Origin of the sequence: Methylobacillus draconifructus, assembly GCF_045984385.1 — a bacterium.
Lineage (GTDB): Bacteria > Pseudomonadota > Gammaproteobacteria > Burkholderiales > Methylophilaceae > Methylobacillus > Methylobacillus flagellatus_A.
This window is the reverse complement of the sequence record NZ_JBJQIJ010000001.1, coordinates 461,374-519,044: the sequence shown is the minus strand read 5'-3', so window position 1 is coordinate 519,044 and position 57,671 is coordinate 461,374. Positions and strand designations below refer to the sequence as shown.

General features: G+C 58.8%; 49 protein-coding genes (2 of these 49 only partly in view). 15 read left to right on the top strand and 34 right to left on the bottom strand.

Annotated elements, in window-relative coordinates:
* The 6 genes from carB to ACKF11_RS02535 form a co-directional block, all read right to left on the bottom strand.
* A protein-coding gene (gene carB, locus ACKF11_RS02560; protein ID WP_407995849.1) for a carbamoyl-phosphate synthase large subunit crosses the window boundary here: on the bottom strand, nt 1–112 show its beginning. Its footprint begins 3,095 nt before the window's first position; only the first 112 of its 3,207 coding nucleotides appear in the window; the start codon lies at nt 110–112; the stop codon falls past the left edge of the window.
* 5 nt (nt 113–117) lie between these two features.
* A complete protein-coding gene (carA, locus tag ACKF11_RS02555; RefSeq protein WP_309564723.1) occupies nt 118–1,248 on the bottom strand; it encodes a glutamine-hydrolyzing carbamoyl-phosphate synthase small subunit in 1,131 nt (376 codons plus the stop codon).
* 195 nt (nt 1,249–1,443) lie between these two features.
* Nucleotides 1,444–2,247, bottom strand: a complete 804-nt coding sequence (gene dapB / locus ACKF11_RS02550) for a 4-hydroxy-tetrahydrodipicolinate reductase (RefSeq protein WP_407996031.1) — start codon at nt 2,245–2,247, stop codon at nt 1,444–1,446.
* A gap of 63 nt (nt 2,248–2,310) precedes the next feature.
* Entirely contained in the window at nt 2,311–3,084 is a 774-nt protein-coding gene (locus ACKF11_RS02545) for an outer membrane protein assembly factor BamE (protein WP_407995848.1), read from the bottom strand.
* A 101-nt stretch (nt 3,085–3,185) separates the two neighbouring features.
* Nucleotides 3,186–4,844: a DNA repair protein RecN gene (gene recN / locus ACKF11_RS02540; RefSeq protein ID WP_407995847.1), complete on the bottom strand. Its 1,659-nt coding sequence runs from the start codon at nt 4,842–4,844 to the stop codon at nt 3,186–3,188.
* A 56-nt stretch (nt 4,845–4,900) separates the two neighbouring features.
* Complete coding sequence (locus ACKF11_RS02535) at nt 4,901–5,764, bottom strand: NAD kinase (protein ID WP_407994336.1); 864 nt, start codon at nt 5,762–5,764, stop codon at nt 4,901–4,903.
* Nucleotides 5,765–5,950: 186 nt separating this feature from the next.
* Here ACKF11_RS02535 and hrcA point away from each other — a divergent pair, with 186 nt between their 5' ends.
* From hrcA to ACKF11_RS02500, 7 genes are all read left to right on the top strand, one after another.
* Nucleotides 5,951–6,973: a heat-inducible transcriptional repressor HrcA gene (gene hrcA, locus ACKF11_RS02530; RefSeq protein WP_407995846.1), complete on the top strand. Its 1,023-nt coding sequence runs from the start codon at nt 5,951–5,953 to the stop codon at nt 6,971–6,973.
* 84 nt (nt 6,974–7,057) lie between these two features.
* Complete coding sequence (gene hemH, locus ACKF11_RS02525; protein ID WP_407995845.1) at nt 7,058–8,092, top strand: ferrochelatase; 1,035 nt, start codon at nt 7,058–7,060, stop codon at nt 8,090–8,092.
* 74 nt (nt 8,093–8,166) lie between these two features.
* Nucleotides 8,167–9,147 carry an ADP-glyceromanno-heptose 6-epimerase gene (gene rfaD / locus ACKF11_RS02520; protein ID WP_309564716.1) on the top strand — a complete coding sequence of 327 codons (981 nt, stop codon included), beginning with the start codon at nt 8,167–8,169 and terminating at the stop codon, nt 9,145–9,147.
* 19 nt (nt 9,148–9,166) lie between these two features.
* Nucleotides 9,167–9,730, top strand: coding sequence for a D-sedoheptulose 7-phosphate isomerase (locus ACKF11_RS02515; protein WP_407995844.1), 564 nt, complete (start codon nt 9,167–9,169; stop codon nt 9,728–9,730).
* 21 nt (nt 9,731–9,751) lie between these two features.
* Nucleotides 9,752–11,218, top strand: a complete 1,467-nt coding sequence (gene hldE / locus ACKF11_RS02510) for a bifunctional D-glycero-beta-D-manno-heptose-7-phosphate kinase/D-glycero-beta-D-manno-heptose 1-phosphate adenylyltransferase HldE (RefSeq protein ID WP_407995843.1) — start codon at nt 9,752–9,754, stop codon at nt 11,216–11,218.
* A 17-nt stretch (nt 11,219–11,235) separates the two neighbouring features.
* Nucleotides 11,236–12,258, top strand: a complete 1,023-nt coding sequence (gene waaF, locus ACKF11_RS02505; protein WP_407995842.1) for a lipopolysaccharide heptosyltransferase II — start codon at nt 11,236–11,238, stop codon at nt 12,256–12,258.
* A gap of 12 nt (nt 12,259–12,270) precedes the next feature.
* Nucleotides 12,271–13,794 carry a hypothetical protein gene (locus ACKF11_RS02500; RefSeq protein ID WP_407995841.1) on the top strand — a complete coding sequence of 508 codons (1,524 nt, stop codon included), beginning with the start codon at nt 12,271–12,273 and terminating at the stop codon, nt 13,792–13,794.
* On the opposite strand, the gene ACKF11_RS02495 is transcribed toward ACKF11_RS02500, so the two are convergent.
* The 12 genes from ACKF11_RS02495 to ACKF11_RS02440 form a co-directional block, all read right to left on the bottom strand.
* The gene (locus ACKF11_RS02495; protein ID WP_407995840.1) at nt 13,781–14,653 is read right to left on the bottom strand and encodes a DUF6625 family protein; all 873 of its coding nucleotides are present in this window, start codon (nt 14,651–14,653) and stop codon (nt 13,781–13,783) included. The two genes, ACKF11_RS02500 and ACKF11_RS02495, sit on opposite strands and share 14 nt — an antisense overlap.
* Nucleotides 14,654–14,660: 7 nt before the next feature.
* On the bottom strand, nt 14,661–15,512 hold the full coding sequence (locus tag ACKF11_RS02490) for an FkbM family methyltransferase (protein ID WP_407995839.1): 852 nt from the start codon (nt 15,510–15,512) through the stop codon (nt 14,661–14,663).
* The gene (locus tag ACKF11_RS02485; RefSeq protein ID WP_407995838.1) at nt 15,493–16,632 is read right to left on the bottom strand and encodes a glycosyltransferase; all 1,140 of its coding nucleotides are present in this window, start codon (nt 16,630–16,632) and stop codon (nt 15,493–15,495) included. The genes ACKF11_RS02490 and ACKF11_RS02485 overlap by 20 nt, the downstream gene beginning before the upstream one ends.
* Nucleotides 16,633–16,635: 3 nt before the next feature.
* A complete protein-coding gene (locus ACKF11_RS02480) occupies nt 16,636–17,325 on the bottom strand; it encodes a BUD32 family EKC/KEOPS complex subunit (protein ID WP_407995837.1) in 690 nt (229 codons plus the stop codon).
* Nucleotides 17,319–17,987 (bottom strand): HAD family hydrolase, encoded by a 669-nt coding sequence (locus ACKF11_RS02475; protein ID WP_407995836.1) that lies wholly within the window; start codon nt 17,985–17,987, stop codon nt 17,319–17,321. Before ACKF11_RS02475 ends, ACKF11_RS02480 begins: the two co-directional genes overlap by 7 nt.
* 95 nt (nt 17,988–18,082) lie before the next feature.
* The gene (eda, locus tag ACKF11_RS02470) at nt 18,083–18,712 is read right to left on the bottom strand and encodes a bifunctional 4-hydroxy-2-oxoglutarate aldolase/2-dehydro-3-deoxy-phosphogluconate aldolase (protein WP_309564706.1); all 630 of its coding nucleotides are present in this window, start codon (nt 18,710–18,712) and stop codon (nt 18,083–18,085) included.
* Between the two features lie 156 nt (nt 18,713–18,868).
* Nucleotides 18,869–20,683 (bottom strand): phosphogluconate dehydratase, encoded by a 1,815-nt coding sequence (gene edd, locus ACKF11_RS02465; protein ID WP_407995835.1) that lies wholly within the window; start codon nt 20,681–20,683, stop codon nt 18,869–18,871.
* A gap of 143 nt (nt 20,684–20,826) precedes the next feature.
* Complete coding sequence (locus ACKF11_RS02460) at nt 20,827–22,545, bottom strand: carbamoyltransferase family protein (protein ID WP_407995834.1); 1,719 nt, start codon at nt 22,543–22,545, stop codon at nt 20,827–20,829.
* A gap of 14 nt (nt 22,546–22,559) precedes the next feature.
* Nucleotides 22,560–24,044: a lipopolysaccharide kinase InaA family protein gene (locus ACKF11_RS02455; protein WP_407995833.1), complete on the bottom strand. Its 1,485-nt coding sequence runs from the start codon at nt 24,042–24,044 to the stop codon at nt 22,560–22,562.
* A complete protein-coding gene (gene cptA / locus ACKF11_RS02450; protein ID WP_407995832.1) occupies nt 24,037–25,740 on the bottom strand; it encodes a phosphoethanolamine transferase CptA in 1,704 nt (567 codons plus the stop codon). Before cptA ends, ACKF11_RS02455 begins: the two co-directional genes overlap by 8 nt.
* Nucleotides 25,741–25,774: 34 nt before the next feature.
* On the bottom strand, nt 25,775–26,611 hold the full coding sequence (gene rfaP, locus ACKF11_RS02445; protein WP_407995831.1) for a lipopolysaccharide core heptose(I) kinase RfaP: 837 nt from the start codon (nt 26,609–26,611) through the stop codon (nt 25,775–25,777).
* Complete coding sequence (locus tag ACKF11_RS02440; protein ID WP_407995830.1) at nt 26,608–27,783, bottom strand: glycosyltransferase family 4 protein; 1,176 nt, start codon at nt 27,781–27,783, stop codon at nt 26,608–26,610. Before ACKF11_RS02440 ends, rfaP begins: the two co-directional genes overlap by 4 nt.
* Nucleotides 27,784–27,853: 70 nt before the next feature.
* Between ACKF11_RS02440 and waaC the strand changes: the two genes are divergently transcribed.
* The 5 genes from waaC to ACKF11_RS02415 all read left to right on the top strand — a co-directional run bounded on the left by waaC (nt 27,854) and on the right by ACKF11_RS02415 (nt 34,161).
* Nucleotides 27,854–28,807: a lipopolysaccharide heptosyltransferase I gene (waaC, locus tag ACKF11_RS02435; RefSeq protein WP_407995829.1), complete on the top strand. Its 954-nt coding sequence runs from the start codon at nt 27,854–27,856 to the stop codon at nt 28,805–28,807.
* A 113-nt stretch (nt 28,808–28,920) separates the two neighbouring features.
* On the top strand, nt 28,921–29,448 hold the full coding sequence (grpE, locus tag ACKF11_RS02430) for a nucleotide exchange factor GrpE (protein WP_309564699.1): 528 nt from the start codon (nt 28,921–28,923) through the stop codon (nt 29,446–29,448).
* Between the two features lie 131 nt (nt 29,449–29,579).
* Nucleotides 29,580–31,499 (top strand): molecular chaperone DnaK, encoded by a 1,920-nt coding sequence (gene dnaK, locus ACKF11_RS02425; protein WP_407995828.1) that lies wholly within the window; start codon nt 29,580–29,582, stop codon nt 31,497–31,499.
* Between the two features lie 73 nt (nt 31,500–31,572).
* Nucleotides 31,573–32,697, top strand: a complete 1,125-nt coding sequence (dnaJ, locus tag ACKF11_RS02420) for a molecular chaperone DnaJ (protein WP_309564697.1) — start codon at nt 31,573–31,575, stop codon at nt 32,695–32,697.
* Nucleotides 32,698–32,931: 234 nt separating this feature from the next.
* Nucleotides 32,932–34,161, top strand: a complete 1,230-nt coding sequence (locus ACKF11_RS02415) for a Bcr/CflA family multidrug efflux MFS transporter (RefSeq protein ID WP_407995827.1) — start codon at nt 32,932–32,934, stop codon at nt 34,159–34,161.
* 54 nt (nt 34,162–34,215) lie between these two features.
* Here ACKF11_RS02415 and leuA read toward each other — a convergent pair whose 3' ends face one another.
* From leuA to gloA, 10 genes are all read right to left on the bottom strand, one after another.
* On the bottom strand, nt 34,216–35,901 hold the full coding sequence (leuA, locus tag ACKF11_RS02410) for a 2-isopropylmalate synthase (protein ID WP_407996030.1): 1,686 nt from the start codon (nt 35,899–35,901) through the stop codon (nt 34,216–34,218).
* Between the two features lie 422 nt (nt 35,902–36,323).
* Nucleotides 36,324–37,319 carry an alpha/beta hydrolase gene (locus ACKF11_RS02405; RefSeq protein WP_407995826.1) on the bottom strand — a complete coding sequence of 332 codons (996 nt, stop codon included), beginning with the start codon at nt 37,317–37,319 and terminating at the stop codon, nt 36,324–36,326.
* 96 nt (nt 37,320–37,415) lie between these two features.
* The gene (locus ACKF11_RS02400) at nt 37,416–38,042 is read right to left on the bottom strand and encodes a uracil-DNA glycosylase family protein (protein WP_407995825.1); all 627 of its coding nucleotides are present in this window, start codon (nt 38,040–38,042) and stop codon (nt 37,416–37,418) included.
* Nucleotides 38,043–38,140: 98 nt separating this feature from the next.
* Entirely contained in the window at nt 38,141–39,571 is a 1,431-nt protein-coding gene (locus ACKF11_RS02395; protein WP_407994359.1) for an efflux transporter outer membrane subunit, read from the bottom strand.
* Complete coding sequence (locus tag ACKF11_RS02390) at nt 39,568–42,723, bottom strand: multidrug efflux RND transporter permease subunit (protein WP_407995824.1); 3,156 nt, start codon at nt 42,721–42,723, stop codon at nt 39,568–39,570. Before ACKF11_RS02390 ends, ACKF11_RS02395 begins: the two co-directional genes overlap by 4 nt.
* Before the next feature lie 19 nt (nt 42,724–42,742).
* A complete protein-coding gene (locus tag ACKF11_RS02385) occupies nt 42,743–45,874 on the bottom strand; it encodes an MdtB/MuxB family multidrug efflux RND transporter permease subunit (RefSeq protein ID WP_407995823.1) in 3,132 nt (1,043 codons plus the stop codon).
* On the bottom strand, nt 45,871–47,226 hold the full coding sequence (locus tag ACKF11_RS02380) for an MdtA/MuxA family multidrug efflux RND transporter periplasmic adaptor subunit (protein ID WP_407995822.1): 1,356 nt from the start codon (nt 47,224–47,226) through the stop codon (nt 45,871–45,873). The genes ACKF11_RS02385 and ACKF11_RS02380 overlap by 4 nt, the downstream gene beginning before the upstream one ends.
* A gap of 169 nt (nt 47,227–47,395) precedes the next feature.
* Nucleotides 47,396–48,583, bottom strand: coding sequence for an acetate/propionate family kinase (locus ACKF11_RS02375; RefSeq protein WP_407995821.1), 1,188 nt, complete (start codon nt 48,581–48,583; stop codon nt 47,396–47,398).
* The gene (locus ACKF11_RS02370) at nt 48,580–49,536 is read right to left on the bottom strand and encodes a bifunctional enoyl-CoA hydratase/phosphate acetyltransferase (RefSeq protein WP_407995820.1); all 957 of its coding nucleotides are present in this window, start codon (nt 49,534–49,536) and stop codon (nt 48,580–48,582) included. Before ACKF11_RS02370 ends, ACKF11_RS02375 begins: the two co-directional genes overlap by 4 nt.
* A gap of 141 nt (nt 49,537–49,677) precedes the next feature.
* Complete coding sequence (gloA, locus tag ACKF11_RS02365; RefSeq protein WP_309564679.1) at nt 49,678–50,076, bottom strand: lactoylglutathione lyase; 399 nt, start codon at nt 50,074–50,076, stop codon at nt 49,678–49,680.
* Between the two features lie 393 nt (nt 50,077–50,469).
* Here gloA and ACKF11_RS02360 point away from each other — a divergent pair, with 393 nt between their 5' ends.
* A complete protein-coding gene (locus ACKF11_RS02360) occupies nt 50,470–50,991 on the top strand; it encodes a GNAT family N-acetyltransferase (protein ID WP_407995819.1) in 522 nt (173 codons plus the stop codon).
* A 101-nt stretch (nt 50,992–51,092) separates the two neighbouring features.
* The gene (locus ACKF11_RS02355; RefSeq protein WP_407995818.1) at nt 51,093–51,803 is read left to right on the top strand and encodes a class I SAM-dependent methyltransferase; all 711 of its coding nucleotides are present in this window, start codon (nt 51,093–51,095) and stop codon (nt 51,801–51,803) included.
* On the opposite strand, the gene ACKF11_RS02350 is transcribed toward ACKF11_RS02355, so the two are convergent.
* Nucleotides 51,761–53,575: a methyl-accepting chemotaxis protein gene (locus ACKF11_RS02350; RefSeq protein WP_407995817.1), complete on the bottom strand. Its 1,815-nt coding sequence runs from the start codon at nt 53,573–53,575 to the stop codon at nt 51,761–51,763. The two genes, ACKF11_RS02355 and ACKF11_RS02350, sit on opposite strands and share 43 nt — an antisense overlap.
* On the opposite strand from ACKF11_RS02350, the gene ACKF11_RS02345 reads away from it, so the two are divergent.
* Nucleotides 53,574–53,723 carry a hypothetical protein gene (locus tag ACKF11_RS02345; RefSeq protein ID WP_407995816.1) on the top strand — a complete coding sequence of 50 codons (150 nt, stop codon included), beginning with the start codon at nt 53,574–53,576 and terminating at the stop codon, nt 53,721–53,723. The genes ACKF11_RS02350 and ACKF11_RS02345 overlap by 2 nt on opposite strands.
* On the opposite strand, the gene ACKF11_RS02340 is transcribed toward ACKF11_RS02345, so the two are convergent.
* The 5 genes in view from ACKF11_RS02340 to ACKF11_RS02320 are tightly spaced (at most 39 nt apart) and all read right to left on the bottom strand, a layout consistent with a single transcriptional unit that may run on beyond the window.
* Nucleotides 53,701–53,958 carry a YfhL family 4Fe-4S dicluster ferredoxin gene (locus ACKF11_RS02340; protein ID WP_407995815.1) on the bottom strand — a complete coding sequence of 86 codons (258 nt, stop codon included), beginning with the start codon at nt 53,956–53,958 and terminating at the stop codon, nt 53,701–53,703. The genes ACKF11_RS02345 and ACKF11_RS02340 overlap by 23 nt on opposite strands.
* A gap of 19 nt (nt 53,959–53,977) precedes the next feature.
* Complete coding sequence (gene coaD, locus ACKF11_RS02335) at nt 53,978–54,460, bottom strand: pantetheine-phosphate adenylyltransferase (RefSeq protein ID WP_407995814.1); 483 nt, start codon at nt 54,458–54,460, stop codon at nt 53,978–53,980.
* Nucleotides 54,461–54,499: 39 nt separating this feature from the next.
* Nucleotides 54,500–55,057, bottom strand: coding sequence for a 16S rRNA (guanine(966)-N(2))-methyltransferase RsmD (gene rsmD / locus ACKF11_RS02330; protein WP_407995813.1), 558 nt, complete (start codon nt 55,055–55,057; stop codon nt 54,500–54,502).
* A complete protein-coding gene (locus ACKF11_RS02325) occupies nt 55,044–56,384 on the bottom strand; it encodes a M16 family metallopeptidase (RefSeq protein WP_407995812.1) in 1,341 nt (446 codons plus the stop codon). The genes rsmD and ACKF11_RS02325 overlap by 14 nt, the downstream gene beginning before the upstream one ends.
* Nucleotides 56,374–57,671 carry the 3' portion of a M16 family metallopeptidase gene (locus ACKF11_RS02320; RefSeq protein WP_407996029.1) on the bottom strand. The gene runs 46 nt beyond the window's last position, so 1,298 of the gene's 1,344 nt are visible here — the last part of the coding sequence; its start codon lies beyond the right edge, outside the window; the stop codon is at nt 56,374–56,376. Before ACKF11_RS02320 ends, ACKF11_RS02325 begins: the two co-directional genes overlap by 11 nt.

The following is a 57,671-nucleotide window of genomic DNA, read 5'->3' as shown; positions in this document are numbered from 1 at the left end:
GCAACGCCTTGCAGGCCTGGGCGCCGGAATAGTCGAATTCACAGGCCTGGCCGATCACGATCGGGCCGGCGCCTATGATGAGTATGGATTTGATATCGGTACGTTTTGCCATGGTATTTATTGCTTTTGCTGTCCCATCAGGTTGATGAAGCGGTCGAACAGGTAGCTCATCTCGTTAGGGCCCGGGCTGGCTTCGGGATGCCCCTGGAAGCTGAACGCAGGCTTGTCGGTACGGGCGATCCCTTGCAGGCTGCCATCGAACAAGGAGACATGGGTAGACTTGAGGTTGGCTGGCAGGCTTTCGGGATCGACCGCAAAGCCATGGTTCTGGCTGGTGATGAATACACGCTTGTCGTCCAGGTCCTGCACCGGATGGTTGGCGCCGTGATGGCCGAACTTCATCTTGACGGTCTTGGCCCCGCTCGCCAGGGCCAATAGCTGGTGCCCCAGACAAATCCCGAATACCGGCACCCCGGTATCCACCAATGTACTGATGGCCTTGATCGCATAATCGCAAGGCTCCGGGTCTCCCGGGCCGTTGGAAAGGAAGATGCCGTCGGGATTCAACGCCAAGGCTTCCTCGGCAGTCGCCTGGGCAGGCAGGACGGTCACCTTGCAGCCGCGCTCCACCAGCATGCGCAGGATGTTGTGCTTGACGCCGTAGTCGAAAGCGACCACGTTGAACTTGGCATGATCTTGGGCGGCATAGCCTTCTCCAAGCTTCCATTCGCCCAGCTCGAACGTGCCTGCGTCCTTGCGGCTCACCACCTTGGCCAGGTCCATGCCGGCCAGGCCAGGGAAGCTGCGCGCCAATTCCAGTGCGCGCGCCTCGTCCACCTCGCCGGCGATGATACAGCCGGCCTGCGCGCCTTTTTCACGCAGGATGCGGGTGAGCTTGCGGGTGTCGATATCGGCAATGGCCACCACGTTGTTTTCGGCCAGGTATTCTGACAGGGGTTTCTCGCTGCGCCAGCTGCTGCTCAGCAAGGGCAGGTCGCGAATGACGAGGCCGCTTGCATAGACATGCCCGGACTCGACGTCCTCGACATTGACCCCGACGTTGCCGATATGCGGGTAGGTCAATGTCACGATTTGCTTGGTATAGGATGGGTCGGTGAGAATTTCCTGATAACCGGTGATGGAGGTGTTGAAAACCACCTCCCCTACAGTCTCACCCAAGGCACCGATTGAAATGCCCCTGAACACTGTCCCGTCTGCGAGCACAAGTACGGCTGGGGTTTGCGGCAATTCTAACTCCTTGTAACTATTTGATATTCCGCACAAAGACAAGCACGGAAAGCGGATGTGCAAAGCGGGACGGGCTCCCGCCCATCCCGCTTTAATTTTTGCAGAATTATAGCCTAAAGCGGCATTGCCTTCAACGCGCGCATTAAACAATTTTCATACTACGGCCATTCGGCACGACCGCAAGCCGCCGATTCGCTATTTTTTCAGGCCAAGCACATCCTGCATGTCGTACAGCCCGGCCTTGCGGTCAGCGAGAAACTTCGCCGCCCTCAATGCCCCCAGCGCGAAAGTGGCGCGGCTGGACGCCTTGTGCGTCAATTCCACACGCTCGCCGATGCCGGCGAACAGCACGGTATGATCTCCCACCACATCGCCGCCGCGCACCGTGGCAAAGCCGATGGTATTCGGATCGCGTTCGCCCGTCACACCCTGGCGGCCATAGATGGCAGTTTCATCCAGGTTGCGGCCCAGTGCCTCGGCGGCCGCTTCGCCCAGGCGCAACGCCGTGCCGGAAGGCGCATCCACCTTGAAACGATGATGCGCCTCGATGATTTCCACATCGTAGCCCTGGTCCAGCACCTTGGCCGCGGCCTGCACCAGGTTGATCAACAGGGTCACGCCCACGCTCATGTTCGGCGCAAACACGATGGCCACGTCCTGCGCCGCACGCTCGATCTGCTGCTTTTCCCCGGCACTGAAGCCCGTGGTGCCGATCACCAGCTTTACGCCCGCCTGGCGGCAGGCTTCGAGGTATTCCAGGCTGGGCTCAGGGCGGGTGAAATCCACCAGCACGTCCGCGCCATTGATTGCCGCGGCAATGTCAGCAGTGATCTTGACGCCGGTTTCGCGGCCGAACTGCTCGCCGGCATCGCGCCCGATCTGCGGACTGTCCGCACGGTCGAGCGCGCCATGCAAATCCAGCCCCTCATCCTCAAACACCCCCTCGAGCAGGGCATGTCCCATACGGCCGGAACAACCGGCAATGACGATCTTTTGCATTTTCAAACCACATTCATTGATTGATTAAACTGCCACGCAAGCTTAGTGAGTTATCCCGCAAACCTAGAAGCCGATCTTTTCCAGCATGCGCTCGAAGTAGCCGGGTTCATCCTCAGAAGGCAAGTCGTCGTCATCCTCCTCTTCATCCGCATCAACGGTTGGCTGGGTTGCCGCAGCTGCACCGGCGGCAGGTTGTGCTGCGGGCTTGGCCGCAGGTTTCGCTGGCGCCGGCTGGGTAGTAGACTGAGGTGTCGACGGCTGAGTTGGGGCTGGAGCAGCTGCAGGCGCAACGCCGGGAGCTGCCAGCTCCGGCACAACCTTTCTCGGCGCAACAGGGTCTTCCTGCACGACCGGGACGGTCGGCTTCATGTCGTAATACTCAGCTCCGCTGGGCTGCTCGTCATCGCTCTTCCAGAACTTCAGGCGATCGAGCATGCCTTTCTTTTCCGGCGCCTTCGGCTCTACCACGATGGGTGCGGCAGGCGTTGCCACCGTTACCGCGGTATCTTCCGGCGAGGCGGGAACAACATCGCCGCGCACACGCTTCAAGGCGTCATTCTCGAACTCCATGATGACGCGGCGCTGCTCTATGATCTTGCCGCCCTTGCGCATCTGGTAGAAATAATCCCAGCGGTCGCGGTGGAAACTATCCTGGATCAATGGCGAGCCCATGATGAAGCGCACCTGCGACTTGGTCATGCCAGGCCGCAATTGCAACATCATCTTCGATGTCACGACATTGCCTTGCTGGATGTCCATCTTGTAAGGCTTGAAGGAAGGCAGTGCAGAGCTGCAGGCTGCGCACAGCAGCGCAGCTAAAAGAATTATATGACGCATCACACCACGACTTTGGCAAGAAATGGCGTAATATACCACGACATCAAAGCCGGTTTTCAGGCATATTGCCACCATTCCAGATTTTTACATGCTAGGCCGGCTCAAGCACTGGCAGCCAACATCTCGCTCGCGTGCTGCAATGTCGTCTCGGTGATCTCCACCCCGCCCAGCATGCGGGCCACCTCGTCGACGCGTTGCGCATGCGTCAGCACCTCGATCCGGCTCAGGGTCTGGCCATCCTGCAAATGCTTGCTCACACGCAGATGCTGGGCGCCCTGCGCCGCCACCTGCGGCAAATGGGTAATCACCAGCACTTGCCGCTGGCTGCCCAATGTCTTGAGCAGTTGCCCGACCACCTCGGCCACGCCGCCGCCGATGCCGACATCCACCTCGTCGAAAATCATGGTCGGCATATCGCCCTGCTGCGCCGTGACGACGCGAATCGCCAGGCTGATACGCGACAGCTCGCCGCCCGAAGCCACCTTGGATAAAGGACGGGGCGCCACGCCGGCATGGCCGGCCACCAGGAACTCGACTTGTTCATTTCCTGTCGCAGCAGGCTCCTGCGCATTGAGCGCCACGGCAAATTTGCCGCCGCTCAATGAAAGCCGCTGCATTTCGGCGCTGATCTTGTCGCCAAGGCTGAGCGCTGCCTGCTGGCGCGCGGCACTCAAGCGCTGCGCCAACGCATCATAGCCGGCGCGCGCATGCTCTTCCTCTTGCTGCAACTGGCCGTTGTCGTTCGCGGACTCCAGTTCCGCCACGCGCGCTTGCCATGACTCGAGCAACCCAGGCAGTTCTTCGGGCCGCGACCTGTATTTGCGCGCTGCGGCATGCAAGGCCTGGAGTCGGCTTTCAACCTCGTTCAGGCGCTCGGGGTCCAGGTCCGCACGCTGCAAGTAACGGTTGAGGAAACGGTCGGTTTCCTCCAGCTGGATCACGGCGCCTTCCAGGGTGTCCAGCGCCTCCTGCAATCCGCTGTCGTACGCCACCAGTTCCTGCAGTTTGTGCTGCACGCTGCTCAACTGCCTGATCGCGGCCAGTTCGCCCTCGCTCAACAATTCCCGGCAGGCCTCACCGCCGGCCAATATGCTGGCACCGTGGGCGAGGCGCACATGCTCCTGCTGCAATGGTTCCCACTCCTCGGCGGAAGGCGCCAGCGCAGCCAGCTCGCGCACCTGGTCACGCAACTCGGCCAACTCTGCGGCATAGGCTTCGGCATTCTTCTCGGCATCCATCCGCTTGCGGTACAGCACCTGCCAGGCCTGGTAGGCGCTGGCGACTTCCGCCGCCTGGCTTTGCAGGCCGCCATAGGCATCCAGCACCTGCCGCTGCGTGCCGGCCTTGAGCAAGGCATGATGGGCGTGCTGGCTATAGATATCGACCAGGAACTCGCCTATGTCACGCAATTGCTGAATGGTCGCAGGCGAGCCGTTGATAAAGGCGCGCGAGCGCCCGTCGGCATAGATGACGCGGCGCAATAACAATTGCGCATCATCCGCGTCGATCTCGTTTTCACGCAGCCATGCCTGCAAATCCGGCAGAGTTGCGATATCGAACACCGCATTGATCTCGGCCTTTTCCGAACCCGCGCGCGTAATGCCGCCCTCCCCGCGCGCGCCCAGTACCAGCGACAATGCATCGATCAGGATGGACTTCCCGGCGCCGGTTTCACCGGTCAATACGGTAAAGCCGGGGCTGAACTCAAGCTCGAGCTTGTCGACGATGACGAAATCACGGATCGAGAGTGTCTGCAGCATCTATGGCCTGCTCCCTCTGTCTTGGCAAGGCGGATATGAATTTTCTGTGAGCATGCCTATCCCCAATGCAACTTTTCACGCAGGACGTCGAAATGGTTATGCCCAGGCGGATGCAGCAATGTTATGGTGTTTTTCGCGCGCTTCACCTGCACATGGTCGCCGGGCTGCAACGCCATCTTCATTTGCCCGTCCAGGTGCACGCTGGCATCCTCGGCGTGGACTACCTGGATCACCACGTCGCTGGCGCTGCTGATCGCAATCGGGCGGTTGCTCAGCGTATGCGGACAAATGGGGACCAGGGCGATCGCATCGAGCGTGGGATACAGGATGGGCCCGCCGGCGGATAATGAATAAGCCGTTGTCCCGGTGGGGGTCGCGACGATCAGGCCGTCAGAGCGCTGCTTTTGCACGAAGTGCCCATCAATATGGATTTCCAGCTCGATCAGGCGCGCCAGGCCGTTCTTGTTCACGACCACATCGTTCAAGGCGTACCCCTGCCCGACAGTTATGCCTTCGCGCACGATGCACGCCTCGAGCAGGATGCGCTGCTCGGTATCGAACACGCCGTCCAGGATAGCGGCCACACTTTCCAGCATATGGTCCGAATTGATATCGGTCAGGAAGCCGAAACGGCCGCGATTGACGCCCACCAGCGGAATCTTGTAATCCACCAGCGCCCGCGCCACCGTCAGCATGGTGCCGTCGCCGCCCAGCACGATCGCCAGATCGGCATAAGCGCCTATGGCGTTCATCTGCAGCGTGGTATAGCCCTTGATGCTGGAATGCTGCGCCGTTTTTTCCTCGATGAACACGCCGATATGGCGTTCCCCGAGGAAACGCGCCAAGGCAAGAATCTGATCCCGGGTTTCCGGGTTCATGTACTTGCCGATCAATGCCACTGTCTGGAACGCACTTTTCATGGCTGGCATTAAATCATAGAAGATTGGCGCGTAAAACCCTGCCGCATGTCAAATCAATCATCGGGATCAATAATAGATTGCGCAAGACCGGCCTGTATCGGATAATTTTTTCATTCATTGAAGCCTGTCGATATGCATTGAATTTATGCATTGAATTAGCAATGTCACACCCTCATCTATAAGAATATGCTAGACAAACGCGCCCAGATATTGCTGAAGACCCTGATAGAGCACTACATCAGCGACGGCCAGCCTGTAGGCTCCCGCACGCTGTCGGTGGCCTCCGGGCTCGACCTCAGCCCGGCCTCGATCCGCAATATCATGTCGGAGCTCGAGGACCATGGCTTTATCGCCAGCCCGCACACGTCTGCCGGCCGCATTCCCACCCAGCGCGGCTACCGCTTGTTCGTGGATACCCTGCTCACCGTGCAGCCGCTGCAGAACCAGGAAATCCGCAAACTGGAGCATGTGCTGTCGTCCCCTGACCCGCAGGAACTCATCAACTCTGCCGCTGAACTCTTGTCCAGCCTGACGCACTTCGCCGGCCTGGTCCTGATCCCCAAGCGCCAGAGCATTGCATTCCGCCACCTGGAGTTCCTGCCCTTATCGGAAAAGCGCATCCTGGTCATCATCGTCACGACGGACGGCACGGTACAGAACCGCATCATCCTCGCCGACAAGCCATATAGCGCGGCAGACCTCACGCAGGCGAGCAACTTCTTCAACCAGAACTATGCCGGCAACACGCTGGACCAAGTCAAGCAGAAGCTGCACGAGGAACTGAAGCAGATGCAGTCCGACATGACCCGCCTGATGGCCGCCGCGCTGGAGGCCAGCAGCAAGACGGCAGACAACGACAAGGACGGCGTCGTCATTGCGGGGGAACGCAACCTGCTGAATGTGCAGGATCTTTCCGCCAATGTCAGCTCCCTGCGCAAACTGTTCGAGATGTTCGAGCGCCGCACCTCGCTCATGCAACTCCTGGACCATAGCCAGAAAGCCAGCGGCGTACAGATTTTCATCGGCGGGGAATCGGGCTACCTGCCGCTGGATGAATGCAGCATGGTGACCGCCCCTTATGAAACCAATGGGCAAACCATCGGCACGTTGGGCGTGATCGGCCCGACGCGCATGGCTTACGAGCGTGTGATCCCCATCGTGGACATCACGGCGAAACTACTTTCGAATGCATTGTCCAACAACCACTGAGCCATGCCAGACTGGCCTTCGGCATTGCGACGGCCAGCTAGGCGGCGACCCTGGCAAGCTGTGACCTAACAAAGAGGAACGTGCATGTCTTTTTACCTGAAAGAGCCGAACATCCCCGCCCAGGAGCCTGAACGCACCGGCATCCTGGTCATGAACCTGGGCACCCCGGAAGCCCCTACCGCCAAGGCCCTGCGCCCCTATCTGCGGCAATTCCTCAGCGACCGCCGCGTCATCGAGATTCCCCGCTTCATCTGGTGGTTCATCCTCAACGGCGTCATTCTGGTACTGCGCCCGCGGCAATCCGCGCATAAATACGCCACGATATGGGACAAGGATGGCTCGCCCTTGATGGTGAACAGCCAGAAGCAGGCCAGGCTGCTGGAGGGCTACCTGCACGAGCAGGTGGCTTCGCCTTATGCCGTGGAGCTCGGCATGCGCTACGGCCGACCCTCGGTCCAGTCCGCCATCGAGAAGCTCAAGGCAAAGAACTGCAACCGCATCCTACTGTTCCCGCTCTATCCGCAATATGCCGCGAGCAGCAGCGCTTCTGCGCTTGACGAGGCGATGCGCACGCTGATCCGTACCCGCAACATGCCGGAAATCCGCACCATACGCGACTATCACACGCACCCGGCCTATATTAACGCAGTGGCGGAAAGCATCCGGCTCCATTGGCACCAGCACGGCAAGCCCGACAAGCTGGTCATGAGTTTCCATGGCGTGCCGCGGCGCACTTACGACCTGGGCGACCCCTATTACGACCAATGCCAGGCCAGCGGTAAATTGATCGCCCAGGCGCTGGACCTGACGGAAGACCAGTACCTGATCGCATTCCAGTCGAGATTCGGCGCTGCGGAATGGTTGCAGCCCTACTTCGCACCTTCCATTGAAGCGCTAGGCAAACAGAAGCTGCGCCGCGTGGATGTGGTATGCCCGGGCTTTTCCAGCGACTGCCTGGAAACCCTGGAGGAGATCGCCATGGAAGGCAAGAGCCTGTTTCTCGAAGCCGGCGGCGGCGAATACCACTACATTCCAGCCCTCAACGACAGCGACGCCTGGATAAAAGCCATGCGTAAAATCGCCCTCGACAACCTGCAAGGCTGGGTGACGCTGCGCTAATCTTCGTCAAACCCCGCCCAAGAAGGAATGGGCTTTTGTTATACTCTCGAATTAGCTAGAAACGGATTCAAACCATGATAGTCATCACTGGCGGCGCAGGCATGATAGGCAGCATGATGGCCTGGCATCTCAATACCGTGCTGCAACGCGACGATATTGTGATCGTAGACCGCATTGCGCACCCCGAACAATGGCAAAACCTTTGCCACCGCCGTTATGCCAATTACCTGGACAAGGACGAACTACTCGGCTGGCTGCCCAAGATCGGAAAAATAGATGCCATCATCCATATGGGCGCCATCAGCGCCACGACGGAACGCGATTTCAACAAACTGGTGCAGGACAATATCCGCTACAGCCAATTGCTATGGGGCTGGTGTGCGGAAAACGAAGTCCCGTTCCTCTACGCAAGCTCCGCCGCCACCTACGGCGGGGGCGAGTTCGGCTATGATGACGAGGAGTCGGCGATCGACCAGTTGCGGCCGCTCAACGGCTACGGCTACTCCAAGCAGTTTTTCGACCAGTGGGTTCTGCGTCAAAGCAGCGAAGGGCTGGCGACCCCGCCGCAATGGTGCGGATTCAAGTTCTTCAATGTCTATGGCCCGAATGAATACCACAAGGAACGCATGGCGAGCGTAGCCTTCCACACCTTCAACCAGTTCCGCGAGCAAGGCCATGTCAAGCTGTTCAAGAGCCACAAGCCCGGTTTTGAGGATGGCATGCAATTGCGCGATTTCGTGTATGTGAAGGACGCCGTGGCCGTAATGGCGCATTTCCTCGAGCAACCCCAGCATTCAGGCCTGTTCAACATCGGCACGGGCGAGGCGCGCGCATTCAAGGACCTGGCCACCGCCGTCATGACCAGCATGGGCCGCGAACCCAGCATTGAATACATCGACATGCCGCAAGACCTCATGGGCAAGTACCAATATTTCACAGAGGCCAATATCAGCAAGTTGCGCAATACAGGTTACACAGCCCCGTTCCACACGCTGGAGCAAGGTGTGCAGGATTATGTTCAGCAATACCTCATGCAAGCCGACCCTTATTGCTGAGCCTGGCCAGGAGAACACCATGAATGCTGTCGACACATTGAAACAAGCTTTCAGCGAACACCAGGCCGTCATTGCGGCGCTGGAGCCCTTGCTCCCCAAAATCGCCGATGTGGCGCAAGCGATGCGCGCCTGCCTCGCCAGCGGCGGCAAGATATTGCTGTTCGGCAACGGCGGCAGCGCCGCCGACAGCCAGCATATCGCCGCTGAAATCGTCGGGCGCTACAAGAAAGAGCGCCGGGGATTGCCAGCCATCGCCTTGACTACGGACACCTCCATCCTCACCTCGGTCGGCAACGACTACGGCTTCGACTTTATTTTCTCCCGCCAGGTGGAAGCGCTCTGCCTGCCCGCAGACCTGGTGATTGGCTTTTCCACCTCCGGCAATAGCCGCAATGTGGTGCTGGGCATAGAAAAGGCGCGCGAAATCGGCGCCGTCACCGTAGCCATGACTGGCGGCAGCGGCGGCAAGCTCGCGAGCCTCTGCGACCACGTGCTGACCATGCCCACCAGCGATACCCCCCGCATCCAGGAGGCCCACATCCTGATTGGGCATAGCCTGTGCGACTTGGTGGAAGCCGACTAACACTTCATCATATTTACCCATATGCGCGAGTTTTTCCTCAATACCATTCAGCATCGCTTCGGACATGACCCATTGTGGATACTGGTCATCGGCGACCTCATGCTGGACCGCTACCTGTTCGGCGATGTGCAGCGCATCTCGCCGGAAGCGCCGGTGCCTGTCGTGTTGCTCAAGTCGCAAGACGAGCGCGCCGGGGGGGCGGCCAACGTGGCGGCCAACCTGGCCGGCCTCGGAATCAAGACCAGGATCGCGGGGGTGATTGGGCAGGATAACGAAGCACAGACCCTGCTCGGCTTGATGCGCGATATCGGCGCAGACACGCAGCACATCCATCGCAGCACGCTCAGGCCCACCATCACCAAGACCCGTATCCTTGGCGGCCACCAACAAATGATGCGCCTGGACCAGGAAGATGCCGCAGCATTTTCAACAGAAGAGCACCTTGTTCTGCAAGCCGCCATCAGCACCGCGTTGGCAGACAAGCCGGCTGCCGTCATCCTTTCCGACTATGCCAAGGGCGTACTGAGCGAAACCTTGTGCCAGTCGGTGATTGCGCAAGCCACAGCGGCCAACATTCCGGTGCTGGTCGATCCCAAGGGACGCGACTACAGCAAATACCAGGGCGCGAGCGGGCTAACCCCGAACAAACGCGAAACCGCCGAAGCCTGCCATGTCGCCATCCATGACGACCAGGCACTGCTTGCTGCTGCAGAACAGCTGCGCAGCGCGCTGCAGCTCGAATTCCTCGCCGTCACCCGCGGAGAGGAAGGCATCACCGTGCTGGATCGCCAGGGCAGCGCGCATCTGGCTGCCACTGCACGCCAGGTCTACGACGTTTCAGGCGCCGGCGACACCGTGATCGCCACACTCACTGCAGGCTTGGCACACGGCCTTCCCCTGCACGATGCGATCGAGCTCGCCAACATCGCGGCAGGCATCGTGGTGGGCAAGGTCGGCACGATGCCGATAACCAAGGCGGAACTGGAGCATGAGCTGCAATCCCAGCAATCCGCAGCGCAGGCGGACAAGGTCTGCAACCTGGACAGCCTGCTAGCCCGGGTAAGAACCTGGCGCAATCACGGTGAGCGTATCGTCTTTACCAATGGTTGCTTCGACCTGCTGCATGCCGGGCATGTCACTTACCTGGAGGCAGCCCGCAACACCGGCGACCGCCTCGTACTGGGCCTCAACACGGACCGCTCGGTGAGTGCGTTGAAAGGCCCGACCCGCCCGGTGATCCATGAGCAAGACAGGGCCCGTGTGCTTGCCGCGCTCGAATCCGTGGATGCCGTCATCCTGTTCGATGAAGATACGCCTATCGACCTGATCAAGGCCCTCCGCCCTGACGTCATCGTCAAGGGCAGCGACTACACGGAAGACCAAGTGGTAGGCGGCGCGGAAGTCAAATCCTGGGGCGGCAAGGTCGCCTTGATCGATGTCGTCCCGGGCCGTAGCACCAGCAATATCATCAGGAAGCTTGCATCCTGATGGCCGAGGTTCGCTAGATGGCCAACAACCGGCAAGACAAAATCCTCGTCATGGGCCCTTCCTGGGTAGGCGACATGGTGCTGGCGCAAAGCCTGTTCAAGACCCTCAAGCAGCAAAAGCCGGACTGTATCATTGAAGTCGCAGCGCCGGCATGGACCCTGCCCTTGCTGGAACGCATGCCGGAAGTCGATGCATCCATCGCACTGCCTTTCAAGCACGGCCAACTGGCGCTGAAGGAACGTATCCGCTTTGGCCGCAGCCTGAAGGATAGGCACTACACGCAATCCATCATGCTCACCAACTCCCTGAAATCAGCAATCCTGCCAGCTGCCAGCGGCATCAAGCGCCGCACCGGTTTCCTTGGTGAAATGCGCTACGGCCTACTCAACGACATCCGTCTTCTCGACAAAACCAAGCTGCCAAGGACTGTGGACCGTTTTGTCGCCCTCGGCGTCAATGCAGATGCAGGGATTCCATCTGCGATCCCCAATCCCAGCCTGGTGGCCAGCAAGGAAAATGCCCAGACCTGCCTAAAGAGATTAGAAGTCGATATTCCGCAAGTCCCGGTGTTAGGCTTGTGCCCAGGGGCTGAGTACGGTGAAGCCAAGCGCTGGCCGATAGAATATTATGCCGAGGTTGCACGCGCCGCATATGCACACGGATGGCAAGTCTGGCTATTCGGCTCCGAGAAGGACGTCCCGTTTACCGCAGAAATCAACCGCCTGAGCAACATGGTTTGCCTGGATCTGGGCGGAAGAACCAAACTAGGGGATGCGATCGACCTGATGTCGCTATGCGACGCCGTGGTCAGCAACGACTCCGGGCTCATGCATGTCGCGGCAGCGCTAGACAAGAAACTCGTCGCCATCTACGGCTCCTCCGACCCGCATCACACGCCGCCGATGAGCAGCAAGGCTGTCATTGAGTACCTCGGCCTAGAATGCAGCCCGTGTTTTCAGCGGGAATGTCCGTTGGGGCATTTGAACTGCTTGAGGCAGATTTCGCCGAAACATATCATTCATACATTGACACTCAACTAGCAAGCACCGCGCATGAGCCTTTCCCGCTACAGCACTCTACAACTGCACGTCACCTTCATTGCCCTCGCACTGCTATTCGCAGCTTGGATCAACTATATTCACCATGGCTGGATCAATGGGGATTCTGTGCTCTACTTTGAAGCTGCGCGACTGTTCAGCCTCGGAGAGTGGAGAGCAGGCATGGAGGTCTGGGGATGGCCGCTCTTCTCATTGTTAATTGCAGGGATGCACAAATTAAGCGGCTTGAATATCCAGCTCTCTGCCCAAGTGCTCAACACCCTGTTATTCGGACTTGCCACTGCCAGCTTTCTGCAACTGATTCGCGAAGCAGGCGGGCAAAAAACCGCTTTGATTTCAGGAGGATTACTCCTGCTGAGCTCGCAGTATATTGTTGGCGACATTCTTCCCATGCTGCTGCGCGACCAGGGTTTCTGGGCCTTCTTCCTGACCAGCCTGGTTTTCTTCGTACGTTACGCCAAGCACTATCGCGTAAGAGATGCGCTGTTGTGGCAGGCTTGCATCATGACCGCCACCCTGTTCAGGATAGAAGGGATCAGCTATCTGGCGCTACTGCCCATGGCACTGCTCTTCACCGCACCGGCGCATATGAAACTCAAGGCATTCCTGCATGCGCACAGCCTGAACATATTGGCAGGTGTTGGCCTGCTGGCCTCCATCCTGATCCTGGGCTTGCAAACAACAGAATTGGGCCGACTGCAGGAAATTCTCACTCTGGACATTCACCAGCAACTCACACAAAAACTGCTTGCCCAGGCCGGCATCATGGCGGAATCCGTATTGGGGGAATACCTGGATGAGTTTGCCGTACCTGGCCTCCTGGTCACTTTTATTTTCATCTTGCTCATCAAGGTGCTCTATACCACAGGGACGCTCAATACCATTCTCAGTCTGCTTGCCATTCGCGCCAGACCAGCATTGGCCGCCCAGCCTGCGAAGGCGGTCCTGAACACAGCCATATTGATCTCGCTCATCAATATGTTCCTGATCATCACGAAAGTATTCGTCCTGTCGGGACGCTACGTCATTGCTCTCGCGCTGATACTCATGGTCTATGCTGCCTTTTATATGGCATACCTGTTTGAGCGCTACCAATCCGGCTATCCGAGAAACCGGGTTGGACGCGTCATTCTCTGGGTTATCCCAGCTTCTATATTGATTGGCCTGTTAACCAACCTATGGCCCAAACCTGTCGGCTTCAATTATGAGCAAGAAGCCATTGCCTGGTTAAAAGCGCATCACATTGATAATAAAGACGTGTTCTTCGACAGTGCGAGGTTACGTTATTACGCCGGGGCTTCCTTTATAGGAAATGACGGAAATTTTGTGTTAGAAACCATTCGTCGCGGCGAAGATATTACTGAACCATATGTCGTTATTGGTGGGATTAACAGCAAACGCCCAGAACAACATGAATTATTTACAGCCAGCTATCCAAACTATAAAGAAATAGTGCAATTTAGCGGCCCCAAGAATAAAAAATTTACTATCATTTACAAAAAATTCACACCACAGTAATTCCTCGCTCAGTAAACACCGCTTCACTTCGCATATTGCCTAGATCAAGCATGGAGGTCATGGCAGATTTTGACCACTTACTCTTCCAAACCATAAAATGGAAATAGGGAAACCCATGACCGCCAGTCAGATTATTCGTGACTATTCCATTAGTCCAATACCATTCCGTTGGGAAATTATATGTCCCATCCACCCATGGTATTCTCGCATTCGGCGTCACATAAGTCTCATTAAATTCTGCCTTAGTTAACCAAGAATCGAACTTAGCTGCCATCGTCCGAATGATAGATAAAGAGTTCTTATGACGAATAAATATTTTACTAAAATGCTTTTCATCAAATGCAGCATGCTGATTGCTACTGAGTACTTGCCTCCAATCCTTGGCACGCATGAATGCGGAGCGCATTTCCTCCGTATTTCGCATTAAGCAAAAATGGCCTGATACTCGCCTACCCGTAGTAGAAAACAAATCCTTACTCTGAAGCCGTTCGTTGGAAAAATAAGCTCGCAGATCCCCATACACCAAATCAATATCGCTATATCCCCAGAAATCATATCCAACAAGCTCATCTGCATGTATATATCCCAATGCAGGTTTTATATCACATAGCTTATAGGAGTTTTCCGGCATGAATTTCAAATCAAGAAAAATAGAAATTTTTCTGCAATAATCCGAGTAGGTGATATCCACTACCCGAACGTTACCTGGACAATTATCCGGCGTGCCGCAATCAGTATAAAGTATCCAATCTATGCTGGAATTGTAACGGCAGCTTTCCATGAAGATAGACATCCAGAATGGCCAAGCTCCAAAATAGGGAATCAATATACAGATACTAGGTTGCTTTACACTTTGCATTACATTTCTACTTAGCAAAATGCGGCATAAATGGATATCCTTGAAACTTCGACAGATATCTTTCAGGAACAAGATAAATATTGGAGTATTTTTTCTCTGGAGAAAAACCAGACAACACCCAGCGCTTATCAAAGTACTTGTAATAAAATCTTTTGATGAAGCCGCACATTCCTTTACCATGGACTTTCTTGCTGTTTGTCACAGTAATGGAAAAAATGGTATATCCAGAGAACAGTGTATTAAATAGGTCATTTCCAATAAACCCATCAATAGTTTTCTGATTTTTATACTCCAACAGCAACAAAGGCTGTTGTATTTGAATAGTATGCTTCAGTCCTTGAAGAGCAGGAACCTCATGACCTTCAACGTCCATTTTGATGAAATCTACTTGCTTTACTTCCTGTTGAGCTAAGTAATCATCTCCAACCAAGGTGCTGATCTTTAATTTCTGCCCACTACTCTCCATAATCTCAAGGCTGGAAGAACCAAGATTAGCATTATCCGGAATAAAGATATCCACCTCTTGGGCAAGATTAGACAGTCCTGCATTTACAGCCTCTGCATGTTTGGCATGATTTTGCTCAATGTTGATCGTGAGCGCCTGAAAAATAAAATCTACTGGTTCAAATGCAATTAGACGGCGAGAGTAATCAGCAATCACTAGCGTATGATTACCAATATTGGCACCAATATCGAGACTGGTTTCAGGCCTAATAACTGCCAAGACATCAGTTAATGAATCCAATATATTACTGTCATACTCCCCCTTATGCTGGATTTCCCGCGTAATGGAATCACCTTCAAAGGCATTCAGTATTTTACCTCGTTTTGTTGTTAGCTTAATCAGGGAACGATGCATCGCACTCTCCAATTCTTGATAGATGCTTGATTGATAACACGTCTTTAATAAAGGATAGTGAGAAAAAATGCTGTCTCGCAGCTATATCACTGAATTTGGAACCTAACACGTTACAGGTATGCCTGTCTGAAGATGACAATAACGCTTGTTCAACTAACAAATTTGCCAACTGTCTGCCGTCCCCCAACTCAAACAAAGCACCGGAGCCATGTACTACTTCCGCTGCACCTCCGCTATCACTAGAGATGATCGGTAATTCCGCCGCCATCGCTTCAAGCAACACCATGCCAAAAGGCTCGTGATCCGAGGTCAAAACGAACAAATCAAACGCCCGGAAATACCGCCTTGCTTCCGGCACTAAGCCTGCAAAGCAGACTTTGTCGGCAATACCCAATGCACTGGCCAACGACTTCAACTCCAGCTCCAACGGGCCCTTTCCCATAATCAACAATAGGGTGTTCGCAGGCAGCCCCGGCAGTGCCTGGGCAAAACCACGCAGCAGGGTCGCTTGGTCCTTGTCCCGATGCAAGCGGCCAACATTGGCAATCACGTAGGTATCGTCTTCCAGCCCGAGGCGGCGGCGTGCTTCCTGCCTGGGCAACAGGGATTGCCTGACCGCGTCCACGTCAATGCGGTTATACAAGGTCTGGATCTGCTCGGCTGGCCAGTGTTTGAGGTGCTGGCGCATTTCGTCCCGCACGGAATCCGATACGCATAGCATCAATAGTCGCTTGCGGTAAAAGTTGACGAGGATACGGCGGGTAAACCGCCCATAGTCATTGTAGTTATGATGTACGCTCACAACTGGCAGACCGGTAGCGAGCAATGCCACATAGGTAGGCTTGGCGCGATGGGCAATACAAAATGCGAAGTCCCGGCTTTTCACCAATTGCCTGATTTTGGCAATCGCCCCTAGTTTGAGTCCTTTTACCTGTTTGCTGCTATAGCCAAGGAAAATCACTTCATCGGAAGCGCTGCCTCGCTCCACCTCGGGATCTGGCTTTCCAGTCAGGTAGACCGTCACCACCTTGTAGGGACTATCCTTGAACAAGGCAGCATATTGGCGTGCGCAGTCGAGGAAGGGAGGATAATAGCTATGGCAGATATGCAGTACGTACATATTTCAAGCACCGGATAAAAACTTCAGCCTCTGCCTAAGCGCAGACGCGGCTTTGGGCGGCAATTGCGCCGTGGAGAAATAGCCATCCGCAAACACTTTGCGTTCGGCCATAGGCAATGACTCCCAATCCGCCTGGCAACGCTGCAGATGGCGGAAATTACGCGCGCGATGCCAGTTGGTCAGGCCATGCCGATACACCTTGAGATCGGCAATATCAATCAAGCCAAGCCGTCCGTCCTGCATCCTGACGACATTGCTAAAATGCAGCGAGCGGAAATAAATGCCATGCTGATGCAGTTGCGCGACAAAACGTCCAAAACTTTCCATGAGTCCATGCTCCGCCAAACCGGAGATATGCAATTGTCGCAAGGTATGCCCCTGCAACGGCCGGTAGAGTACGGCAGTATCGGTACTTTCCTCGAAATGGAACAATTGCACGATCTCGACCGTAGGAACGCCGAGCTGCTTGAGCTTATCCGCATTGCGGCAGAAATGGCGCGCATAGGAATACACGCGGGCCAAGGTAAAGGTGTGGCGCACGCGAAATACCTTGAGGATATTGCCATTCACCATCTGCAGCACTTTAATGCCGCGCTCATCCTGCTCGAGCACCTTGGCATTCCGGCTTAATTGCGCGAAGTCTTCCGGGGTAAGCAGGTGGCTGTTGCGAATATTCAGGCGGGGAATCAGCATGTATGCGTTAACAAGGCGTTTATATCGGGCAATGTAGCAATATCCTGGCTGGCGCAATAAGCCTGCCAACCGGGGAAATCGGTCCATTTGTGCAGAAAGACGAAATCCAGGCCGGCACGGCTCGACGACTCATGATCATAACGGCTATCGCCGATAAAAATCGCGGGCCGGCGGATATTATCGCGGCCGGTTTCGCGCGCCATGATCTCGTCCTTGTTATCCGGGCTGCCGAAAATGCCGCCATCAAACAATGAGGACAGCTTACGCTCGGCAAAAATGGCACGCAACTCTTCCTGGTCCCCACCTGAAATCACTAGCCAATTGCTGGCTGCGGTTTTTTCACGCAGTGCCTGCAGCCCAGGCGCAATTTCACAATTTGCCAGGCGCTCGCGCACCTCGCGACCGAAATCCTGCAACAAGAATTCCACATCATCCTGAGCAAACGGCTTTTTCAGGATTTGCTTGAGGAAATACTCGAATTTGACGAAACGGGAAATACCGCCCAGCTTGATGTGGTAATCCACCAGTGCCTGCGCTTGCTGGTCGTCCGCGCCGAAGTTCTTGGCAGTGGCGTAATACGCCTCGATCTTGAGATGGTTGGAGTTGAGGATGACGCCATCGCAATCAAACACCCATGTGTGGTATTGCTCGAGATTCAGCATAGCGCGACCTGAAGGTTGGTGCCATAGGCAATTGGCATGTGCACAGCCTGGGGATATGAAGACTACAGGCCCCGAGAGGGGCCTGGTATTGCTTGTTAGGCTGCAGCCTTGATCGCACTGGCTTCGCGCGCCAGCTTGGTGATATGCGCCCAATCCTTGCGCGCCACGGCATCGCCAGGCGTGAGCCAGGTGCCGCCGCATACCACGACGTTGGGCAGTGCAAGGAATTGCGGGGCGGATTCCACCGTCACGCCGCCAGTGGGGCAGAACTTGACATCGCCGAACGGGCCGGCAAAGCCCTTGAGCAGGTTGATGCCGCCCACGGCAACGGCCGGGAATAGCTTGAGGAAATAGTAGTCATCGGCATTCGCCTGCATGATCTCGCTGCCGGTGGAAACGCCCGGCAGCAACGGCAGACCGATTTCACGCGCCGCACGGCCGATCTCGCTGGTATAGCCGGGGCTGACGGCGAACTTGCAGCCGACATCCTTCACAGCCTGCGCATCCTTGATGCTACGCACCGTGCCAGCGCCGACAATCGCATCAGGCACGGCCTTGGCGATGGCTTCCATCGCCTGCAACGCCACTGGCGTACGCAAGGTCACTTCCAGCACCTTGATGCCGCCTTCGAGCAATGCTTCCGCCATAGGCACGGCATCTTCCACCTTGTTGATGACAATGACCGGGATTACCGGGCCATGGTTGGCTAAATCGAGTGTGCTCATGTTCTATATACCTATGGTTGATTATTAAAAATCTACAAGTGGGAAGGCAAACTATATTGCCATTTCAAAATCGCGGCGGACAAGGCGTTTGAGCGCAGACAGTAGCTAGTACGGCAAGCAAAAAACAACGCAGTCCCCCGCGCATTTTCAAATGAGCTAGAGCCAGGTGACGGCGCCTTCTTCGGCGCTGTGCACATTCTTGCGCATCCCGCCGAACAATTCGCGGCCAATGCCATGGCCATTGTTGTTACGCTGGGCTTCGGTCATCACCGCCACGGTACGTGCCTGCCACTCCTCATCGTCGACCAGCGCATTCAGCGTGCCGACAATCGCATTGAGGCGGATCATGTCGCCCGTGCGGATCTTGCCGATCGCGCCGCCGGCAACGGCTTCCGGGCTCAAGTGGATCGCAGCCGGCACTTTGCCGGAGGCGCCGCTCATTCGGCCGTCGGTCACGATCGCGACGCGGAAACCCTTGCCCTGCAACACGGACAACGGCGGGGTCAGCTTGTGCAGTTCAGGCATGCCGTTGGCGCGCGGTCCCTGGAAGCGCACGACCGCGATGAAATCCTTTTCCAGCTCGCCGCGCTCAAACGCTGCCAGCAATTCCTCCTGGCCGTTGAACACAATGGCAGGGGCTTCAATGATCTGGCGGTCTTCCGGCACGGCAGAACTCTTGATCACGGAACGGCCCAAATTGCCGGTCAACAGGCGCAGGCCGCCAGAGGAACTGAACGGCTTGGAGGCGTTACGCACGATCGTTTCATCAGGGCTTTCCTTCGGCAAGTCGACCCAGATCAGGCTGTCGTCGGACTTGACCGGCTTCTTGCCGAAATCACGCAAACCGCCGATCACGACGGAACTCACGTCGCCATGCATATAGCCGGCATCCACCAGCTCGCGGATCACGAAACTTGGGCCACCAGCCGCCTGGAACTGGTTCACGTCGGCTGTGCCGTTAGGATAAACACGTGCCAGCAACGGGGTGTTCTGCGACAGCTTGGAGAAATCGGACCAGTCGATGATGATGCCAGCCGCCCGGGCCACGGCCACCCAGTGAATCAGGTGATTGGTACTGCCGCCGGTAGCCAGCAGTGCCACGATCGCATTGACGATGACGCGCTCGTCCACCAGCTTGCCGATCGGCGTGAAACGCTGGCCCTTGGTGATGGACAGTACGGTCTTGACCGCCTCACGGGTCAATAGCTCGCGCATATCGTCGTGCGGATGCACGAAGGCGGCGCCCGGCACATGCAGACCCATCGCCTCGATCAGCATCTGGTTGCTGTTGGCGGTGCCGAAGAAGGTACAGGTTCCGGCGCCATGATAGGCGGCGGACTCGGATGCCAGCAGCTCGTCACGGCCAACCAGGCCCTGGGCGTATTTCTCGCGCACCTTGGACTTGGTGGTATTGTCTATGCCGGTCGCCATCGGGCCCGCAGGCACGAAGACGGTCGGCAAGTGGCCGAAATGCAAGGCGCCGATCAGCAGCCCCGGCACGATCTTGTCGCACACGCCAAGCATCAAGGCCGCATCGAACACATCGTGGGACAGGGAGACCGCCGTACTCATCGCGATGGTATCGCGCGAGAACAGACTCAGCTCCATGCCGGGTTCGCCCTGGGTAATGCCGTCGCACATCGCGGGCACGCCGCCTGCCACCTGCACGGTCGCGCCATATTTGCGCGCTTCGTCCCGGATGATATTGGGATAGGTCTCGTATGGCTGATGTGCCGACAGCATATCGTTGTAAGCCGTCACGATACCGATATGCGGCGCCTTTTCCGCTACGACGCGGAACTTGTCGTTGTTAGGCAGGGCGGCAAAGGCATGCGCCACGTTCGCACAGCCCAGGCGATCAGCGCCGCGCGTGCGGTTGATGATCTGGTCGATGCGTTGCAGGTAGGCCTTGCGGGTCGGCGCACTACGTTCCCGAATGCGCTCGGTGACTTCTATCAGGGTTTGTGTCATTAATTGTGTACTGCTGAAAAGTTGAATTTAGCCGGGAATTATCGCTGAAAGCGCCGGGCATCGTCAAATTAACCACGACTGGGATAAGGTAAAAAAACCATGGGCTTGCAACATCTGTTCTCTCGCTGCAAGCCCTGCCCGGCCTAGTTTTTGGTCACGAGGACATCTTCCATCAGAAGATATTCGAGATCGCACCCGTAGAACATATTGAGTGCATCCGTCGGGCTGCAAATCATCGGTTCGCCCCGCCGGTTCAATGAAGTATTGAGCACCACAGGCACATTGCGCAGGCGTTCGAGTTCCTCGATCAAGGTGTAATACCGCGGATTGGTTTCCCTGGTCACGATCTGCGCGCGTGCAGTGCCGTCCTCATGGACGACCTCTGGAATGCGCGGCTTCCAGTGCTCGGCCACATCGAAAGTAAACGTCATGTAAGGCGCAGGATGGTCGGTCTGCAGGATGTCCGCCGCAACGCGGTCCAGCATGCTGGGACAGAACGGCCGCCAGCGCTCGCGGTACTTGATCTGCGCATTGATGCGGTCGGCCACGCCGGGATGGCTGGGATCGCCGAGGATGCTGCGGCAGCCCAGCGCGCGCGGGCCGAATTCCATGCGGCCCTGGAACCAGGCCAGCGGGTTGCCGGCTGCCAGGATTTCGGCGCCTTTCTGCGGCGCGTTTTCAATGCGCTGGAACTTGGGCTTGGCAGGATGCGCCTCGCAGGCCGCCAGGCACTCCTCTGTGGTGAAAGATGGGCCGAGGTAGGCATGACGCATCGGCTCCAGCGGCTCGCCCATCTCCGCAGCCACATAGCTGGCGGCACCCAGCGAGGTGCCGTTGTCGCCGGATGCAGGCTGCACGAACAGCTCTTTCACATGCGGCAAGGCAATGATGCGCTGGTTGAGCTTGACGTTGAGCGCCACGCCGCCTGCCATCGCAATGCGGCCGGTCTCGCGAATGATGTCGCCGAGATAGTACTCGATCATTTCCAGCGCAATGTCTTCCAGCAACTGCTGCACGGAGGCGGCGTAATGGATATAGGGGTCGTCGATCTCGTCGCCCTGGCGCTTGGGGCCCAGCCACTCGATCAACTTGGGCGTGAAGTAGAAGCCCTTGCCTTTTTCCTTGTAGCGGCGCAGGCCGACCACGTTGACGTAATCGGTATTGATCTCGAGTTCGCCGTTCTCGAACTTGGCCAGGCGCGACAAATCGTAACGCTTGGGATCGCCATAGGGCGCCATGCCCATGACCTTGAATTCGCCGTCCAGCATCTCGAAGCCGAGGTACTCGGTGATCGCGCCGTACATGCCTCCCAGGGAGTCCGGATCGTAGAATTCCTTGATCTTGTGGATCTTGCCGTTCTCGCCGTAGCCGAAGAAGGTCGTGGCGTATTCGCCCTTGCCGTCAATGCCGACAATCGCGGTCTTTTCCTTGAATCCGCTCAGGTGATAGGCGCTGCTGGCATGCGCCAGGTGGTGCTCGACCGGCACGAAGCGCGCCTTGGTCAGGCCAAGCTCGCGCATCAGGTCCAGGGATTTGTCGCGGTTGCGACGGAAGCGGCGGTTGCCGTTGAAGATGGCATCGAGCGCGCGGTCGGGCGCATACCAGTAGCGCTTGGCATAATGCCAGCGCGCGCCGCTGCTCAATGGAATCTCGCCATAGGGAAACGCGACGATATCGACCTGCTCGGGCCGCACCCCGGCCTCGCGCAGACAGTATTTTGCCGCTTCCAGGGGAAACTTGTTCTTGGCATGCTTGTCGCGGATGAAACGCTCTTCTTCCGCAGCCGCTACAATTTTTCCATCCACAATAATGGCAGCCGAGGCGTCATGCCCCAACGCACCTGATAAACCTAGAATGATCATTCGTCTTTTTCGCTTTATTTAACTACGATGCCCGCCTGGTCCAGCACGCGACCATCCGTATAAACCGCCCTGAAGGCCTTTGTCAGCAACCAGCTGGTCTCGGCGTCGGCCTGCCAGTTCTTGAAGAACCGCTGCAGGTCGCGCACGTGCCTGCGCTCAAACCGCTTTCTGCACCTATGTTGCCGCATGCTGTCCAAATCGATCAGCAACGGATGCTGGTCATGTATCAAGACATTGGTCGCCTTGAAATCGCCGTGCTCCAGCTGCAGGCAAAATAACTGGAAAAACAGCCTGGCGATGCGCCGCGCTACCTGCTCGCGCGCTTCCTGATCGATTGACGCATCGGCATAGAACTCCGCCGCATCACAGGCATGCACGAACTCGGTCAGCAAATAAGCCTCGCGCCGCAAACCCAGCCACCGGCGCTCCAGCACGGCCACGGCCGTCGGGGTAGCAATGCCTTTCAACTGCAAGCGGAAGGCATTGGCCCATGACAGCATAGCCCGGGAAGGCCGCCAAGCACGGCCCAGGCCATGCCAGAAATTCTTGATATTGTACCTTTTGATCACCATGTTGCGCTGATCAATTTCAATCGCAGCCACGGTACAGGTATTCCCGCTCTTGAGCCGCAATGCGCCTGCGGCATCGAGCAAACCGTCGGGCGCGGCCAATACCTGCCGCAACACCTGGCTGTCCTTGGCGCGATTGACCGCCAGGTAATGCCGGCATGTCTGCTCCACATAGACATCGGTACACGGGCGCTGCACTTTCCTCGCGTACTGGCGCATCTCGTATTGCCAGTGCCGCGCGATAAGCCGCTGCATTCTGCCGATATCGGGCGGCTGCTCGCCTGCCGTGGCCGCATATTGTTGCAATAGGCCGGGCAACCAGGCAGACACTGCATCGACATCGAACTTCGAGATCAGCCGCGCCAGGTTGTCCCATTGTTGCCGCTGCCTGCCAAAGGCGCGCAGCTGCCGTACGCCGTCACCATCCAGGGTATAGATAGCCTGCGCATCCGCCAGAAAGTTTTTTAGGTATAAGTCCGTTTGCAGCAGTCCCGCGCGGTGATGCCTGCCAACCTCCGCAACCAGGCGCTGGGCCAGCGCAAGCCTGTCCATAGGATCCATATCTTGCCAAACCTGCTCGGCATTGCGGGCTGGAACGGCTGCATAGAGCAGGACTTCGCACCCCTGATCCGCCACACGGGACTCAAGCAGCAAGGCAGGTGTTGCAAGCCCCGCCTGCGCCAGCCAGAGGGAGCCGCGCTTGTCGCGCGCCGCATACTTGGCCGCCTGGCCGCCGATGAAAAACTTGGCGTAAATGGCCTGCCCGTTCAGCAAGCCGCGGCAAACCAGGCGCTTGCCCGGGACACGACGCACGACCTCCAACGACTGCAATTCGCTGCCGTCATCCAGCACCAGGCCGAATGTTGCAGAAGCAGCCCCTTTTGCATATTGCTGCAAATCAGGGATGGAGGGCGCAGCGGGGTCAGTCATGGGCATGAATGTCCAGCGGACGGATGGTGTCAGGCTGATACGGGTCGCCAACCAGCAATGGGTGCTCCTTAAATTGCGCATTCACAATGCTGAGCGACGGCTCGAAGCCGTCGAAGCTCAAGCCGGCCAGATCCGCCCAGGTATGGATGAAATGCGCGTTACTGTAGGGGCGCTCGAGTATGCCGTCGAAGCGCATGTCATGCCCGGCCCTCCACTGCTCGGACGCCCATATGATGAAAGGCACCGTATACATAGGCAGGGTGGGCTTGGCCTCGTTGCGCCCCAGCATGCCATGGCCCGGTGCATCGTAGACATCCTCGCCGTGGTCGGAGAAATAGACCAGCAGGCTGTTCGGGGCGCGCTCGCGCAGGCTTTCAATCAGGGTGGACATCACGTAATCATTGTAAAACACGGCATTATCATACTGGTTATAGACCTTGGCCTGCCCCTCGTTCAGTATCGCGGGCACGCCCTCGCGCCCCTTGAAGACGTCAAATTCCGCAGGGTAACGGTACTCATATTTCATATGCGTACCAAGCAAATGCACGATGATGAATTTCCTGGGCGCAGGGTCACGCAGCACTTCCTCGAACGGGGCAAATACATTGGCATCATACTCGCGGGAGTTCTGTGCACGACTGTTATTCATGTAGAACTGCTCGTCCGTCTGCTTGGAGAAGTTGGCCAGCATGGTATTGCGCTTGGTAATCGTCTGGTGGTTGGTGATCCAGTACGACTTGTAACCCGCCTGGCGCATCATGTTCATGAGCGAAGGCTTGGTGAGATACAGCTCGGGATGTTCCTGGTCCGCAAAAGTCAGGGCCTGGGTCAGTGCTTCTATCGTGTAGGGCCGTGGCGTCACCACATTGTCGAACACGCTCAACTCTTGCCGCAGGGCGTCCAGCTTGGGCGTCGTCTTGCGATGGTAGCCGTACAGGCTCATGCGCTGGCGGTTGGTCGATTCGCCCAGCACCAGCACCAAAGTCGCAGGCTGGCCGGCGTTGGCGTCCTGCAGGTTGGATAGCGGCGGAATCCTGCTGTTCTGCTCGAGCAAGGTTTCCATATTGGCAAGCTGCTTGCGGTAATGGATGTAACCTATCACCATCTGCCAGGGCACGGCAGGCTCCATGCGCGTTTGCAATTTCTCCACGGCATCGTCGAGATTCGATCCCTTGACCACCATCGACTTGAACATCGGCTGCACGAACAGCAAGACCAGGATGCCGGCGGTCACTGCCCAAGCCGCGCGTGCGCTGATCTGGAGCGGTCCCAGCCTGCGCCAGAGCCAGTACGCCACTCCGCTATGCAATAACAATACCGGGATCATCCACCAGACGAAGTAGTGGGCAATGAACTCGCTGGACTCGGCCGGATTGGACTCGAAAATCGTGAACATCACGCTTTGCGAGAACTCCTGCCCATAAATACAGAAATACCCGAGGCTGACCAGCGAGAACACCCATAGCACCAGCCCGATCACGGCGGCTATCTTGCGTGCGTGGCGCGGCACCAGCATGACCGGTATCAGCCACAGCAGGCTCATCACAACCGCTTGACGCATGCCGACAAAGATGGTCGCCCCGCTGATTTGCAGCAAGATGTGCGTGATGCCGGAGAAATAGAAGAAGAACAGGTAGTAGTTGAACCAAGCGCTCCAGTCGGAACGCTTCCAGGCGAACTTGAATGGCATTTGCATAGATTTTCCGGCTGTACGCCAGAGCTGCCATGCATTAGCCGATCATACCGCCAATCTGGTGCAGCCCAGGCTCAACCTTGTGTAATTTGATATAAAGTTTGATTGCGCGGGCCTGCACCTGCTGCCAGAAATCACGCTCCTCGCGTATGACCTGCCTGATCGGCTTACCACGGTAACGGCGCAGGAAACGCAGATAATCCCTGGGGACTAGTCCCGCATTCATCGCAGAGAAATATAATGCTGCTATATCCTTCATGCGATCCTGGGGGCGGATTGTCTCACGAATTCCGACCCGGTGCAGGTCTATGAGATACAAATGGATATCTCCGTGCCTGAGCCGCGGCAGGTCAAGGCAGATATGGCAGATATAGAAATCACGGTGATTGAGGCCGCTGTCATGCAGTCGGGCTGCCAAAGCGGCGACTTCCAGCAGCAAGCGGCGCTTAAAGCGCGGCTCGGGCGGCGCCTGCATCCACTGGTCCGCCAGGGTTTCCAGCGACAGTATCTCGCCTAGGTCGCGGGTGATAAGGAAAGATTGCCGGCTTGCCGGGCTGCACCCCCGGCTGCCAAAACCTGCCAGCGGCGTGGTGGCGATACCGATCTCGCCCAGCTTTTCTATCGCCTGCTTCTCAGTATTTGCACTGACCACGGGCACCTTGAGCGCCAGCAGATTCTTGAAAATCTCCCCCCAGCCCACGCCGAAGTGCTGCTTGATGAAATAGGGCTGGCCGGCGAGCTGAACACGGATGGTCTTGCGTCCCGGCACATCGCGGAAAACCTCCCCATCCAGCGCCATGACGCGGGAGAATATGTCGCCCGCCCCCAGCGCCTGCGCCAGTTCCGGGGACAACTGCAACACCTCGCACGTCATATCGCCGCCTCCTGCTTTTGCCCGGCAATACGCAGCATGATCGCTGCCTCGGCGCTGCCGTCGTTTTCCATCATTAATCTGCGCGCATATTGCAAACCGTTGTCGCGCCACTTCTCCAACCGGGTGTCCCTTGCATGCACAAGCGACACCATCTCCTGCAGCATCCGGTTCAACGTCGCCTGTTCGAACGGCACCGGCACCACTTGCCCGGCATCTGCCTCCTGGACATGCACCGCATAGCCGCAGCTGGCTGTCGCCAGCACGGGCAAGCCGCTTGCCAGCGCCTCCAAGATAACCAACCCGGTATTTTCCCGGTAGGCCGGATGCAGGTAGAAATTCGCGCCTTGCATCAATTGCGGGATGTCGGGCCTGCCGCGTGAAATGATCAGGTTGTCCGCCACCTTGAGCTTATTTGCCATCCTGATGAACGGCGCAGGCTTGTCCTGCCCGATCGCGATCAGCTTGAAATCCTTGCGCATGTCGGCGGGCAAACTTGCCAATGCCTGCACAGCGCGATCCAGCCCCTTCATGTAGAACCCCGAGCCTACCAGCAGGGCAATCTTCGTCTCCGGCGGCAGGTTGAACGCATCACGCAGATAGGAGCGCATTTCCGCACGGTCATGCAATTGCAGGCGTTCACCGGAAAGATAGGGCGGAATGTAGTGGAAGCGGTCGTCCTGGGTCTGGTACCAGCGCTGGAATACGGCTTTTTCCGCCATGTCCACCATCAGCATCTGCGTCTTCGCCTGCGGAGAGAAAATGGCCTGCTCTATCTTCTGAAACCAGCGGTAGCGCGGCGTCAGTCGATAAAGCCAATTGCGCTGCTTGTGAGCCCGCTCGATAAAACATGGGTCGGCGGCAAAATATACGTCCAAGCCGCTTATGCGGTTGTACCCCACGACCAAGTCGAAACTGAACTCGCGCGCAATGCGGGCTTGGACCTGCCCGATGAAATCCTGGTATTTCTGGAAGTTGAACCAGCCATTTCCCGGCATGATGTGCGCACGGATATTGCCTTCCGGCAGGTCTTCCCTTGGCATCTGGCCGTCCCACGACATGGTGAAAATATCCACGGAATGCCCGGCCTCGGCAAGCCGGGTGGCAGTGCGCAGCATGTCGCGCTGCATGCCGCCATAAGGGAAATACTTGAAGATCAGGAAAGCAAACTTCAATGGCTCTAGCCTTCAATTGGGAAAAGAAGCTGAATTGTATGCGAAAATGCCGCCCATGCCTCGTTTGCTCATGATCAAAACCACTTCCTTGGGTGATGTCATCCACAATCTGCCCGTCATTACGGACATCAAGGCCATGTTGCCCGGCATGGAGATAGACTGGGTGGTGGAAGAAAGTTTTGCCGACATCCCGAGGCTGCATCCGAGCGTCAGCGAAGTCATTACTGTCGCAGTCCGGCGCTGGCGCAGACACTTGCTCCAGGCCAACACCTGGCAGGAAATCCGCCACATGCGGCGCCAGTTACGCGCGCACTATTACGACTATGTCATCGACACCCAAGGCCTGCTGAAAAGCGCCTTGATCGGCTGGCAAGCCCGCGGCGCCTATCATGGACAGGATAGCGCATCCGCGCGGGAATCCTGGGCGGCCCTGCTCTACCAGCAACGCCATCCCGTGGCACTCGGCCAGCACGCAGTCGCACGCAACCGCGAACTGGCGGCACGCGCGCTGGGCTATGCCATTCCATCCAGCCCGCCGGACTACGGGATTCATACCGTAGCTCCCGACGCCGCGCTGGGATTGCCCAGCCGTTATATTGCCGGGCTGCACGCCACCAGCCGAGACTCCAAGCTGTGGCCGGAAAACCATTGGATCCAGCTGGGCAACGCCTTGCTCCAGCAGGACCTGAAACTGGCGTTGCCCTGGGGGAATGCCAGTGAGGAAGCCCGCGCGCAGCGCATTGCCAGCGCCGTCCCCGGCTGCGTGGTGCTGCCGCGGCTGTCCCTCACCCGGCTCGCTGCCGTGATCGGCAGCAGCCATGCCGCGATCGGCGTCGATACCGGCCTGGTGCATCTTGCCGCTGCGCTCAACCGGCCCACCGTGGCGATCTATACCGACACCGACCCGCGGCTGACGGGGGTGCTTGCGCAAGACAAGCACAAGATCAGCAACCTGGGCGGACAAGGCCAGGTTCCGGCAGTCGATGCCGTGCTGGAGGCCTTGGCGCAGGTCACGGCACAATAGCACGCTAGCCGGTTCATCCAATCCCGTTCGAATAAAATTACTCCGCCCCTCTTGTAATCCGGGCATATACCCCCATTTGCTTCGTTGTTACATCATCACCAACAGGGACTATCATGCAACACGAAGACAAGACGCCAGAAACCGACCTGCAGGAAAATGCCGCCACCCCAGCGCAAGAAGCTGGTGCAGCAGGTTCGATTGATGACAGGATTGCCGAACTGGAAGCCCAGCTGGCCGAGCAGCAAGCCGCCGTGCTGTATGCCAAGGCGGAAGGCGAAAACATCCGTCGCCGTGCAGCGGATGATATCGACAAGGCGCGCAAGTTCGCGCTGGAAAAGTTCTCGAACGAGCTGCTCGCCGTCAAGGACAGCCTGGATGCCGCACTGAACGTGGGTTCCGCCACACTGGAAAGCTATCGCGACGGCGTTGAGCTCACTGCCAAGCAACTGACTTCCGTATTCGAGAAATTCAGCATTGTCGAAATCAACCCGGTCGGCGAGAAATTCGACCCCAACAAGCATCAGGCGATCGGCGCGGTTGAAAGCGATGCCGAGGCCAATACCGTGGTCAACGTGCTGCAGAAGGGCTACACCCTCAACGAACGCGTGCTGCGCCCGGCACTGGTCATGGTCGCGAAATAAACCCCTTCGGTTGCCAACAGGATATTTGCAGGCGATTTTTGCATACAGGCTTGAAATCGCATCGCCTATCCCCACTTTGGCAACATAGTTATCCACTTTATAGAGTCAAAAGAACACAAGGAATCAAGACAATGGGAAAAATTATTGGTATTGACTTAGGCACCACCAACTCCTGCGTAGCCGTGATGGAAGGTGGCAAGCCGCGCGTGATCGAGAACGCCGAGGGCGCCCGCACCACGCCATCCATCATTGCGTATCAGGAAGACGGTGAAATCCTGGTTGGTGCGCCAGCCAAGCGCCAAGCGGTGACCAACCCCAAGAACACCCTGTTCGCCGTCAAGCGCCTGATCGGCCGCCGCTTCGATGAGAAGGAAGTGCAAAAGGACATCGGCCTGATGCCCTACACCATCACCAAGGCAGACAATGGCGACGCCTGGGTGGAAGTGCGCGATAGCAAGCTGGCGCCTCCGCAAATCTCCGCGGAAGTGCTACGCAAGATGAAGAAGACTGCGGAAGACTACCTGGGCGAGGAAGTCACCGAGGCCGTCATCACCGTGCCGGCCTACTTCAACGACGCACAGCGCCAGGCCACCAAGGACGCCGGCCGCATTGCCGGCCTGGAAGTCAAACGCATCATCAATGAGCCGACTGCGGCTGCGCTGGCCTTCGGCCTCGACAAGCAGGAAGGCGACCGCAAGATTGCCGTTTACGACTTGGGCGGCGGTACTTTCGACATCTCCATCATCGAAATCTCCGAGATCGACGGCGAGCACCAGTTTGAAGTATTGTCCACCAATGGCGACACCTTCCTCGGCGGCGAAGACTTCGACAACCGCCTGATCGACTTCCTGGCCGACGAGTTCAAGAAGGAAAACGGCCTCGACCTGCGCAACGACCTGCTGGCAAAACAACGCCTGAAGGAAGCTGCCGAAAAGGCCAAGATCGAGCTTTCCTCCAGCACACAGACCGAAGTCAACCTGCCTTACATCACGGCGGATGCTTCCGGGCCCAAGCACTTGGTGGTGAAGATCACCCGCGCCAAGTTCGAGAGCCTGGTGGAAGACCTGATCGAGCGCTCCATCAAGCCTTGCGAAGTGGCATTGAAGGACGCAGGCGTCAAGGTTTCCGACATCCAGGACGTGATCCTGGTCGGCGGCCAGACCCGTATGCCCAAGGTGCAGGAAAAGGTGAAGGAATTCTTCGGCAAGGAACCACGCAAGGACGTGAACCCTGACGAAGCCGTGGCCGTAGGCGCTTCCATCCAGGGCGGCGTGCTGCAAGGCGACGTGAAGGACGTATTGCTGCTGGATGTAACACCACTCTCCCTCGGTATCGAAACCCTGGGCGGCGTAATGACCAAGCTGATCCAGAAGAACACCACGATCCCGACCAAGGCATCGCAAGTGTTCTCCACAGCCGACGACAACCAGTCCGCCGTGACCATCCACGTGCTGCAGGGCGAGCGCGAGGTCGCTTCCGGCAACAAGAGCCTGGGCCAGTTCAACCTGAGCGATATTCCGCCGGCACCGCGCGGCATGCCGCAGATCGAAGTCACATTCGACATCGACGCCAACGGCATCCTGCACGTATCGGCCAAGGACAAGGCGACCGGCAAGGAAAACAAAATCACCATCAAGGCAAACTCCGGTTTGTCTGATGAAGAGATCAAGCGCATGGAAGAAGATGCGGCCAAGTACGCAGATGAAGACAAGAAGCTGCGTGAACTGGTCGACGCGCGCAACAGCGCTGACGGCGCGATCCACAGCGTGAAGAAGTCCCTGTCCGAACACGGCGACAAGCTCGACGCCGCCGAGAAGGAAGCCATCGAGAAAGCCGTGCAGGAGCTCGAAGACGTCGTCAAGGGCGACGACAAGGACGCCATTGAGAGCAAGACCACCGCCTTGATCGAGGCTTCGCAGAAGCTAGGCGAGAAAGTTTATGCCGCGAGCCAAGCCGAGACCGCTGCCGAGCAAGGCGAACCACAGGAAAAGACCGTGGACGCCGACGTGGTGGATGCCGAGTTCGAGGAAGTCAAGGATGACAAGAAGTAAATCCTTTACCATGTAACCTCATGAGGCACACAGGTTTTCCCTGCTGTGCCTCATTTATTGTTAGTAGAGAAATATGGCAAAAAGAGATTATTACGAGGTACTGGGCGTCAACCGCGATGCCTCGGACGATGACATCAAGAAGGCTTACCGCAAGCTGGCGATGAAATTCCATCCGGACCGCAACCCGGACAACCCCAAGGCCGAAGAAAGCTTCAAGGAAGCCAAGGAAGCCTACGAAATCCTGTCCGACGACCAGAAGCGCGCGGCATACGACCAATACGGCCATGCCGGTGTGGACCCGAGCGCAGGTGCTGGAGCAGGTGCCGGCGGCTTCGGCAATTTTGCCGATGCGTTCGGCGACATCTTTGGCGATATTTTCGGCGGCGGAGGCGGCGGCAACCGACGCTCCAACGTCTACCGTGGCGCAGACCTGCGCTACAACATGGAAATCTCGCTCGAAGACGCCGCGCGCGGGACCGAGACCAAGATCCGCATTCCCGTCATGGCGGAATGCGAGACCTGCCACGGCTCGGGTGCACGCCCAGGCACGCAGCCCGTCACCTGTACCACCTGCGGCGGCCACGGCCAGGTGCGCATGCAGCAGGGTTTCTTCTCCGTGCAGCAGACCTGCCCCAAGTGCCACGGCTCAGGCAAGATGGTCAAGGAACCCTGCCCGACCTGCCATGGCGGTGGCCGCGTTAAGCAACACAAGACGCTGTCGGTTAAGATTCCGGCAGGCGTGGACGAGGGCGACCGCATCCGCCTCTCTGGCGAGGGCGAAGCTGGCGTCAACGGCGGCCCTCCGGGCGACCTCTATGTCGTGGTGCATTTGAAGAAGCACGAAATCTTCGAGCGCGACGGCGCCAACCTGCATTGCGAAATGCCGATCAGCTTCACCACCGCGGCGCTAGGCGGCGAGATCGAAATCCCGACCTTGGACGGCCACGCCAAGATGAAGGTGCCGCCGGAAACCCAGACCGGCGCCGTATTCCGCCTGCGCGGCAAAGGCATCAAGCCATTGCGCAGCAGCGACATGGGCGATCTCATGTGCCATGTCGTGGTGGAAACGCCTGTCAAATTGACCGAGCGTCAGAAGGAGCTGTTGCGCGAACTGGAAGACATCAACCAGCAGGATTCCGGGAAACACAGCCCACGGGCCAAATCCTGGATGACCAAGGTGAAGGATTTCTTTCAGTAAACCTTGAAATGAAAGAAAAAGCACGGTACAACCCGTGCTTTTTCTTTTTAATTATTCAGTACTCGGCATAACATAAATTACTTGGACAAAACGTCCATATTCATGTGCAAGAGTCCAGCACCAAATAATTTTCATTCGGCCCCAAACTAAATTCATCCTTGCTTGTCATCTGTTATATCCATAGCAGATTGTTGCATTTGCAGCCTGTCATCTGCCAAGACAAGCCTATATTCCATGTCCAACAAAAATATTGCCTCCTCTAACTCCAACATTTCCCTCATGAGCGGCTGGCTGCTGCTATTGGGGGCCCTCACAGGCCTTGCACCGCTGTCGATCGACATGTACCTGCCAGGCTTTCCCGCGATCGAGAAAAGCCTGCTCGCTCAGGCAGGCAGCGCACAGCTGACGCTGGCGAGTTATTTTGTCGGGCTGGCAATCGGCCAGTTGTTCTACGGCCCGCTCAGCGACCGCTTCGGGCGGCGTCCTCCCCTGCTCGTCGGGCTGGTGATTTATATCCTGGCTTCGTTCGGTTGCGCCTTCACAAGCAGTATCCCCGAACTGATTTTCTGGCGCTTTCTGCAGGCGCTGGGCGGCTGTGCGGGGATGGTGGTGGCGATGGCGGTCATCCGCGACCGCTGTAGCGCGAATGATGCGGCGCGCGCATTTTCCATGCTGATATTGGTGATGGGGCTAGCGCCCATTCTCGCGCCGCTCGTCGGCGGCTGGATTGTGACAGTGTTCGATTGGCGTGCCCTGTTCATTACATTGGGCGTAGCTGGCATCCTGGGCTTGATTGCGGTGTATTTCCAGCTCGAGGAAACCCATGACACGCGTCACGAACCGCCGCTGGCGCTGAGCCGCATCATACGGAACTACGGCAAGCTGCTGGTAGACCGCAGGTTCATCGGCTATACGCTGAGCGGTGGCCTGGCACGCGCCGGAATGTTTGCCTATATTGCCGGTTCGCCTTTTGTCTTCATCGAGTACTACCACATCCCGCCGCAGCATTACGGCTGGATTTTCGGGATGAACGCCTCGGGGTTGATCCTGGTCAGTCAGATCAACGCCTGGCGCCTGAAAAAGCACAAGGCCACCGTGCTGCTCTCACGCGCCCTGTGGCTGCCTGGCGGCATCGGCGTGCTGTTGCTGGGCCTGTCGCTCACCGGGCACATCACGCTACCCTTATTGCTGATCGGCATTTTCCTCTTTGTCGCCAGCATCGGCTATATCGGCCCCGATGCGGGCGCTGCCACGCTGGCCACCCATGGCCAGCAGGCAGGTACGGCGTCCGCTCTGATGGGATCGCTGCAGTTCGGCCTGGCCACCGTTGCAGGCGGTCTCGTCAACTTGTTGCACGACGGCACGACCTTCCCGATGGTGACTGTCATGGCGGCATGCGGCATAGGGGCGTGGCTGGCGCACCGCCTGATCATCGTGCGCTACATCCGGCGACACAGCAGATAACAAAAAGCCCGCGATTATTCGCGGGCTTTTTATTTCGATGTCAGCGTTAACTGCTCATCGCGGCAGGAACGCCTGCTGCGCAACCGCATCGAGGCGCTGATTCAAACGGTTGATGCCGCTGATCACGGCAAGGATGGATGCCGTGACCAGGTTTTCGTGTATCCCCGCGCCATACACGGTGCCCGGCTGCCCGTCCCTCTCCAGCTCGGCAAACGCCACGGCCTTGGCGGCAGCGCCTGCGCCGAGCGCGCGCTCTTCGTAGTCATGGATGCGGAACTTGCTGCCGAAGGCATGCGCCAGGGCGTCGATCGGGCCGTTGCCCCGGCCTTCTAGCACGGTTTCCACGCCGTGGATGCGCGCTGTGAGCTTGATGTGCTGGATATCGTCCTGCTCGTCGAGCACATGGTCGATATAGCGCACCGGCTCATCCGCCGCGATATATTCCTCGTTGAACAATTGCCAGATGCCCTCGGCGTTCACTTCCTGCCCGCTGCTGTCGGTAAGGCGCTGCACGGCGCCGCTGAACTCGACCTGCATGCGGCGCGGCATGGCGAGGCCATAGCCGGATTCCAGCAAATAGGCGATGCCGCCCTTGCCCGACTGGCTGTTGACGCGGATGATGGAATCGTAGGTGCGGCCCACGTCATGCGGGTCTATCGGCAGATAAGGCACTTGCCAAAGATCGTTTGGCTGCTGCACGGCAAAGCCTTTCTTGATCGCGTCCTGATGCGAGCCGGAGAATGCCGTGAACACGAGGTCGCCTGCATAGGGATGGCGTGCATGCACCGGCAACTGAGTACAGTCCTCCACCGTGCGGGCAATGCTGTTGATCTGGGAGAAATCCAAACCGGGATCGACACCCTGCGTATAGAGATTGAGCGCCAAGGTCACCAAATCGACATTGCCGGTGCGCTCGCCGTGACCGAAGAGACAGCCTTCGATACGGTCCGCGCCCGCCATTACGGCCAACTCCGCCGCCGCCACCGCGGTGCCGCGGTCGTTGTGCGGGTGCACGCTGATGATGACGCTGTCGCGGCGCGCCAGGTGGGTGTGCATCCATTCGATCTGGTCGGCGTAATAATTGGGCGTGCCTATCTCCACCGTCGCGGGCAGGTTGAGGATCACCTTGCGCTCGGGCGTGGCCTGCCAGATATCGGTAACGGCATCGCAGACTTCCTTGGCGAAATCCAGCTCGGTCGCGGTGAAGGTTTCCGGGCTGTACTGGAACACCCATTCGGTTTCCGGGCGCTCGTCCGCAAGCTGCTTGATCAGGCGGGCGGCATCGGTGGCAATCTTCTTGGCCCCCGCCTTGTCGGTGCGGAACACCGTCTCGCGGAACACGGGGGAAGTCGCGTTATAAATATGCACGATTGCCCGCCTTGCGCCGCGCAAGGATTCGAACGTACGGCGGATCAGGTCTTCGCGCGCCTGGGTCAATACCTCGATAGTCACGTCATCCGGGATATGCCCTTCCTCGATCAAGGTACGCACGAAATCGAAATCGGTCTGCGAGGCGGAAGGGAATGCCACCTCGATTTCCTTGAAGCCGATCTCGACCAGCATCTTAAACATGCGCATCTTGCGTTCGGCGTTCATGGGCTCGAACAAGGCCTGGTTGCCGTCGCGCAGGTCGGTGCTCATCCAAATCGGCGCCTGGGTGATGGTGCGGGCCGGCCATTGCCGGTTGGGCAAATCAATCGGGGTAAACGGGCGGTATTTGCTGCTTGGATTCTTTAACATCATTATTCTCTCAAGATCTCAGTTCGATATATCACTCTGGTCAGCGGCATGACAATATCCAGGGCTGGCAGGCTACCGCTCACGCAAGGCCTGACAACCGCGGGGCAGTCGGAACTGCCGGAAATGATATGGCGTGTGACGCATGATGCAAATACTTTCTGGAATAAACCGGAGTTCAAACAATATCGTTCCGCCCTCCAACGGCGAGGACAAAACAAACTAACTGGCAGGAAGAGGTAGGATTAGATGCGCGCGAAGCGCAGCAGCAGGCCCAGGCTAAGGAAAGCCAAGGAAGAAAACAAAAATGATGTGGGCTGCTGGAATTGCATAATGGGGTTAATCATAAACAGAAGGCGCCGTCCCTGTCAAACCTCTGGCTAAAACCAGCCGACAGCCGATGCCCTCCGTCCAAGACTGTGCTGTTAAATATGCTTCCTGATTTCCCCCGCAGCCTGCATGATGGAGGCATATGCCTGCGGAGTCTTGGCAAGCGGGTTGAGCAGGCCGAAATCATGGATCGCCCCCAGGTAGCGGGTACAGGTCACACTCACGCCGGCATCCGTCAACAAGTGGGCGTAAGCTTCGCCCTCGTCACGCAGGACATCGAATTCCGCAGTCTGGATCAAGGCGGGCGGCAGGTCTGCCAGGTGTTCCAGGCTGGCATTGAGCGGCGACGCATAAACCTCCTCGCGTGCGTCCTTGTTCTCGAGATAATTGTCCCAGAACCATCTCATCATGTTGCGGGTAAGGAAATAGCCATCGTCGAATTGCTGGTAGGAATCTGTATTGAACCTGGCGTCGGTCACGGGCCAGAACAGGGTCTGGTGCTTGATGAATGGCTCGCGTTTTTCCTTGGCCATCATGCAGACGACAGTCGCCATGTTGGCTCCGGCACTATTGCCGGCAACCGCGAGGCGGGCTGGGTCAACACCGATTTCCGCGCCGTTTTGCGCAACCCATTTGGTGGCAAGGTAGCATTCGATAATCGCAGTAGGGTACTTCACCTCCGGCGAACGGGAATAGTCGACGAAGACCACCGCACAGTTTGAGGCTACGCACAGGTCATGCACCAAGCGCTGGTGGGTAGGAAAGTCGCCCAGCACCCAGCCGCCGCCGTGGAAGAACATGACCACGGGCGGGTCAATCGCGATATCCGCCGGCTTGACGATGAACAGGTGGATGGAGTGGCCCTCGATCGCGATTTCCCGTTCCTCGACGGTCACGCCGCCCAGCTCGACATCCACGCCGGCCTGCAGGTCGCTAAGCACCTTCCTCGCCTCTTCCGGGTTCAACTCTTCCACCGGCTTGCTATCGGATGCCGCCAGCTCCTCGAGAAATGCCCGGGTTTTCGGCTCCACGCCACTGTATTGGTCCGTTTCGGGCATCAGGGTATGCATAATCGGGTCAAGGATATTCACGATATATCTCCGGCTCAGATTGTAGTGAATCCTGACTCTAGCAACCCTGTCGGCTCCAGTCTGTCAGCCAATCGCTGACAACTCTGTCAGAAGCGTCTAACCCTGTTGCAGAATGGCGCCGACGCGCTGCTGCAGCTGCGGAATCAACTCCGTTTCAAACCACGGATTGCGCTGCAGCCATAGATTGTTGCGCGGGCTGGGATGCGGCAAGCTCACGGTGTCGGGCCAATATTGCCGCCAGTTGCCTACGATGTCGGTGACGGTTCTCCCGGCATGGGGCAAGTGGTACGCCATGGCATATTGCCCAATGACCAGCGTCAGTTGCAGATGCGGCAGATATTGCAGCAGCCTTGCCCGCCATGCTGCCGCGCACTCCGGCCTGGGCGGGAGGTCACCGGCCCGGCCGGTGCCGGGATAACAGAATGCCATGGGGACAATCGCCACTTGGCTGCGGTCATAAAATACATCGCGCGGCATGCCCAGCCATGCCCGTAGCCTTTCGCCGCTCGCATCGGTGAAAGGACGCCCGGATGCATGCGCCTTGCGGCCAGGCGCTTGTGAGGCGATCAGGATGCGTGCCGTAGCGCCGACCTGCAGCACGGGGCGCGGCCCAAGCGGGAGATAGGGCGAGCATAGTCTGCACTGGCGTATCCCAGCCGCCAGCTCGTCCAGGACCAGCCCATCCGTGAATGAATGGCCGGTATTCATACCTATTGTAACCATCTGCCTCCTTCTCGGAAGTCAGACAGGCAAGCCGGCATATGATTCAGCTCGCCGGATCAGCATGGCTAGCGGCCAGGCCAAAGCCAGGAAACAGCCTCTCAGTCCTGTACCGGCAAGCCTTCCCAGCTTCCGCCCAGCGCGGCAATCAACTGCACGCTGCTGATCAGGCGACTTTGCTGCAAGGTAAGCAAGGTGCGCTCACTGTTGAGCGCGGTGGTTTGCGCGGTCACCACGTCCAGGAAGCCGATCAGGCCCACGCGGTATTGGTTGGTATATTGCTTGAGCGCCTTGCGCGCCGCCGTTACCGATTCCTCGCGCAATGCGGATTCTTCGCCCAGAGTATGCAGAGCCACCAGATAATCTTCCACCTCCTTGAATGCGGTCAACACCGTCTGGCGGTAAGTTGCCACCGCGGCATCGTAGCTGGCTTCGGACTGCACGACGTTGTACTTGTTCTGCAAGCCGTTGAACAAGGTCATCGCAAGCTGCGGCCCGACCGACCAATAGCGGTTCGGCATGCTCATCCAGTCGTTGAACGTGCTGCTGCGGTAGCCGCCGGTCGCGGACAAGGTCAGGCTAGGATAATAAGCGGACTTGGCAACGCCGATATTGGCATTGGCCGCCATGACCGAGCGCTCCGCTGCCGCCACATCCGGCCTGCGCTCGAGCAACTGGCTGGGCACCGATGCCGGTACGATGGGCAATTGCGGCATCTGGTCGCTTTCAGCCACGCTGAAATTCGCCGGCGCCTCCCCGATCAGCACCGCAATGGCGTTTTCCAGCTGCGCCCGCTGCCAGACCAGGTCGACCAGGTCGGCCTCCGCATTCTTGAGCTGCGTGGTGGCCGCAGCCACGTCGGCGCTCGCCACCACGCCGCGCTTGTACTGGCTCTCGGTCAGTTGCACCACACGGCGATAGGTATCCACGGTTTCCGTCAACAGGCGCTTTTGCTGGTCCATCACCCTGATCTGCAGATAGTTCTGCACCAGCTCGGACTGCATGCTGAGCCGCATCGCCGCCAGGGTGGCGAAGCTGGCATCGGCACTTGCCTTGTTTGCCTCCAGGGTACGCCGCAGGCGGCCCCAGATATCGATTTCCCAGCTCGCGTTAAGGGCGGCGTTATACGTCGTGCGTATGCCGCTGGTCTGCACCGCCTGGCTGGAGGTCGAACTGCCGGTACCCTGCCCCGCCCTGGTCTTGCCCACGGTTGCATCCAGTTGCGGCCATAAGGCGCCGCGGGCGCTTTGCGCAAGGGCAAATGCCTGGCGGTACTGCGCCTCGTATTGGGCCACGGTCTGGTTGCTGTCGTTGAGCCGTGCCACAAGCTGGTTCAGTTCGCTATCGCCGTACCGCTCCCACCACTCGCCCTTCGGCGCCTCGTCCGCTGGAGCGGCGATGCTCCAGCCCTCCTGGTGCTTGAATGCGGCAGGCACCACGGTCTGCGGCCTATGGTAATCCGGGCCGACCATGCAGGCGGACAATAGTACGGACAAGCTGATGATGCCGAGCTTGGCAGAAGAGGGACTCATTCCATTTTCTCCAACATTGCAGCCTGGGGCTTGCGACGCAACACCCACAAGCGTAGACGATCCAAATAAAGGTAGACCACGGGCGTGGTGTATAGCGTGAGCAGTTGGCTCAAGAGCAGGCCGCCGACGATGGCAATACCGAGCGGCCGGCGCAATGGCGCATCGCCATCAGTGCCCATGATGAGCGGCAAGGCGCCCAGCAATGCCGCCATGGTGGTCATGAGGATGGGGCGCAGGCGCTGCTGGCAGGCCTCCATGATGGCATCCTTGGACGACAGGCCGCGCTCGCGCTCCGCCACCAGCGCGAAATCGATCATGAGGATGGCGTTTTTCTTCACGATGCCGATGAGCAGGATAATGCCGATCAAGGCGATCAGGGTCAGCGGCGTATCGAACAGGATCAGGGCCAGCAAGGCGCCCACGCCGGCGGAAGGCAAGGTCGAGAGAATGGTGAGCGGGTGCACGTAACTCTCGTACAGCATGCCCAGCACGATATAGACCGAGACCAGCGCAGCCAAAATCAGCCACGGCATCTGTTTGAGCACCTTGCCCTGGGCGCTGGCCGTGCCGGAAAAGGTCGCCTGCACGTTGAGCGGCATCTTGAGGTCGGCCAGCGCGTTCCTGATCTGCTGCTTGGCATGTTCCAGGTTGCCGCCTTCAGGCAGGTTGAAGGAATAGGTAATAGAGGCGAACTGGCCTTCGTGCTGCACCGATGCAGGAGAAGTGTTGTATCCCAGCGTCACGAAATTGGACAATGGCACGCGCGCTCCGCTGGTAGTGAGCACATAGAGGCTGGACAGGATATCGGGGCTCTGCATGTATTTGTCGTCCACGCCCATGACGACGCGGTACTGGTTCTGGTCCTCGTAGATGGTGGAAATCTGGCGCTGTGCGTAGGAGTTGTTCAACAGCGCGATCACCATTTCCACGTCGATGCCCAGGCGCTTGGCCGCCTCGCGGTCTATATTGAGGTACACCTGCACCGCACGACTGCGGCCTCCCCCGCCGACATCGGTGATCTCGGGCACGGACTGCATGGTTTCCAGCACCTTGTTTTCCCACTTGCGCAGGTCCTTGATGTCGTCGCTCTTGAGCGTCATCTGGTAACTGGAGTCAGTAGAGCGGCCGCCAATGCGCAGGTCCTGCATGTTGACCAAGAACATGGAGGCCCCGGGCACTTGCGCCAGCTTGGGCCTCAAACGTGCAATGATGGTTTCCGCAGGTTCGCGCTCATGGATGTCCTTGAGGATGATGATGAAGTTGCCGGAATTGCTGGAGGCGCCCGGGCCGCGCCCGCTGCCCGACATCCCCATCACCTGGTCCACCGCGGGATCGGTGAGCAGGATGCTGCGGAACGCTTCCAGCTTTCTCTGCAATTCATTGAACGATACGCCCTGGTCAGCGCGGGCGTTGCCGAACAGGCGGCCGGTATCCTGGTCTGGGAACATCCCCTTGGGGATTGCGATATACAGATAGACGTTGACCGCAATGGTGAATAGCAAAATCACCATCATCCACAATGAATGATTCAGTGCCCAGGCCAGACTCCGGCGATAGCGGCGCTGCACGCGCTGGAACAAGCCCTCCCTGGGCTGGCCTGCAGCGTTCTCGCCCTCCATCGCCATGGCGTCCTTGCGCCGCAGCAGGTAGGCGCACAGCATCGGCGTCAGCGTCAGCGAGACGAACAGCGAAAGCAGGATTGCGACCGAGAGCGTCACCGCGAACTCGCGGAACAGGCGGCCGGTGATATCGCCCATGAACAATAGCGGGATGAACACCGCCACCAGCGACAGGCTCATGGAAATCACGGTGAAGCCGACCTCGCGCGCACCGCGCAGCGACGCCCTGAACGGGGTTTCGCCCTGCTCGATGCGCTTGCTGATATGCTCGACCACCACGATGGCGTCATCCACGACAAAGCCGGTGGAGATGATCAAGGCCATCAAGGTGAGGTTGTTGAGCGAATAACCGCAAAGATACATGGCCGCAAACGTCGAAATCAGCGATACCGGCACGGCCAGCGCAGGGATCAATGTCGCTCGGCCGTTCCGTAGAAAGAGAAACACCACCAGGATCACCAACGCCACAGCGATCACCAACGTCAATTCAGCTTCATGCAGGGAGGCGCGGATATTCGGGCTGCGGTCCTCGACCACGGCAAGCTTGATGTCCTCGCCCAGGCTGCTCTGGATGCTCGGCAGCTCCGTGCGGATGCGGTCTATCATCTCGATGATATTGGCGCCCGGCTCGCGGCTCACCATCAGCAAAATCGCGCGCTGGTTGTTGTGGAAACCCACGTTGCGGATGTCCTCCACCGAATCGTACACCTTGGCGACATCGCTCAGGCGCGTGATCGCGCCATTGTTGGTGGCAATGATGAGCGAGCGGTAATCCTTGGCCCGCAGCAAACGGTCGTCCGCATCCAGCTGCCAACTATATTCGTCGTTCTGCAGATAGCCCTTGGGACCGTTACCGTTGGCGGCGCTGATGACGTTGCGCACCGAATCCAGTGAAAGCCCTTGCTGCACCAGGGCGTCGGGGTTGATATCCACGCGCACCGCAGGCAGCGAGCTCCCGGCGACATTGACCTGGCTCACGCCCTGCACCTGTGAAATCTTGCGCGACACCATATTGGACGCCAGGTCGTACAGCTCGCCCATGCTCTTGGTCTTCGAGGTCATGGTGAGCACCATGCTCGGCATATCCGCTGGGTTCATCTTGCGGTAACTGGGCCGGTTCGGCATGCCACTGGGCAGCATACTCGCAGCGGCATTGATCGCGGCCTGTACTTCGCGCGCGGCCACGTCGATATCCTTGTCGAGGTCGAACTGCAAGGTAATCGACGTGCTGCCCTGCGAGCTGGACGAGGTCATTTCGCTGATGCCGGAGATCCGTCCCAGGCTGCGCTCCAACGGCGTCGCCACCGAGGAAGCCATGGTTTCCGGGCTGGCGCCTGCGAGCGACGCTGTGACGTTGATGGTGGGGAAATCCACCTGCGGCAGCGGCGCGATCGGCAGCAGGCCGAAAGCCAGCCAGCCTGCGAGCATCATGCCCAGCGACACCAATAAGGTCATCACCGGCCGCAGAATGAACAGGGTGGCAGGCCCGCGCTCGTCGCTCCTGAGCTTGGACCAGGAAATGATGCGCTTCATATGCGACCTTCCGCCAGCATCACGCCAGTTCCTCGTCCGCATCGCTGATGCGGGTTTCCACCCTGGTACGGCGGCGCACCAGGCGGTCGAACAACAGGTAGATCACCGGCGTGGTGAAGATGGTCAGCAACTGCGACAGCAGCAGGCCGCCCACCATGGTGATACCAAGGGGCTGGCGCAATTCCGCCCCGGCGCCCGTCGCGAACATCAATGGCAAGGCGCCGAACAATGCAGCCATCGTCGTCATCAGGATCGGGCGGAAACGCAGCAGGCTGGCCTGGTAGATCGCGTCCACCGGCTTGAGCCCCTGCTCGCGCTCCGCAGCGAGGGCGAAGTCGATCATCATGATGGCGTTTTTCTTGACGATGCCGATCAGCAGGATGATGCCGATGATCGCCACCATGCCGATCTCCTGCCCGTGCACCCACAAGGCCAGCAAGGCCCCGACCGTTGCGGAAGGCAAGGTGGACAGGATGGTGACAGGGTGGATGAAGCTCTCGTAGAGTATCCCCAGCACGATATACATGCACACCAGCGCTGCCAGGATCAGGAACAGGGTATTGGACAGAGATGCCTCGAACGCCAATGCGGCGCCCTGGAAACGGGTCTGTACGCTGCCCGGCAATTGCAGCTCGGCAACCGCCTCGCGGATGGCACTCACCGCATCCCCGAGCGCGACGCGGTCCGCCAGGTTGAAAGACACGGTAGCTGCCGGGAACTGGCTGATATGGTTGATGGTAAGCAGGGTATTGCGTTCCTCCACCCGCACCAGCGCATTGAGCGGCACCTGGGTGGTCACGGTATTGCCCGCGCTATCCGTGCTGCTGCCCGGCACATAGAGATTGGCGAGCGCTTCGGGACCGCTGCGGAAGTTTGGCGGCACTTCCATCACCACGCGGTATTGACTGGCCTGGGTATAGATGGTGGAAATCAGGCGCTGGCCGAAGGCGTTGTACAGCACCGCATTGATATTGGAAACGGTCACGCCGAGCCGGGTGGCATTGTCGCGGTCTATCACCAGATAGGCCTGCAGGCCCTTGTCCTGGAGGTCGCTCGCGACGTCGGTGATCTGCGGCAACTGGCGCAGCTTCTCCATCACGCGCGGCATCGCCGACTGCAATACGGCAATGTCAGGATCGGTAAGCAGGAAGCGGTACTGCGTGCGGCTGGTCTTGTCCTCTATGGTCAAGTCCTGCACCGGCTGCAGGTAGAGCTTGAAATCGGGGATGTCCGCCGTGGCCTGTTTGAGGCGGGCGATCACTTCGCTGGCATTGACGTCCCGATCCGCATGCGGCTTGAGGTTGATCAGCACACGCCCGGTATTGAGCGCCTCATTGGTGCCGTCCACCCCGATATAGGAAGATACGCTTTCCACCGCAGGGTCGCGCTTGATCACGCGCGCAAGGTGCTCCTGCTTCTTCGCCATGGCGGCGAAGGACACCGACTGCGGCGCCTCGCTGATGCCCTGGATCAGCCCGGTATCCTGGGTTGGGAAGAACCCCTTGGGCAGATAGAGGTAGAGCAAGACGGTGATGAGCAGCGTCACCAATGCCGCCAGCAACGTTAGCAGCTTGTGCGCCAGCACCCATTTCAATGCGCGGCCATAGCGGTCGATCACGCCCTGCATCATGCGCGCGCCGGCCAGGGAGAACCGGCCTTTCTCTGTATCAGGCACATGCTTGAGCCACAATGAGCACAGCATGGGGGTCAACGTCAGGGAGATCAGCATCGACACCAGGATGGCGATCGCCAGGGTCAATGCAAACTCGCGGAACAAGCGCCCCGCGATGTCGCTCATGAACAGGAGCGGAATCAACACCGCGACCAGCGAAATCGTCAACGAAATAATGGTGAAGCTGATCTGCTTGGAACCCTTCAATGCCGCCTGCAGTGGATTGTCGCCCTGCTCGATGTAGCGCTCGATGTTCTCCAGCATCACGATGGCGTCATCGATGACGAAGCCGGTGGCGATCGTCAAGGCCATCAAGGTGAGGTTGTTGAGTGAGAAGCCGGAGAGGTACATGACGCCGAAGGTGCCGATCAGCGACAAGGGCACGGCGATGGACGGGATCAGGGTCGCGCGGCCATCCTGCAGGAACAGGAAAGTCACCAGCACCACCAGCGCGATCGCGAGCAGCAGCTCGAACTGCGTATCCTTGACCGAGGCCTGGATGGTATGGCTGCGGTCGCTCAGGATGGAAACCTTCACATTCTCGGGCAGGCTTTCCTCCAGCTCCGGCAACAGCTCGCGCACGCGCTCGACCACGTCAATCACATTGGCGCCCGGCTGGCGCTGGATATTGACGATCACGGCCGGCTTGTCGTCCGCCCAGGCGGCAAGGTATTCGTTCTCGGCGCCGTCGTAAGCCTGCGCTACGTCTTTGAGGCGTATCGGCGCACCGTTCTGGTAGCTCAGTATCAGGTTGCGGTACTCCTCCACGCTGCGCATCTGGTCATTGGCATCGATGGTGGTGGAACGGGTCGCCCCGTTGAAGCTGCCCTTGGAGCCATTGAGGTTGTTACTGGCAATCGCGGTACGGATGGATTCAAGACTGAGGCCGTACGAGGCCAATGCCGTGGAATTGGCGCTCACGCGCACGGCGGGGCGCTGCCCGCCGCTGATGCTCACCATGCCGACGCCGGAAATCTGCGCGATTTTCTGCGCCAGACGCGTATCGACCAGGTCCTGCACCTTGGGCATGGACAAGGCGTCCGACGTCACCGCCAAGGTCAGCACGGGCACATCCGCGGGGTTGACCTTGCTGTAGACCGGCTGGCTCGGCAAGTCGCTAGGCAACAGGTTGGAAGCGGTATTGATCGCCGCCTGCACGCCCTGCTCGGCAATGCCAAGGCTGGTGTTGAGATTGAAGCGCAGCGTGATCACCGAAGCGCCGCCCGCGCTGCTGGACGACATCTCGTCCAGGCCGGCTATCTTGCCGAGCTGGCTTTCCAACGGGGCCGTGATCATGGAGTTGATCACCTCCGGGCTCGCGCCCGGATACAGCGTCTTGACCTGTATCGTCGGATACTCCACCTCCGGCAGCGAGGCGACAGGCAGCAGCCGGTAGGCCAGGATGCCGGAGATCAGCAAGGCCAGCATCAGCAGCGTAGTCGCGACCGGCCTTTCGATGAAAATCCGGGAGGGATTCATGAACGCGGGCCCTGGGCACCTGCCCTGTTCTGGTTGTCTCCGCCGGCTTGCCCAGGCTGGCCACCCTGCCATTGGCCTCGCCTGCGCTCGCCAGGGGCGCCTGCCGCAGGCTGGGCGTCATCCTCGCCGGCAACGCGCACCACCATGCCGTCCGACAGCCGGTCCACGCCGTCGATGACGATGCGCTGCCCGGCATTCAGCCCTTGGCGTATTTCCACCTGCTCGGCCTGGCTGATGCCGACGGTGACACGCTGCTTGGCTACCTTTTTCTCGGCATCGATCGTATAAACGTAGGTCCCTTGGTCGTCGCGCTGCAAGGCACCGCTTGGGATCAGCAGCGCATTGGTCACTTCCGCGGCATGCAGGCGCACATTGACGAACTGGTTGGGGTACAGGCTGTCGTCGTCGTTATCGAACCACGCACGCAACTTGAACGTACCTGTGGTGACGTCGATCTGGTTATCGATGCTCGCCACCTTGCCCTTGGCGATGCGCACCTGGCGCTGGCGATCCAGCGCCTCGACCACCAGCTTGTCGGGGTTCTGCTTCAACTGTCGCCTCACCGTGGAAAGCTGCTGTTCGGGCAGGCTGAACACCACGCTGATCGGACGCGTCTGCGCCAGCACTGTGATCGGGGTGGTGGCGTTAACGGTGACTTGGTTGCCGACATCGACTTGGCGCAGGCCGATGCGCCCGCTGATGGGCGCCCGTACCTTGGTGAAGTCGAGGTTCAGCTTGGCTGCCTCTAACTGTCCCAGCGCATTGTCCAGGTTGCCTTGATACTGGCGCACGAGCGCCGCCTGCGTATCCAACGTCTGGATCGCGATCGAGTCCTCGTCCTTCAACTCCTGGTAACGAGCCAGGTCTATCTCGGCATTCTTGAGCTGGGCGCGATACTGACTGACGATGCCCTCGGCCTGCTTGAGCGCGGCCTCATACGGACGGGCGTCTATCTCGGCCAGCACGTCGCCCTGCTTGACCTCCTGGCCCTCGGTGAACAATATCCGGCTCAACTGCCCTTCCACGCGCGCAGTAACATTCACGGTATTGAGCGAAGTCACCGTGCCCACCGCATCCAGCTGCACGGAAAGCGGCGCTTGCGCCACCTCGCCGACGCTCACCAGCATGCTCTCCCCGAACATGCCGCGCCGACCACCGCCGGGAAAACCGCCGCCAGGCCGCGGACCGCCTGCCCCGGGGCCGCCCGGCGGCATACCTTGCCCCATCCTTGGAGGTCCCTGGTTGCTGGAAGAGGACAAGGGCACATATTTCCACAATGCATACGCAACAGCAGCCAATACGATAGACAAGATTAACCAGGGACGCAGGGTTTTCAATAATGGGCTGGACATAGGAATTTAAGACATAAATTGGAAAATGGAAGCAGTCTGGCGATACCTTAACCGCCACGATCAAGCTGTATTCTTGCGCATAATATTATTTGCCCGTTTCGCTTGCCGCAAACTAATTTACACAACCCTACATACCGGTCGCTTTACTTTTGCGGCAGCTTACAAAGCCTTACAATCCCGATTGCAGGACTGCCTGGGCGTGGCGTGCTGCCAGCCACTCCTCATTGGTCAGGGCGACCAGCACCGGTATGGCGCTTGCGGCAGAGGAAACTACCGTGGCATGCGACTGGTTGGCCGCAGCATCGAGCTGCACGCCCAGGAACGCCAGCCCCTGCGCCACGCGCTCGCGGATTGCCGCATTGTGCTCGCCTATCCCGGCCGTGAACACCAGCATATCCAGCCCGCCCAGCGCAGCTGTCATTGACCCGATCTCGCGCACGATGCGCCGCACATACACTTCCAGCGCCAGCCGCGCGCGCGGCTCCGCTGCCTCGCATTGCAGGAGGATGCGCGGATCGGAAGCGATGCCGGACACGCCCAGCAACCCTGACTCGTGATACAGCATCTCCCCTACCCTAGCAGGCGTGAGATGTTCCACCTCCATCATATGCAGCAGCACGCCGGGGTCGAGCGCGCCGCAGCGCGTGCCCATCATCAGGCCGTCCAGCGCGGAAAAACTCATGGTGGTCGCCACGCTCTGCAGGTTCTGCATGCCGCACAGGCTGGCGCCGCTGCCCAGGTGCGCGACGATCACCCGCCCGCTGGCCCGGTCTCCAGCCAATTCGGGCAGGTGCACAGCCATGTATTCGTAGGACAGGCCATGGAAACCATAGCGCCTTATGCCGCGTTCGAACGCCGCATAAGGCAACGGCAGCACTTGCTCGACCTCGGGCAGCGTATGGTGGAAGGCGGTATCGAAACAGGCGACCTGCGGCAGGCCGGGGGCGGTTTCCAGCAGCCGCTCTATCGCCTCTAGCGCAAAAGGCTGGTGCAGCGGGGCGAGGGGAATGTAGCTGCGCAGGTCGCGCAAGACTTCCTCATCCACACGCACCGGCTTGAAATACCGGCTGCCGCCATGCACGACGCGGTGCGCTATCGCCGCCAGCTTGTCGCCGTGCAGTTGCGCCTGCATGCGGTCGATGATGTAGCGCAATGCCTCGGAATAGGGATGCTCGCTGCCGAGCTCAACCTGGTGGGGCTTGGTCAGGCTGTCCCCATAGCTGGGATTGGGGCCGAGAATACCGTCCACCTTACCGTTCCAGCGCGGCTTGCGCGGAATCTCGGCATGGCCGATGTCGAACAGGCCGAACTTGATGCTGGAGGAACCACAGTTCAACACCAACACCAGCTTGCTCATGGCGGATTCCCCCGGTAATGCTGTGCGAGGATGGCGGCGACCGCGCAGGATGCCAGCCGGCTCAGCTTGGGATCGGCCCGGCTGGTGAGGACGATCGGCACTTTCGCGCCGACGACGATGCCGGCGCTATGCGCATTGCCAAGATACTCGAGCTGCTTGGCAAGCATGTTGCCGCTTTCCAAATCCGGCGCCACCAGGATGTCGGCCGCGCCTGCCACCTCGGAATGGATGCCCTTGATCTGCGCAGCTTCGGAAGAAATGGCGTTATCGAACGCCAGCGGCCCGTCGAGTACGCCGCCGCTGATCTGCCCGCGATCCGCCATCTTGCAGAGGATGGCCGCATCCATCGTCGCCTGCATGTGCGGGGAAACCGTCTCCACCGCCGCCAGCAAGGCGACCTTGGGAGACTCGACGCCGAGCACCCTGGCAAGGTCGATGGCATTCTGCACGATGTCCGCCTTGGCCAAGAGATCGGGCGCAATATTGATCGCCGCATCCGTGATGATGAACGCGCGCGGATAGGTCGGCACCTGCATGAGGAAACAATGCGACACCCGGCGCTTGGTGCGCAACCCCGCGCTGGAAGGCAGGATGGCGGACATCAGCTCGTCGGTATGCAGGCTGCCCTTCATGAGCGCCTGCACCTCTCCCGCAGCCGCCAGCTCCGCCCCTTTTGCCGCAGCCGCATGGCTATGCGGCACATCCTCGATCTCGACATCGCCCAGCACCAGCCCCTCCTGCTGCGCCACCGACTCCAGCTTGCTGCGCGGAGCGATCAGCACAGGCGCTATCAGCCCCAGCGCTTTCGCTTCCAGTGCCGCTGCCAGGCTGACGGCATCACAAGGATGCACCACGCCCGTACGCACAGCGGGCAAGCCTTGTGCGTAGCGGATAAGGCCCTGCAACAAATCCTGGGATTGGCCTGGACGGGCCAGGGGTAAGGCTGGTGACATCGGCTGCTCCTTTATTATCGATGCATGTGACTGACTGCCTCCGGCAGTATCCCGCTGTTGCAGACAATCATTGGGCGTGCTGCCAACCTATCGAAGGAATCTCATTCCGTCAGTCACGGGATTCGTCCGCAAAGGCTTGGTTCAAGCCGGAGTCCAGGTACCCTTCTGGATGAATTCCACCTTGTATCCATCCGGGTCCTCGATAAAGGCGATCACCGTCGTGCCGTGCATCATGGGGCCGGCCTCGCGCACCACCTTGCCGCCCGCCTGCTTGACCGCCTCGCAGGCGGCATAGGCGTCGTCCACCTCGATGGCGATATGGCCGTAGGCATTGCCCTTGTCATAACTGCTGGTATCCCAGTTATAGGTCAGCTCGATCACCGCCTGGTCGCTTTCGCTGCCATAGCCGACGAAGGCCAGCGTGAACTTGCCATCGGGATACTCGTGACGGCGCAATAATTTCATGCCGAGCACATTGGTATAGAACGCCAGCGACTTCTCCAGGTCGCCGACCCGTAACATGGTATGCAATATGCGCACGGCGCTTTCCTCCATTGATCGATGATGAAAAACTCATTATAACCGCAATGAATTTTCACCTATTGCGGGTTAAAGAAATTGACTTGTCCCGCCATGCTCTCATACGATGCTGCGATCTTGATATAGTACGGTCTTGGAGCCGGCATCATGATCGGTGACGTTCTTTTTTCAGCCGCAGGGGCCATTCCCTAGGAGTTATCCAGCGCCATTGCCTTTCAGGTAGCCGAGTCCTTACATCTGCGAAGCGCACATGGTCTTCATGTGCTGATTCATTGTCTGGTCTTTGCAATATTCCTGATCCCGCTATTCTTTCTTACGGCTTTGCTGGTCACCTGTGGTTTGTCATGGTTGATGCCCTAAGGGAGCTCAACCTTTCAGTCAAGGAGAAATTTCGTGGAGTTCGTGACCTGTACCGAAGAAATACACGCCTCGGCCATCCTTTCGATACTCAACGAGGCCATTGCAAACTCCACCGCGCTATACGATTATAAGCCGCGCAGCCTTGAAAATATGTCGGAGTGGTTCAAGGCCAAGCAAGCGTCCAGCTTTCCCGTTATTGGCGCAATTTCACCGGATGGCGAGCTTCTTGGGTTTGCAAGCTACGGTACCTTTCGCGCTTGGCCTGCATACAAATACTCTATTGAGCATTCGGTTTATATCCGCCGAGATCATCGCGGCAAGGGCCTGGGACGAATCCTCATGGAGCGACTCATCGCAAAAGCCATGGAGCAGCAATACCACGTCATGATCGGAGGCATTGATGAAAGCAATGGCGCTAGCGTCATGCTCCATCGAAGGCTCGGGTTCAGCCACGCCGGCACCATTAAGCAAGCCGGCTTCAAATTCGGTCGCTGGCTTGATTTGGCGTTCTACCAGCTTGTGCTGCAAACTCCGCATGCGCCAGTTGACGGGTAGCGATTCATTCAATATCCAATGCGCTTGAGGTTGGCGGAACAGAAAAGAAATGGTCAGCCAGTTGAGCCTGGATATTAGGCGGCAATGACATGGAGAGCGGGATGCGCCAAGACGAGATCAAGGCAATATTCGACCAGCAGGCTGCAGGCTACGACGCGCAATGGGTAAAGACCTTGCCTATCCGCAACTGCTTGCACTTGCTGCTGGACTCGTTGTTTGCCGGGCTGCCTGAAGACGCCCTCATCCTCTGTGTCGGCGTCGGCACAGGGGCGGAACTGGTTCATCTTGCCCAGAAGAACCCTCAGTGGCGGTTCACTGCGGTAGAGCCTTCCGGCCCCATGCTGGACGTGTGCAGGCAACGGGCGGAACAGGAGGGAGTCGCGTCCCGTTGCCATTTCCACAAAGGCTATCTGGATTCGCTTGCGGACACCGGGCTATATGACGCAGCCACTTGTTTCTTGGTCTCGCAATTCATTCTCGATCAAACCGCGCGCTCCGGGTTCTTTCGAGAGATATCACGCAAACTCAAGCCGGGAGGGATGCTGGCAAGCTCCGACCTGGCTTCGGATGTGGAGTCGCCCGAATATGAGGTCTTGCTGCGTGCGTGGATGAACATGATGGCGGCGGCAGACATTTCGCCTGAGGGAATGGAGCGCATGCGCCAAGCCTATGCCAATGATGTCGGAGTGCTTGCGCCGGGCAGGATTGCGTCAATGATCGAGTCAGGAGGCTTCGAGACTCCAGTGCAATTCTTCCAGGCAGGATTGATTCATGCATGGGCCTCGACGCGCGCCCCCGGCGATGCCGCCTGAGGGTTCATGCGTGCAAGCCAATCCTGGTATAGCTCCTCCTCCCCTCTCAGCTTCCCCGGTTCGTCCCGGTAGCCCGCATGGCCTTCGACCACATGAAACTGCCAGCGTTTTTCGAGCGCTTGGCGTTCAGGGGTATTGCGGAATTCCCGGATGAACCGGTTGATCTCGCGCAACAAGGTATAGCTGGATGGGTCATCTGCCACCGCCGCCACGTAGTACCAGGGACTGGCCGCAAGATTGCCTTGCAACAGCTCGATACGGCCATGCCAAGGACTGTCTTGCCCGTTGCAGGCCCAGGCGAATATGGGTTGATCGACGGCAAAGGCATCAACCCTGCCGCTGGCCAGCGCATCGTGAATGATGGATTGGTCGGTATAGCCGATGAGGTTGGCCAGCCTGACGGCGCCACGCTCGGCCTTGCCGTGCTTGCTCCAGCGCAAGCCTGCCGCCTCCAGGGTGGCAAATGCCGCCGGGTCGTTGATGCAGCCCAGCACCTTTCCTTCCAGACTGGACAACCCGCCGATGCGCTGGTCGCCCTTGCGCCTGGCGAGCATGTAATGCAGGTAGGTATAGGCCTCGGAATATGCCACCTGGTGGTAGCTGGCACTCGGCGGCAGCGCGCTCCAGACGACATCGGCCTCCGGTTCGCCACGCTCGCGCCCGATATGCAGCAACTCCACGCACTGGTCCCAGGGGTGCTCGATAAATTCGACCTCGACGCCTATCGCGCGGGCAAAGGCCGTGGCATATTCCACATCCAGCCCGCGCAAGGGTTCCCCAGGCCGCAGGCGGAACGACAATCCCTTGAAGGCAGGCTCTATCGCCACCCGCAACACGCCTCGCGACTGGATATCCGCCAGGCGGTCGTAGCCTGGCGGCTTGTAGCCGCCATCAGCGCGCAACAACGAGGACAGCGCATCGCCCAATTGCAGGTCAGGGCAGGTTTCCAGCCCTGCAAGGTCAGTGGCGAGCTGCTGCGCCCAGCCGACTTTCCGGCGTTGTGCCGCATAGCTGCCGCAATCCAGTTGATGCATGGTCTCGATGACATTGCCGTGCTCCAGCAAGGTCTGCATGGAAGCGCTGATCTCGCGGAAGGCTTGTTGCACGGTGCCAAAAGCCTGCGCCGTATCCCTGTCTACCCGCTCCACGTTGTCTCGGCTGGAATGGCCGAAGCCGATCAATTGCTGTTGGAAATCGCTGAAATCCAGCATCAGCGAGACTTCATTGGAATTGCTGACAGTATGCCGCGCCAGTTCACGCACATGTTCCGCCACCACGCTGAAACTGCGCCCGGCCTCGCCTGCATGCGCAGCCTGGATCGCGGCATTGATCGCGATCAGCTCCAGCTCGCGCCCGATACGCTCCAGCCCCTGCACCACCTCGTTGACGCGCGACAACTTGCTGGCCAGGGCCTGCTCCAGCCCCAGCAAGCCCTGGGAAATTTCGCTGCTGGCTAGGGAAAAATCCTCCTGCGACTTGCTGCGCAAGGCTTCGGCCTCTTCCAGGCTATGCTGCATGCGGGCAGTGGTTTGCCCGACTTCCGCCGTCATTGCACCAAGTCGGCTCTCCACCTCGGTAAAACGCGCCGACTGGGTGCTTTCGGTATTCAGCAATTGCCGCATCAAATGCCCGAGGCGCAAGGCCAATGCAGTCAGATGCCGGCTCGCCTGGCCCGCCCCCACTGCTGGCGGCGGCGGTTGCAAACCCTCGCCCTGTGCGGGTTCTGACAAGGCCGGGCATATCCAGGCCAGCAAGGAAGTAATCAGTTTCATGGTAGAAGAACAGCCTGGCGAAGAGGCTGCATGGGAAACGATAGACATCCGAGACAGGCAAAAAATATGCCTGGAAGGAAACTATCTTTACCAGGATGAAAAGTACGGCTTGGTTACAGGCAAGCTCAAGCCTGCTTCACCAGCATGATCCGCAGGTATTTCTGGTGTAGTTGCTCTTGAGTCTCCACACAGTCGGGATCGTGCGGGATGCAAGCCACAGGACAAACATCCTGGCACTGCGGGTTGTTGAAATGGCCTACGCACTCTGTACAGAGGCTGGGATTGATCTCGTAGATTTCCTCGCCCTGGTAGATTGCGCCGTTCGGGCATTCCGGCTCGCAAACGTCGCAATTGATGCATTCATCGGTGATCATCAGCGCCATGGCGGACTCCCTGCCTCGCTCACGCCAGCTTGAGCGCAATGCGCTCCTGCACCAGCGGCGAGACGAACTGGCTGACATCGCCCTTGAGCTGGGCAATCTCGCGCACCAGGCTGGCGGAGACGAACATATACTGCTCGGCCGGGGTGAGGAAGATGGTTTCCATCTCTGGGAAGAGCTGGCGGTTCATGCCGGCGAGTTGGAACTCGTACTCGAAATCCGATACCGCCCGCAACCCGCGCACCACGGCGCGCGCGCCCTGCTCGCGCACGAACTGCATCAACAGGCCGGAGAACCCCAGCACCTCCACATTGGGGCAATCGGACAAGACGCTGGAAGCCAGCTCCACGCGCTCGTCCAGCGTAAACATGGGATGCTTGCCCGGGCTCCTGGCGACCGCCACAATCACATGGTCAAACAACCCGGCGGCGCGGCGCACGATGTCCTCGTGGCCGCGGGTAATCGGGTCGAAGGTGCCTGGGTAGACGACTTTCAGTTGGCTCAAATGCACAATCCTTGCAAGGCGAAGCAGGCAAGCTGCCTGTCAATCGGTTGATCTGTCTGCCAATTTTAACAGGTGATAGAAAACATTGCCCGCCTTGCCATGCTTGACGACCTGCCACGGCGGCTCGTCATCGAGGGCGAACTCGGCCTCCGCATAGACCACGCCGTCCTCAGCCAGGTGGCTTGGCAGATGGGGCAGAAGCTTGGGCAGCCAACCCTGCTGGTAGGGCGGGTCAAGGAAGATCACGTCGAAGCGTTCGCGGTTCTGCGCCAGGAACTGTACGGCATCCTGCTGCAATATGCGTGCGGCGCCTGCCTTGAGCAGGGACTGGTTCTGCTGCAAAGATTTCGCAGCAGGCGCGGATTTCTCCACCAGCACCACGGCGCTGGCGCCGCGCGACAATGCCTCGAACCCCATCGCGCCGGTGCCGGCAAACAGGTCGAGGCAACGCCGCCCATGCATGTCCTGGCCCAGCCAATTGAAGACGGTCTGGCGCACGCGATCGGGCGTGGGCCGCAAGCCCGGCGCATCCGGGAAGCTCAATAGGCGGCTGCGCCATTCGCCGCCGCTGATGCGTACGCGGTTACTTGCCGCCACTCTCGGTGCCGCCTACCACCACTGTCACCAGTTTGTCGGGGTCGATGCGGCGGCTGAACGCATCCTTGACTTGGGCTGCCGTCACCGCTTCCACCTTGGCGTTGAATTCATCCAGGTAATTCAATGGCAGCTTGTAGAAACCAATCACGGCCAGGTAGTCGAGGATTTTGCTGTTGCTGTCGATACGCAACGGGAACCCGCCGATGATGTTCTGCTTGGCGGCCTTGAGCTCCGCCTCGGTCACGCCCTTGCTGATGAACTTTGCCAGGGTTTCGCGCACCAGTTTGAGCGCACCCTCGGCCTGATCGCGCTTGGTCTGCAGGCCGATCTGGAACTGCCCGAGCTGCTGCATCGGCATGAAATAGCTGTAGACGCTGTACACCAACCCGCGCTTCTCGCGCACCTCCTCGGTCAAGCGCGAAACGAAACCGCCGCCGCCCAGGATGTAGTTGCCGACATAGAGGGCGAAATAATCAGGGTCGCCGCGCTTGTTGCCAGGATAGCCCAGCATAATGTGGGACTGGCTCGCCGGGTGCGCGATACGGCGCTCCACCGCCGCTTGCGGGTAAGCCACCTCGGGCAGGGCTGCGGCAGCGGGGCCGTCCGGCAAGCCCGAGGAAATGCGCTCGGCGATCGCACGCGCCTGCTCCGGCGTCATGTCGCCCATCAAGGCGATCACGGCGTTTTTCGCGCCGTAGTACTGGCGGTGGAACTGTTGCAGGTCCGCCTGGGTAAGCGCATTCACCGACTCCGGCTCGCCGTCTTCTTCCACGGCATAGGGATGGTTGCCGTACAAGGCCTTGAGGAAGGTGCGGTTGGCAATGCTCGCAGGCTGGGTGGCAGCTTCCTTGAGGCCGGCAATGATCCGGGCTTTTTCACGCTTGAGCGTTGCCTCGGGGAAATCCGGCTGATGCAGGATTTTCGTATAGATATCCAGCGCCGCCTTTTGCTCGCGCTCGCTGCTCAGGGTGCGCAGCTTGAGCGCCGCCCTGTCCGCATCAAGTTCTCCGCCGAGTATCGCGCCGACATCGGCCATGCCGTTGGAAATCTGCTGGTCGGTCAGGCCGCCGGCCCCCAAGGTCATGAGATAGCGGGTAATGCCCGCCAGGCCCGGCTTGCCGCCGTCGCGGGCGCTGCCTGCGGCAAAATTGGTGCTGATGTCGATGATAGGCAGGTCATGGTTCTCGACGAAATAGACCGCGCTGCCGTTGCCGGTCTGCCAGTGCTGAATGTTGAGGGCGGCCTGTGCATGGAGGGCGGACAGCAGCCCGGCTGCAATGACGAGCGCCTGCTGCGCACGCCGGACAAAAGAGAGATTAATGCGCATGTGGCTTGCCTTTTGGTTTTGCATTGGGGTCAATCGGTTGTGGGTCCAGGGTCGCAACCGTCATGCTGTCCCTGACCAGGTACTTGCGGGCGACATCCTGCACCTGCTGCGGCGTCACCGCCTTCAGCTTGGCAGGGTAGCTTTTCAGCGTGCGCCATGAGAAACCGGTGGTTTCCAGGCGGCCGATCTGCATGGCCTGGTAGAACACGGAATCGCGCTGGTATACGTCCGCCGCAATCACCTGCGCCTTGACGCGTTGCAGCTCCTCGTCGGTCACCCCTTCCTGCTTGATGCGTTCCACTTCGTTCAGCAGGGCAGCCTCCAGCTCGGCCACGGTCTTGCCTTCGCTGGGCGTGCCTTCCAGTTCGAACAGCCCGACCTGCCCGCGCTGGATCAGGTCATAACCGGCGCCCACGTCCACTGCCAGCTGCTGCTGGCGCACCAGGTTCTGGTTGAGCCGTGCCGAGGCGTTGCCATCCAGCACGCCGGCGAGGATTTCAAGCGCGTACGGTTCCCAGTCCTTGTCCGCATCCTGCAATACCGGCACATGGAAGCCCAGGCGCACGTAAGGCAGTTCGGCAGGCACCTTCACCACGGTACGGCGCTCGCCGATCTGCTGAGGCTCGAGCTGCGGCTTGCGCGCGGGCAATGCATGCGGCTTGATGGCGCCAAAATGCTGCTTGGCCAGCTTGAGCACGCCCTGCGGATCGACATCGCCCACCACGACCAGGATGGCGTTGCTCGGCGTGTACCAAGTCTGGTACCACTCGCGGGCATCCTCCACGGTCATGTTCTCGAGGTCGTTCATCCAGCCGACGATGGGGCGGCCGTAAGGATGGGCCTGGTAGGCGACCGCATTGAACTGTTCGTTGAGCATGCCTTGCGGCTTGTCATCGGTACGCCAGCGGCGCTCCTCCATCACCACCTTGATTTCCTTGGAGAATTCTTCCTTGGTCAGCTGGAGGTTGGCCATGCGGTCGGCTTCCAGCTTGATCGCCAACGGCAATTGCGATTTTTCCAGCTGCTGGTAATAGGCGGTGTAGTCGGTGCCGGTGAAGGCGTTCTCGCGCCCGCCTGCAGCGGCGATCAATCGCGAGAACTGTCCTGGCGGCACGGCCTTGGTGCCCTTGAACATCATGTGCTCCAGCACGTGCGCGACGCCGGTCTTGCCGTTGACTTCGTCCACGCTGCCGGCACGGTACCAAACTTGCGACACCACCACCGGCGCCCGGTGGTCCTCCTGCACGATCACCCGCATGCCGTTGTCGAGCTTGAACTCGTGCGTAT

Bases quoted from the DNA above. Each gene is read 5' to 3' on its own strand.
- ACKF11_RS02415 (WP_407995827.1), top strand. From the start codon at position 32,932: ATGTCCAACAAAAATATTGCCTCCTCTAACTCCAACATTTCCCTCATG.
- ACKF11_RS02345 (WP_407995816.1), top strand. From the start codon at position 53,574: ATGGTAGAAGAACAGCCTGGCGAAGAGGCTGCATGGGAAACGATAGAC.
- ACKF11_RS02390 (WP_407995824.1), bottom strand. From the start codon at position 42,723: ATGAAGCGCATCATTTCCTGGTCCAAGCTCAGGAGCGACGAGCGCGGG.
- ACKF11_RS02385 (WP_407995823.1), bottom strand. From the start codon at position 45,874: ATGAATCCCTCCCGGATTTTCATCGAAAGGCCGGTCGCGACTACGCTG.
- ACKF11_RS02490 (WP_407995839.1), bottom strand. From the start codon at position 15,512: ATGCATCGTTCCCTGATTAAGCTAACAACAAAACGAGGTAAAATACTG.
- ACKF11_RS02515 (WP_407995844.1), top strand. From the start codon at position 9,167: ATGAATGCTGTCGACACATTGAAACAAGCTTTCAGCGAACACCAGGCC.
- rfaP (WP_407995831.1), bottom strand. From the start codon at position 26,611: ATGACGTGCGAGGTGTTGCAGTTGTCCCCGGAACTGGCGCAGGCGCTG.
- ACKF11_RS02380 (WP_407995822.1), bottom strand. From the start codon at position 47,226: ATGTCCAGCCCATTATTGAAAACCCTGCGTCCCTGGTTAATCTTGTCT.
- ACKF11_RS02535 (WP_407994336.1), bottom strand. From the start codon at position 5,764: ATGAAAAGTGCGTTCCAGACAGTGGCATTGATCGGCAAGTACATGAAC.
- ACKF11_RS02375 (WP_407995821.1), bottom strand. From the start codon at position 48,583: ATGAGCAAGCTGGTGTTGGTGTTGAACTGTGGTTCCTCCAGCATCAAG.
- ACKF11_RS02395 (WP_407994359.1), bottom strand. From the start codon at position 39,571: ATGAGTCCCTCTTCTGCCAAGCTCGGCATCATCAGCTTGTCCGTACTA.
- ACKF11_RS02545 (WP_407995848.1), bottom strand. From the start codon at position 3,084: ATGCGTCATATAATTCTTTTAGCTGCGCTGCTGTGCGCAGCCTGCAGC.
- ACKF11_RS02340 (WP_407995815.1), bottom strand. From the start codon at position 53,958: ATGGCGCTGATGATCACCGATGAATGCATCAATTGCGACGTTTGCGAG.
- hrcA (WP_407995846.1), top strand. From the start codon at position 5,951: ATGCTAGACAAACGCGCCCAGATATTGCTGAAGACCCTGATAGAGCAC.
- ACKF11_RS02500 (WP_407995841.1), top strand. From the start codon at position 12,271: ATGAGCCTTTCCCGCTACAGCACTCTACAACTGCACGTCACCTTCATT.
- ACKF11_RS02355 (WP_407995818.1), top strand. From the start codon at position 51,093: ATGCGCCAAGACGAGATCAAGGCAATATTCGACCAGCAGGCTGCAGGC.
- ACKF11_RS02350 (WP_407995817.1), bottom strand. From the start codon at position 53,575: ATGAAACTGATTACTTCCTTGCTGGCCTGGATATGCCCGGCCTTGTCA.
- dnaK (WP_407995828.1), top strand. From the start codon at position 29,580: ATGGGAAAAATTATTGGTATTGACTTAGGCACCACCAACTCCTGCGTA.
- ACKF11_RS02495 (WP_407995840.1), bottom strand. From the start codon at position 14,653: ATGCAAAGTGTAAAGCAACCTAGTATCTGTATATTGATTCCCTATTTT.
- hldE (WP_407995843.1), top strand. From the start codon at position 9,752: ATGCGCGAGTTTTTCCTCAATACCATTCAGCATCGCTTCGGACATGAC.
- leuA (WP_407996030.1), bottom strand. From the start codon at position 35,901: ATGTTAAAGAATCCAAGCAGCAAATACCGCCCGTTTACCCCGATTGAT.
- rfaD (WP_309564716.1), top strand. From the start codon at position 8,167: ATGATAGTCATCACTGGCGGCGCAGGCATGATAGGCAGCATGATGGCC.
- waaF (WP_407995842.1), top strand. From the start codon at position 11,236: ATGGCCAACAACCGGCAAGACAAAATCCTCGTCATGGGCCCTTCCTGG.
- dapB (WP_407996031.1), bottom strand. From the start codon at position 2,247: ATGCAAAAGATCGTCATTGCCGGTTGTTCCGGCCGTATGGGACATGCC.
- grpE (WP_309564699.1), top strand. From the start codon at position 28,921: ATGCAACACGAAGACAAGACGCCAGAAACCGACCTGCAGGAAAATGCC.
- ACKF11_RS02475 (WP_407995836.1), bottom strand. From the start codon at position 17,987: ATGCTGAATCTCGAGCAATACCACACATGGGTGTTTGATTGCGATGGC.
- ACKF11_RS02455 (WP_407995833.1), bottom strand. From the start codon at position 24,044: ATGACTGACCCCGCTGCGCCCTCCATCCCTGATTTGCAGCAATATGCA.
- edd (WP_407995835.1), bottom strand. From the start codon at position 20,683: ATGACACAAACCCTGATAGAAGTCACCGAGCGCATTCGGGAACGTAGT.
- recN (WP_407995847.1), bottom strand. From the start codon at position 4,844: ATGCTGCAGACACTCTCGATCCGTGATTTCGTCATCGTCGACAAGCTC.
- cptA (WP_407995832.1), bottom strand. From the start codon at position 25,740: ATGCAAATGCCATTCAAGTTCGCCTGGAAGCGTTCCGACTGGAGCGCT.
- ACKF11_RS02460 (WP_407995834.1), bottom strand. From the start codon at position 22,545: ATGATCATTCTAGGTTTATCAGGTGCGTTGGGGCATGACGCCTCGGCT.
- waaC (WP_407995829.1), top strand. From the start codon at position 27,854: ATGATCAAAACCACTTCCTTGGGTGATGTCATCCACAATCTGCCCGTC.
- ACKF11_RS02370 (WP_407995820.1), bottom strand. From the start codon at position 49,536: ATGTCACCAGCCTTACCCCTGGCCCGTCCAGGCCAATCCCAGGATTTG.
- eda (WP_309564706.1), bottom strand. From the start codon at position 18,712: ATGAGCACACTCGATTTAGCCAACCATGGCCCGGTAATCCCGGTCATT.
- ACKF11_RS02485 (WP_407995838.1), bottom strand. From the start codon at position 16,632: ATGTACGTACTGCATATCTGCCATAGCTATTATCCTCCCTTCCTCGAC.
- ACKF11_RS02325 (WP_407995812.1), bottom strand. From the start codon at position 56,384: ATGCGCATTAATCTCTCTTTTGTCCGGCGTGCGCAGCAGGCGCTCGTC.
- ACKF11_RS02400 (WP_407995825.1), bottom strand. From the start codon at position 38,042: ATGGTTACAATAGGTATGAATACCGGCCATTCATTCACGGATGGGCTG.
- ACKF11_RS02480 (WP_407995837.1), bottom strand. From the start codon at position 17,325: ATGCTGATTCCCCGCCTGAATATTCGCAACAGCCACCTGCTTACCCCG.
- hemH (WP_407995845.1), top strand. From the start codon at position 7,058: ATGTCTTTTTACCTGAAAGAGCCGAACATCCCCGCCCAGGAGCCTGAA.
- dnaJ (WP_309564697.1), top strand. From the start codon at position 31,573: ATGGCAAAAAGAGATTATTACGAGGTACTGGGCGTCAACCGCGATGCC.